Source organism: Methylophilus sp., from assembly GCF_008015755.1.
Classification (GTDB): Bacteria; Pseudomonadota; Gammaproteobacteria; order Burkholderiales; family Methylophilaceae; genus Methylophilus.
In genome coordinates, this window is the sequence record NZ_SSGF01000006.1 from 1 (window position 1) to 57,671 (window position 57,671).

Here is a 57,671-nt window from a genome sequence, read left to right on the forward strand (position 1 = left end):
ACTTTGGGTTCAACTTTGGGTTCAACTTTGGGTTCAACTTTGGGTTCAACTTTGGGTTCAACTTTGGGTTCAACTTTGGGTTCAACTTTGGGTTCAACTTTGGGTTCAACTTTGGGTTCAATTTTGGGTTCAATTTTGGGTTCAATTTTGGGTTGAATAACTGGGGAAGACTTTACTGCCACGGCGGCTGGTTCTGGTGCCACCAGAGGCTTGGCAGGCTCGGTTTTAGACAATTTTTGTGGAGCAACAGCGACGCTTGCAGCGGGCGGCGTTTCTTCAATCTGCGCCTCAGGGACTTCTTGTGCATTGCTTGCAGCCGCCGTGGTTTCAGGCGTATTGGCGGGCGCGACTTCGTTATCCAGCACCACTTCATCATCCGGCAACTCGAGGATAGGCTCACGGTTGGCCTGGCGGTTCACAACGGTGATTTCTACATTGTCGTGGCTAGATTCAATCACTCTGTCTTTGAGCACAAAAGGCAGCACAATCAACATCAAAATCACCAGAGTGATTGCACCTACCAACCGCCTGCGGGCCGTTTTCTTGAGCAACAATTCGTTGTCTGTCAAAGCATCTCTCGCCATTATGTTTTGAAGTTCTTACTCAGATCCATGTGCATTTATGCGCGCCATTGATCAGGCGTTAATTCCAGTATTGCAGCCACGGTAAAGAATGAGCCGAACACGATAATTTTATCATTTTTTGCTGCTTTTTTATAAGCGCTCTGCAATGCAGCTGCTAAATCACTATGCGGATAAATATGTGCCAATGGGACCCTCTGGCTTAAACACGATTGCAAATAATCCATGCTGGCGGCGCGAGGATGGTCGATGGCGGCAATATGCCACGCATGAATCACCGGATGCAGAATATCCACCACGCTACCAATATCCTTGTCAGACAACATCGAGAAAACAGCAATCACCTGGCCGCCATCAGCACTCAGGCGCTGCAGGTTATCATGCAATGCACGCGCGGCATGCGGGTTGTGCGCAACATCCAGAATCACGTCAGGCGACTGTTGTAGGTATTGAAAGCGGCCAGTGACTTCAGTCGCCGTTAATGCATGCAGTAGTTGCGCTTGTGCAACGGGTAAACGGTTCTGCAAGGCGCGCACGGCAAAGATCACATTAGCGGCATTGTTCCACTGGTAGTGACCAAATAAGCGCAAGTTGCCAATGTCGAGCGCGCCTTGCGCGTCATGATAATGCGCACGCTGCGTGTCAGAAAGGTCAATCTGATAATCGAGACCAAAGCGGTTTAATTTCACGCCCAGCGCCTCGGCGTAAGCCAATAACGAGTCTGGCGGTAAAGCATCGCCACAAATGGCGACTTGTTTCTGGCGATAAATACCGGCCTTTTCGTGACCAATCAACTCGCGGGTATCGCCAAGAAATTCCATATGGTCAAGGTCGACATTGGTCACAATGGCGCAATCGGCATCGACAATATTGACCGCATCCAGGCGACCGCCCAGGCCGACTTCGAGAATGACTACATCCAGCGGTTGTTGCTCAAACGCCCACAATGCCGCCAGTGTGCCCATTTCAAAATAGGTCAGCGTGACATCTCCACGCGCCTGCTCTACGGCGGCAAAAGCGTCACACAGCAGCGCATCGGCAATCACATGGCCATTAAAGCGCACGCGCTCCTGATAATGCACTAAATGGGGGGAGGTGTAACAGCCGACCTGGTGACCGGCAGTGCTGTAGATGCGCTCCAGCATGGCGCAGGTAGACCCTTTGCCATTGGTGCCACCAACGGTGATCACGGTAAACGGAAATTGTAGCTGCAAACGCGCTGCAACCGTTTGCACCCGCCCCAAACCCATTTCTATGGATTTGGGATGTAACGATTCAATGTAGCCAAGCCAACCATCAACAGTTTGCGGAAGCCCGGATATCACTGGTGGCATCAGGCAGCTTTGGTAATATTCAAGAAATTAGCCAGCAACTGGCTCAATTTGGTACGCATCTCACGACGGTCAATGATCATGTCAATCGCGCCATGCGTCAGTAGAAATTCTGCGCGTTGAAAGCCTTCAGGCAAGGTTTCACGCACGGTTTGCTCAATCACGCGTGGGCCGGCAAAGCCGATCAGTGCATTCGGCTCAGCCACAATCACATCGCCTAGCATCGCAAAGCTGGCTGATACGCCGCCCATGGTCGGGTCCGTCAACACTGAAACATATGGCAACCCTGCTTCAGACAGCTTGGTCAATGCAGCGCTGGTTTTAGCCATTTGCATCAATGACAGCAAGCCCTCTTGCATACGTGCGCCGCCACTAGCAGAAATACAGATAAAGGCAGACTTGTGCTGAATCGCATCTTGTACGCCACGCACAAAACGCTCGCCGACCACAGAACCCATGGAGCCGCCCATAAACTTGAATTCAAACACAGCGGCGACGACAGGCACACCATCAATTGCGCCGCGCATCACAATCAGCGCATCTTTTTCTTTCACATCACGCTGAGCCGCTTTCATGCGCTCGGCGTATGTTTTACTGTCTTTAAACTTGAGCGCATCAACCGGGCTCACATCAGCACCGATTTCAACCCGGCCCTCAGCATCCAACAACACATTCAGGCGATCACGCGCACCGAGACGGTGATGATGGCCACACTGCGGGCATACTTCCAGATTGGCATCCAGGTCAGTACGATAAAGCACCGTTTGGCAGGCATCACATTTATGCCATAAGCCTTCAGGCACATTACGCTTTTGTACAGAACCAACAGCACGTTTAATTTTTTGTGGAATCTTGTCTAACCAACTCATAGCTTCTCCTGCTTTGATATTGCGATATTCTGAGGACATAGATTTAACGCCCTATACAGAGTCAATCGCAGCACGCAACTCATGCATTAATGCCTGCACATTCGCAACCAGATTGCCGGCGTCAGAACTTTCAATCGCCAGCACCATGCGACTACCGACCACGACGGCATCCGCAATCGCAGCTACTTCACGTGCTGTGGCAGCATCTTTCACGCCGAATCCAACACCTATCGGCATGCTGGTTTGTTTACGGATGTCTGCCACGCGTTTTTTCACTTCTACAATATCCAGGTTAGCTGCCCCGGTCACGCCTTTAAGCGAGACGTAATATAGGAAGCCCGTGGCCTGCTTCACAATCAATTCAGTCCGGGATGGTTCGGTGGTCGGCGATAGCAGAAAAATGCTGTCAATATCGGCGGCAGCCAGTTGCTGATTAAATACCTCGCACTCCTCAGGTGGATAATCCACCGTCAGTACACCATCCACGCCCGAATCTTTGGCCAACGCTACGAACTGCGCGCTGCCCATGGCTTCGATTGGGTTGGCATAACCCATCAATACGATAGGGGTTGTTTGATTGGTTTCGCGAAACGCTTTGACCATCGCCAGCACTTTACGCAGGCCCATTTTGTGTACCAATGCACGCTCACTGGCGCGCTGGATCACCGGACCATCTGCCATAGGATCAGAAAAAGGCACGCCTAGCTCGATCATGTCGGCGCCCGCCTCTACCAAGGCATGCAACAAAGGCACGGTATGATCTGGATGTGGGTCACCGGCCGTAATGTAGGGAATCAGTGCCTTTTTACCTTGCGCCTTAAGCGTGGCGAATACAGATTGAATGCGAGACATAAGAGTGCTTTTTAAATTAATTCAAATAAAGACCGAAGAATTGTCGTGCTGTTTGCGCTGGATAATCTTTTTCCAGCGCAAACAGCAGCAGAGGTTACAAGCTAATATTAGCTAAACGCGCTACGGTGTTGATGTCTTTGTCACCGCGACCGGAAAGGTTTACCAGTACGACTTGGTCCGGAGACATGGTTTTGGCAAGCTTTTCTGCATAGGCCAGTGCATGACTGGATTCCAAGGCAGGAATAATGCCTTCAGTGCGGCACAGATTATGAAATGCAGCCATAGCTTCTTCGTCAGTAATCGCCACATATTCAGCACGATTGATGTCTTTTAACCAGGCATGCTCTGGGCCGACGCCTGGATAGTCCAAGCCTGCAGAAATAGAATGTGTTTCGATGATATTGCCGTCCTCATCTTGCATCAGGTAAGTACGGTTGCCGTGCAACACGCCGATCGGACTATTGGCGGTTAATGGTGCGGCGTGCTGACCAGTACTCAATCCATGACCACCGGCTTCAACACCTATTAAGCGCACACCTTCTACATCAATGTATGGATAAAAAATCCCCATAGCGTTAGAGCCACCACCAACACAGGCGACAACCGCATCTGGCTGGCGGCCTATCATTTCCTGCATTTGCTCTTTGGCTTCAATGCCAATGATCGCTTGAAAATCACGTACCATCATCGGGTAAGGATGTGGGCCAGCCACGGTGCCGATAATGTAAAAAGTATTGGAAATATTGGTCACCCAGTCACGCATGGCTTCATTCAATGCGTCTTTGAGGGTTTTGGAGCCACTCTCGACGGGTACAACCGTAGCACCGAGCAGCTTCATACGGAATACATTAGGCGCTTGACGCTTCACGTCTTCCGCGCCCATGTACACCACACATTCCAGGCCCAAACGTGCAGCAATGGTTGCTGTCGCCACACCATGCTGGCCTGCGCCAGTTTCTGCAATCACGCGTGGCTTACCCATGCGTTTGGCCAACAATGCCTGACCAATGGTGTTGTTGATTTTATGCGCACCGGTGTGGTTTAAATCTTCACGCTTGAGATAGATTTGCGCGCCACCGACTTTGTCGGAGAGGCGCTTCGCGTGGTAAATCGGGCTAGGACGACCGACAAAATGCTTAAGGTCATAAGCATACTCAGCCAAAAACTCAGGGTCGTGACGATACTTCTCATACATCACCCGCAACTCATCCAGAGCTTCAACCAACGTTTCTGAAACAAAAACGCCACCAAAAGGGCCAAAATGACCGTGCTCATCTGGCATGTCATAGACTTGCATGCATTACTCCGTCTCTCGTTTTTTACTCAAACCGCCCATTACGTTCTGCATCACACTGCATCACACTGCATCACCTGCTGCATGAATGCAGCTATCTTTTGCGGGGACTTAATCCCCTTTTGCGCTTCCACCCCGCCACTCACGTCCAGCGCATAAGGCTGCACCTGACGTGCGGCTTGCATGACATTGTCAGGATTCAAACCACCCGCCAATATGATTGGCTTTTGCAAACCGGCAGGAATCAAAGACCAGTCAAATGCTTCACCAGTGCCGCCTACCGCTTTTTCGGAGTAAGTATCCAACAACAAAGCAGTCGCTGACGCAAAATCAAGCTCGCATTGTACCAAATTTAGCCCTGGTTTGACGCGGATTGCTTTGTAATATGGCAGATTAAATTGCGCGCAATAGTCTGCAGATTCATCGCCGTGAAACTGCAAACAATCCAGACCTGCAACGGCAATCACCTGTTGCACCTCTTCGACCTCCGCATTCACAAACAAGCCGACCTTACTCACAAACGGCGGCAAGCTGGCGGTGATGTTTGACACTTGCGCTGCAGTCACCGCTCGCGGACTAGGGGCATAAAATACAAAGCCCAAAGCATCTGCCCCTGCTGCAATGGCCGTCAGCGCATCGTCCAAACGGGTGATTCCGCAAATTTTAACCCTAGTTCTTGTCATGTTTTTTTGAGTCACTCTCTTTAATCCCAGCAAGCCTCAGAAGACGGCAATTCCCAGCTGGGGTCATAATCGACACCGGTAAAATACAGGCCATCCGGCATAAATGTGGGCGGTGAAAGACGTCTATCCTGGTGCTGCAACAAGTCAGCAAATTCGGCGACGCTTAATTTGCCTTGGCCAACATAGACCAGGGCACCAACCATATTGCGAATCTGATGTTGCAAAAAGGCATTCGCCTGAAAGCTAAAAATAATGTAACGACCGTGTTGCCTCACCTCTGCGCGATGCATGGTACGCACAGGCGTGCTGGCCTGACATTCACTGGCGCGAAATGCACTGAAATCATGCTCGCCTAGCAGCACTGGGACGGCCTGCTGCATCGCTTCAAGCTTGAGCGGCCGGTGGTACCAACCCACACGTCCATGCTGGCTTGCGGGTGCCACGGCATGATTGTAGAGCACGTACTGGTAACTACGGGCACGGGCACTAAACCTGGCGTGAAAATCATCCGCAACCTCAGCCGCCCACAACACCCTTACCCAGGCAGGCAAATGGGCATTGGCCCCTCGTACCCAAGCGCTCAATGGCCTGACCACAGAGGTTTCAAAATGCGCCACCTGCATCAAGGCATGCACGCCAGAGTCGGTACGCCCGGCCGCATGCAAACGTACTTTTTCGCCACCGACCGCGGCAATCGCAGACTCAATCGCATCCTGTACGCCCAATGCATTCGGCTGACTTTGCCACCCCTGAAAATAGGCGCCGTGATATTCAATGCCAATCGCAATTTTCATGGCGCCTAGTATAAGGGCTGCCTGCGATTACGCCAAATCAGGCCACCCCTGCTTTGTGCTAGCCCATAAATGAACAAGGCCGGAAACCCGGCCTTGATTTACACGATTTTTGCAAGCAGTTCACTCGCTCGCTGCCGTTGCCGTTCACCACCTTCGGCAAGCACTTCATCAATCAGTTCCTTGGCACCCACCACATCTTCCATATCGATATAAGCCTGAATCAAGTCCAGCTTGGTGTTCACTTCTTCTGGCTCATCGGCAATCGCGTCAGTGTTGCTTGCCGCAGCTTCAGCCACATCTAGCGAAATCTCAGGAAATGCAGCACTGTCTGCTGCCATCTCTTCCATGGCTGGCGCCTCATTTAATGCTGCTTCAGCAGAGCCGAGGCTGATTTCTTCAATCTCTAGCGCATCCTCATCTATGGCGCCAGCCTTAACCGCGTCATTAGGGCCGCCCAATTCCAGCGACAACTCAGGCAAAGATTCAAACACAGCATCTTCACTGGACAATGTTGGCTCACCTGGCGCGGTAGACAAAGACTGACTCATCCCAGCATCAGCACTTTGCGCACTGTCATCCAGATTCAGAGAAGGTAAGTCTAGCGCCTTAGGCTTCAATGCCAAATCAGTCTCTACACCTGCATCATCAGCCAAGCGATCAGCTACCGGTGTCTCGACAACAGAGTCAACCTCAAAGCGCAGCGGATTGGCCGCAGCTGCCAGTTCGGCTGACTGCGTTTGCGCAAATTCAATTGCTGTGTCAGTCGCTTGTGGCGTTGCCACATCAGCAGGTACGTCCACTGAAAAGGTTTCTGCATCACTCGCGACAGCGGGTGTTTCGGCCAAGGATGATATTGTTGCTGCCTCTGCAGCTGCGGCGACATTGACCGGGCGTACAGCCGATTCTTCGCTAGCCGCCACAGCTTCTGACGCACCATCAAACTCTAATGCAGGCGCCTCAAAATTAAAATGATAGGCATCCTCTTCGTTTTCGTTTTGCGCCTCCGTCACTGGCAAGGCGGCTGTTGAAGCCACTATAGAAGCATCGCTAGCGCCCGATGGCACGCTTTGGTAGAACGCATTATCAGGATCCAGCTTTTGACCCATCGCACTGATTTTTGCCCAGGTAGCATCTGCAGACCCGGCTTTGGCATAAACGTCGCCAGCCAAAGACTCAAATGCCGCTTTATTGCCAGTTGTTTGATAAATTTCCAGCAACTTCAATTTGAGTTCCTGACGCTCAGGGTCTTTTTGAATCGCATCTTTAAGGATCTCTTCGGCTTGGGCGTCACGACCATAGGCCATATACACCTCTGCCTCGGCAATCGGGTCTACGTCATGCGAATCTATCATGCCGCCGACACCGCTTTGAGAGAAGTCAGTTAAGAATGAGGTGTCGCCAGAGGCCGCTGCCTGTGTATCGCCGAACACGGTATTGTTCTGCATTTCGGTGGCGGGTGACGTCACGATGACGTCTTCAAAATTATCAATCTGCTTTTTACGACGGATACGGATCAACGCCCACACACAAAGCAACACAGGCAATGCAATTAAGGCCAAGGGCAAGACTGGGCTAATATTTTTTAGCCGCTCAAACAACACATGCATAAAGGACGGCTGCGGCACCGCAACGTCTGTCGCTGAAGCGTCAACCGCGACTTCGGGCTTCGCTGCTTCGGCGACAGGTGCAGGTTTCTCTGCAACAGCAGGCACTGGGGATGCGGGCTGCGCTGTGGCTTTATCCTCAGTAGCGGCTTTAGGCGTAGCCTGCGCTTCTGGTTTTGCCTCTACTTTAGGTTCGTTTTTTGCCTGGGCAGCTGCATTTTCTTCTGCTTGCGCCATGGCACTATTCTTCATGTCCATCAACTTCTTCATGTCTGCGACTTGTTTCTCAAGCGCAGCAGCACGAGACTGTTCTTCTTTAATGGCATTTGCCTTGGCAGTGGCATCTTCTTGTGCCGCAGTCGCTGAGGCCTTAGACGCCGTTTTATCCGCTTGAGTGGTCGACTTTTCATCACCAGCAGACAGTTTCAAGACATCTTTACCTGGCTTGGCCTGAGGCGCTGGCTTCTCACCTGCCGCGCCAATTTTGCCTGCGGATTGCTGTGTATTGCCACCTGTTTGACTAGCTGCGCTCTCCTTAACCACTTTCGCCAGTGAATTTTTGTAGGCTTGCCAATTTGTCGCATGTTCAGCAATCAAGGTTTTTGCTTGTGGACGGCTAATGCTATCTAAGGTTGCCTGGTCTGGCAGGCGAATAATTTTGCCCACCTTTAAGCGGTTCATGTTTTTACCATCAAACGCCTGCTGGTTAGACTGGTAAAGTGCCACCAGCATTTGCTCAACGCTGACGTTGTCCGGCTTCATTTGCCTGGCAATCGCATACAAAGTATCGCCACGCTCTGTCGTCAAGGCATCTTTTGTGTCCGCTAGCGTCTCGTCAGCGACAGCTTTAGGCACTGACTTGGTGATTGCTGACTTGGATGGTAGTGGCTTTCTGGCTTCTGGCGCAGTGTTCTGCGTTACCTCGCGAGGGATGGCGGCCGGAGCGCTACTCGTGGGCGCAGGTGTCACTGTCCGAGCACTTTGCGGCAGCCCGCCAGATTCAGACACATAGTTAGAGTTAAAGCCAGGGGGATCCAGCAACAAGGTGTATTCCTTGACCAGGCGGCCGGTCGGCCAATCTACCTGAATTAACATATCCAAAAAGGCTTCGGTAATCGGTTGCGAGCTGGTCAGCTTAAGGATGGGCTGACCTTTGGTATTGTTGCCAACTTCAATTTTAATAAAAGGGTAAGAAGCCGGTTTTTCCAGCATCTGGTCCTGATAGACCTGTTCGCTCGCCAGCGCAGCTTGAATGCTGTTGAGTTCGCTGGGCGTGACTGCCAACAGCTCAATTTCCGCATTAAGCGGCTCCCCGAGTTTTGAGCTGGAAATCATGCCCCCCAAACCGGCGGCATGCGCCGAGAGGGCCGTACTCAAACTCAAGGCAAAGGCTATTTTTTTTAATTGAAATTTACTCACCGATTAACCCTTATTCATTCATGGCGTTTGTCAAAATAGCATCATTCAGACAGCCACGCAAGCGCGCCCAGGCGGCTTTGGAGCAATAAATACACCGATTTGAAGCTATAGTCCCCATTAAACAGGATTATATAAAAAGTAAAAGCCCGAAAAGACCATGATTTCATTAATAAATCATGGCTTTACGGGCTGCTACTTAAGCAATTACTTAAGCTTCGACCAGAATTCTCAACATCCGGCGCAAAGGCTCTGCCGCACCCCACAACAATTGGTCACCCACAGTGAACGCCGACAGATATTCACCGCCCATCGCCAGCTTGCGCAAACGGCCAACTGGCGTGGTCAATGTGCCGGTAATGGCCGCAGGGGTCAGTTGAGTCATGCTGTCCATACGCTGATTTGTCACCACTTTAGCCCAGTCGTTGGCCTCAGAGAGCATCTGATGGATTTCATCCATAGGCACATCCTGACGCAACTTGATGGTCAAGGCCTGTGAGTGACAGCGCATGGCGCCGATGCGCACACACAAACCGTCAATTACAATCGGATTAGCTTCACGCCCTAAAATCTTGTTAGTCTCGACGCCGCCCTTCCACTCCTCTTTGCTCTGGCCATTGCCCAGGTCTTTATCAATCCATGGGATCAGGCTTCCAGCCAGTGGCACACCAAAATTGGCATGTGGCAAATCATCACTGCGGATGGTATCTGCAACGGTTTGATCAATCTGCAGAATCGCTGAAGCTGGATCTGCGAGCAAACCAGCAACAGAAGCATTGATCACACCCATCTGGCTAATCAGTTCACGCATATTCTGCGCACCCGCGCCTGAAGCGGCCTGGTAAGTCATAGACGTTGCCCACTCCACCAGATCAGCCTTAAACAGGCCATTCAGCGCCATCAACATCAATGACACAGTACAGTTGCCGCCGATCCAGTTTTTGCCGCCTTTGGCCAAGGCATCCTTAATCACATGCATGTTGACCGGATCCAAGACAATTACCGAGTCTTGCTCCATGCGCAAGGTAGAGGCCGCATCAATCCAGTGCCCTTGCCAGCCCGTGGCGCGCAATTGCAAAAACACTTCGCTGGTGTAGTCACCACCCTGACAGGTGACAATGACATCCATCTGACGCAATGCATCAATATTTTTAGCATCTTTCAGCGCAGGAGAATCCTTGCCTACCTGAGGCGCAGCGCCACCTGTTTGCGAGGTGGTAAAAAACTGCGGCTCAATATCCGCAAAATCATTTTCCTGCATCATGCGCTGCATCAGCACGGATCCAACCATGCCACGCCAGCCTACAAACCCTACTTTTAACATAGTGACTCGATATTTCAGCCGGTACTCCCGGCATTAAATTGATTATTTGGAAGATTTCTGAACCGCTTCGCCCGCTTGTTCAATATCTTTACCCATACCATTAATGGTGTTGCAACCTGCCAATACCAACACCGTCAATACTAATGTCACCCATTTCGCCATGCTTCTCTCCCAATGACTAATCTCTGAAATTACCGTATTTTAAAGGGAAATCGGTAATGTTTTTTTTCACAAAAGCAATCGCCTCTTGCAGCACATCGCGTTTGGCGCCATTCACACGCACCGTGTCACCCTGAATCGTCGCCTGCACCTTCATGCCGCTATCTTTAATCAGCTTGGTGATTTTTTTGGCCAGATCGCTATCAATGCCATCCTGCACGCGCAGATCCTGTTTCACCTTATTACCAGAGACCTTCTGCACATCCTTGTGTTCCAGACGTTTGGAAGACTCGGGCTCTTTCTTTTCCATGGATGGCAACAGAATATCTTTCACCTGATCCAATTGGAAATCATTATCACCAAACAGGGTGATGACTTTGTCTTTTTCGTTGAAATCAATTTTGGCCGACGTGCCCTTGAAGTCATACCGATTGGTGATCTGCTTGCTGGCAGCATCAATCGAGTTCTTCAAGTTCACCATATCGACTTCAGACGTAATATCAAAGCTTGGCATATATACTCTCTCCTACACCAACTAGAAATTGCGCAGCTTGAGCAAGGCATACGCCCACAGGCAGTACATTAAGTACGACAAGAGCGTATAACACCGCTCAAGCAAGCAAGTTTGGTTGGACTTATTCGAAGTGGCAGACGTAGTCTACAGTTTCTAAAACCTCAATATCAAAACTGGAGTTACCAGGCACCGTAAACTTCTCGCCGCCTTTATAAGTGGTCCAGTTTTCTTCGTCTTTTTGACGTACCTTGCAGACACCGTCATTAATTTCCATCAGCTCAGGTGAGCCGGTGTTAAATGTCAGTGTGCTAGGGAAAATTACGCCCACGGTACAGCGCGTACCATTAGGGAACAATACGGTGTGGCTAACACATTTGCCATCGAAATAAACGTTGGCTTTCTTTTTTACGCTGACATTATCAAATTGCGCCATTTTAAATTCCTAATTAATTCCAGTTACTACAATCATAGTGACGACTATATCTTAAAACCAGGCGGACGGCATGCACAGTCATTCGCCCGCGCAGCCAGTGTTACATAGCAGCGACGATCTGGTCACCCATTTCAGAGCAAGAAACTTTCTTCGTGCCCTCTTCATAGATGTCACCCGTGCGGTAGCCTGCAGCCAATACTTTTTTCACTGCGTTTTCAATGCGGGTTGCGGCTGCTTCGTTGTCAAAGCTGTAACGCAACATCATAGCCGCCGACAAGATGGTCGCAATCGGGTTCGCCAGGTTTTTACCTGCGATATCTGGTGCTGAGCCGTGTGATGGCTCGTACAGGCCTTTTTTGCTTTCATTCAATGAGGCAGATGCCAGCATGCCGATAGAGCCAGTCAACATGGAAGCTTCGTCAGACAAGATGTCACCGAAGATGTTACCGGTCACCATCACGTCAAATTGTTTTGGGTTGCGGATCAGCTGCATGGCAGCATTGTCGACATACATATGGCTCAGCTCCACTTCCGGGTACTCTTTCGCCACGTCAATGACGATTTCTTTCCAGAACTCGGTCGTTTCCAGCACGTTGGCTTTGTCGACAGAACACAGCTTCTTGCCGCGTTTCATGGCAATTTCAAATGCCACATGCGCAATACGACGCACTTCAGGCTCGCTGTAAATCATAGTGTTAAAGCCTTCGCGTACGCCCTGCTCGTTGGTACGCATACCACGTGGCTGGCCAAAATACACGTCACCAGTCAATTCACGCACAATCATGATGTCTAGACCGGCAACTACTTCTGGTTTCAACGTTGAGGCATTTGCCAGCTCGGGGAACAGTACAGCCGGACGCAGGTTAGCGAACAAACCCAAATCCTTACGAATCGCCAGCAAGCCACGCTCAGGACGCAAAGGGCGATCCAGGGTGTCGTACTGCGGGCCGCCAACGGCACCTAATAATACGGCGTCCGCTTTGCGACAGATGTCCTGCGTGAACTCAGGATATGGATGACCGTATTGATCATACGCCTGGCCGCCCAGTGGCGCTTCCGTAAAGGTCATGTCCAGACCTTCTTTTTTCAATACTTCGAGCACGCGCAACGCTTGCGCAATAATTTCCGGGCCGATGCCATCACCAGGCAACACAGCGATATTTAACGCCATTGTAGAGTTCCTTTATTTTAAAACCCACGCCTATGCATGGGAGATTAATTCAATTAAGCAAACAACCAAGGTTGTGCCGCTTGATGTTTTTGCTCAAAGGCTTTGATCGCGTCGGCATGCTGCAAGGTCAGGCCGATTTCGTCCAGGCCGTTGAGCAGGTTGTGCTTACGGGTGGGCGTAATATCAAAGCTGAATGACTGGCCAGACGGCGTGGTCACGACTTGCGCTTCCAAATCAACGTTCAGTGTGTAGCCTTCATTCGCCAAGCACTCTTTAAACAGGCTATCCACTTGTTCGGAAGAGGCCACAATCGGCAAAATGCCATTTTTGTAGCAGTTATTAAAGAAAATATCGGCAAAGCTAGGCGCAATGATCACGCGGAAGCCTTGGTCCTCAATCGCCCATGGCGCGTGCTCACGGGAAGAGCCACAGCCGAAATTGTCACGTGCCAGCAATACTTGCGCGCCTTGGTAACGCGGCTGGTTGAGAACAAAGTCCTTATTCAATGGGCGTGTGCTGCAATCCATGCCTGGCTCACCATAGTTGGTGTAACGCCACTCATCAAACAGATAAGGACCAAAACCGGAGCGCTTGATGGACTTTAAAAACTGCTTGGGAATAATGGCGTCGGTATCGACGTTAGCGCGGTCAAGCGGACAAACCAGGCCATTTAAAGTAGTAAATGCTTTCATAGTGTTCTCCTCTTACGCGCTACGCACGTCCACAAAGTGACCGGCAATCGCAGCAGCAGCAGCCATTTCCGGGCTGACCAGGTGGGTACGACCACCCGGGCCCTGGCGGCCTTCAAAGTTACGGTTGGAGGTGGAAGCACAACGCTCACCTGGACTCAGGCGATCTGAATTCATGGCCAGGCACATGGAACAGCCTGGTTCACGCCATTCAAAACCGGCTTCAATAAAAATCTTGTCCAAGCCTTCAGCCTCAGCCTGGCGCTTGACCTGGCCAGAGCCTGGCACCACCATTGCCAGCTTGATATTGCTAGCGACTTTTTTGCCTTTGGCGACACCAGCCGCAGCGCGCAAGTCTTCAATACGTGAGTTCGTGCATGAGCCAATAAAAATCTTATCCAGCTGAATTTGATCTAGCGGCGTATTTGCAGTCAGGCCCATATATTTCAAGGCATTTTCGATACTGGTACGCTTGGTCGCATCGGCTTCTTGTGCCGGATCAGGCACAGTAGAACCAATCGGCAGCACTTGCTCAGGCGACGTGCCCCAAGTCACTTGCGGGGCGATCTCTGCACCATTCAATACCACTACCGTGTCAAATGTAGCGTCCGCTTCTGACTTCAGTGTGCTCCAGTAAGTCACGGCCTTGGTCCAGTTGTCGCCTTTAGGCGCATGCAGGCGGCCCTCAAGGTAAGCCGCTGTTTTCTCGTCCGGCGCCACCAGACCTGCGCGTGCACCGGCTTCAATCGCCATGTTACACAGCGTCATACGACCTTCCATGGACAAACCACGAATCACTTCACCACCAAACTCAATGGCATAACCAGTACCGCCAGCGGTACCAATCTTGCCGATAATCGCCAGCGCGACGTCTTTCGCTGTCACGCCTTTCCCTAGTTGGCCATCTACGCTTACCAGCATGCTTTTAGACTTTTTAGCCACCAGCGTTTGTGTTGCTAAAACATGTTCGACTTCTGAGGTGCCAATACCGTGCGCCAAGGCACCAAATGCACCATGGGTAGAGGTGTGGCTATCGCCGCAGACCACAGTCATGCCTGGCAGTGTGGTGCCATTTTCAGGCCCGATGACATGAATAATGCCCTGGTCTTTGTTTTTAAACGGGAAATACACCAACGCACCAAACTCTTTAATGTTGTTATCAAGTGTTTCCACTTGCAGGCGAGAGATCGGATCTTCAATGCCTTTATCCCAATCTTTGGTCGGTGTATTATGGTCTGGGTTAGCCACAATACTAGAATTACGCCAAGGCTTCCGGCCAGCCAGTCGCAGCCCTTCAAAAGCCTGTGGGCTGGTGACTTCGTGAACCAGGTGGCGGTCAATGTAAATCAAGCAGGTGCCATCTGCTTCTTCATGCACCACGTGCGATTCCCACAATTTGTCGTACAGCGTTTTACCAGCCATGACAGTTCCTTTCTTACCACACAAATATTGATAAATCTTGCGCAGAATACCTAAGTTTTAATACCCTTACAAGAAGATAGTTTATACTAGTATTAACACTAACAGGATAAACAAATCAAATGGATACGAGACGACAGGAACTCGCAGAATTTCTACAAGCCATGCGCCAGCGCGGCTCCCCGGAAGAATTCGGATTCCCGTCCGGTTCGCGCCGCCGCACACAAGGATTACGGCGTGAAGAAGTCGCACAACTGGCAAGCATCAGTGCCACCTGGTACACCTGGATTGAACAGGCTCGTGAAGTTAATGTCTCAGCTGAAGCGCTGGACAGGCTGGCAACCGCCTTGAAGTTGAGCAAGTCTGAGCGCAGCTATTTATTTGACATGGCAGACAGACGTGATCCACAAGCACATCAAAGTGAAGTCGACACAGCGCCGGAAACACTCGTTGCCATGCTCGACCAGATGCTGATACCCGCCTATGTCATGGGGCGTACCTGGGACATTCTGGCCTGGAACCAGCCAGCAGGCAGATTGTTCACCGGCCTGCTGGATGTGCCGTGGCCGACGCCTCAGCGCCCTAACCTACTGCGATTTGTATTTACCAATCCGCAAGCCCGTCAGTTTGTGGTTAATTGGGAGATGCGTGCACGTCGACTGGTCGCAGAATTCCGTGCCGACTGCCGCTCAAGGTTAGAGGAACCTGAGGTCAAGCAACTGGTCAGTGAATTAAGTACCGCCAGCGTGGAATTTACCCAATTTTGGAAACAGCACGATGTACTGGAAAGACAGGGCGGACAACGTGAATTCCAACATCCAGTGGATGGATTGATTCACTTTCAGCAAGTTACCCTGAAGCCAGTAGAGCAAGAGCAACTGAAAATGGTACTTTTGCAACCAACAACTACAGCAATTCTGTGAGAAAATGTTAACTAAAAATTAGACTGTTAACCATGTTATGAAAATTTATGCGCTCATATTCATCACCACCTTCAGCCTGCATGCAATCGCAGAGCCAGCTGGTGTAGAAACCTCTGCTCCAGACAGACTGACTGATCAAACTCCTCGCCCGGAAACGCATGACTCCTGGTACGGCATGCTTAAAAACCACCTGAAGGATGTATGGCAAAAATCAGATCAAACTGATTTATATGTGCCGCTCGTTACTTATCACAACAGAAGCATGTATTCAAAAGAGAAAATCGACTCTTTTAATGAGCGGCCATGGGGCTTGGGTATCGGCAAATCATATCGAGATGCCAACAGCAATTGGGATGGCTATTATGTGATGGCATTTAAAGACTCGCATGATGACTGGGAGCCTATTATCGGTTACGGACACGTTAAGAACCTGCTCGGGCAGGCAAGTGGTTTAAACGCAGGGCTTGGATTGACTGCAGGTTTTACAGCAAGAAGTGACTACAACTACAAGCCACTGCCAGTACTACTGCCAATTGCAGCTGTCGGCTACGATAAAGTAATCCTTAACGCCACCTATGTACCTGGCACCAAGGGCAATGGCAATGTACTGTTTATGTGGTCAACCGTGGCGTTTTAACGTGTGCTTTCTAATGAGTTAAACACGAATCAGCTTATACTCCAACGCATCCTTTAACGCCAGCCAGGACGCCTCAATAATGTCTGAGGACACGCCTATGGTGGTCCAATTGCTTTGCTGGTCTGTAGACTCAATCAGCACGCGCACTTTTGCCGCTGTGGCCTGATTGGAGTCCAGTACCCGCACTTTGTAATCGACCAGTTTAATGTCTTTAATCACTGGGAAAAACTGCTCTAGTGCCAGACGCATGGCTTTATCGAGTGCATTCACCGGGCCATCGCCTTGCGCCGTCGCACTCGATGCCTGATCATTGACGCAAATCTGAATCGTCGCTGTTGAGTTCTGGCCATCGACTGAGGGTTCATCAATATTGACGTTGTAGTGCTTGAGGCTGAAAAACGGCTCAAACTTGCCTAATAGTTTTTGCATCAGCAGGTCAAATGAGCCTTCAGCATTTTCAAACTGGTAACCTTCATGCTCCAGCGCTTTCAACTGTTCCAATATATGCACTGCGGCCGCAGATTCTTTGGTCAGGCTAGGGTCAATCTGCTGCAACTTGCGCAAAATGGCACCACGACCGGCGACTTCGGACACCAGAATCTGCCGCTCGTTGCCTACCGTACCAGGATTGATATGCTCGTAGGATTTGGGGTTTTTATTCACGGCGTCAATATGCATACCGCCTTTGTGGGCAAATGCATCCTGCCCTACATACGGCGCCTTGTCATTAAAGGCAACGTTGGCGACTTCACTGACATACCTTGCGGCAGCGGTTAACTCAGACAACTGCGCCGATGAAATGCAATCAAAGCCCAGCTTTAACTGCACATTGGGGATGATAGACACCAGGTTTGCATTGCCGCAGCGCTCACCAATGCCATTGATTGTACCCTGCACCTGCGTTGCGCCTGCCTGCACTGCAGCGACCGAGTTTGCCACCGCCATTTCACAATCATTGTGGCAATGTATGCCGATTTGCACGGATGGGAACCGTTTAACCACTGTCTCGGTGATGGCCAATACTTCGTTCGGGAACGTGCCGCCGTTGGTATCACACAAGGCTAGCACATCCGCGCCAGCATCCACCGCCGCTTGCAAGGTTTGCAACGCATAATCAGCGTTGTCTTTGTAGCCATCGTAAAAATGCTCTGCGTCAAACACCACTTCTTTGCCCTGCGCTTTTAAATAGGAAATGGTGTCACCTATCATGGCCAGGTTTTCTGGCAAGGTCGTGCGCAGAATATCCGTGACCTGATAATCCCAGCTTTTGCCAAAAATCGCCACGGCTTGCGTGTTGGCAGACAGTAATGACTGCAAGTTTTTATCTTCAGCCGCAGAAATACCGATACGACGCGTGCTGCCAAAAGCAATGATTTTGGCATGTTGCAACTGCAATTCGCCGACGCGGGCAAAGAACTCTAGGTCTTTAGGATTAGAGCCTGGATTACCTGCTTCGATATAGCCGATGCCCAACTGGTCCAGACGCTGGACCACCTTTAGTTTGTCTTCTACCGAAAAAGAAACCCCTTGCGCCTGCGCGCCATCACGCAGGGTGGAGTCATAGGCAATCACGCGTCGACTGGCCATAAAAATTATTTTTTACGGTTATGCAGGTTTGCTGCGATGCGCATACGTAAGGCATTGAGTTTGATAAAGCCGCCAGCGTCTTTTTGATCGTAAGCGCCTTTATCGTCTTCAAACGTCGCAATGGTCGAGTCAAACAATGAATCTGTCTTGCTGTCACGGCCAACCACTATCACATTGCCCTTATACAGCTTGACGCGCACCCAGCCATTCACGGTGGCTTGTGTATGATCGATCAGCGTTTGCAATGCTACGCGCTCCGGACTCCACCAGTAACCGTTGTAGATCAGGCTGGCGTAACGTGGCATCAAGTCATCTTTCAGATGCGCCACTTCACGGTCTAATGTAATACTTTCAATCGCACGGTGTGCTTTGAGGATAATGGTGCCGCCTGGCGTTTCGTAGCAGCCGCGTGACTTCATGCCCACATAACGGTTTTCAACCAGGTCCAGGCGACCGACACCGTGTTTACCACCGATGCGGTTCAATTCAGCCAAAATCTCGTGCGCTTTCATGGATTTGCCATTCAAAGCCACAATGTCACCATTCTTGAACTCGATATCCAGGTACTCAGGCGCATCGGGTGCTTTTTCCGGTGACACAGTCCAGCGCCACATATCTTCTTCCGCTTCGGCAGACGGGTCTTCCAAATGTCGGCCTTCGTAAGAGATATGCAACAGGTTAGCATCCATAGAATATGGGCTACCGCCTTGCTTATGTTTCATCTCAACTGGAATACCATGTTTTTCGGCATAAGCCAGCAGCTTTTCACGCGACAGCAAATCCCACTCGCGCCATGGAGCAATGATTTGGATATTTGGGTTCAGCGCATAAGCACCCAGCTCAAAACGTACCTGGTCGTTGCCTTTACCGGTGGCGCCGTGAGAAATCGCATCGGCCTTGGTCTCGTTGGCAATTTCAATCAGCCGCTTGGCAATCAATGGACGTGCAATCGAGGTACCCAACAGGTATTCACCTTCATAAACCGTGTTGGCGCGGAACATTGGGAACACAAAGTCACGCACAAACTCTTCACGCAGGTCATCAATGTAAATCTCGCTGACGCCAAATTTTTTGGCTTTTTCACGTGCTGGCTCCAACTCTTCACCTTGACCCAAGTCAGCGGTAAATGTCACCACTTCACATTGATAGGTATCTTGCAACCACTTCAAAATTACCGAGGTATCCAGGCCGCCGGAATAGGCCAATACCGCTTTTTTAATATCGCTCATCTAAATTATCCCAAACTGAATTCATCAGGCCTGTGAAATCAAGCCACTTTTCCTAACAACAAATATTCCATCAATGCTTTTTGCGTGTGCAATCTGTTTTCTGCTTCATCCCAGACTACGCTTTGCGCGCCGTCAATCACCTCGGCAGACACTTCTTCGCCGCGGTGCGCTGGCAGGCAATGCATAAATACCGCATCGGCTTTCGCCACTTTCATCATGTCAGCATCAACTTGCCAGTCGGCAAAATCTTTGCGACGCTCTTCGTTTTCGGCTTCAAAGCCCATCGAGGTCCACACATCTGTAGTCACCAGGTCTGCGCCACGAGCGGCTTCCATCGGGTCAGCAAACGACTCGAAGTGAGAAGTACCATACAAGTTGGCACGTTCAGGCTCAACTTCATAGCCAGGAGGCGTCGACACATGTACATTAAAGTCCAGCACCTCAGCGGCTTGCAGCCAGGTATTGCAGACATTATTACTATCGCCAATCCAGGCCACGGTTTTGCCTTGAATCGAACCACGGTGCTCGATAAAAGTAAAAATATCAGCCAGAATCTGGCACGGGTGATATTCATTGGTCAGACCATTAATCACCGGCACACGCGAGTTTTGCGCAAAACGCTCGATAATGCTTTGCTCAAAAGTACGGATCATGACAATGTCGCTCATGCGTGAAATCACTTGCGCGGCATCTTCAACCGGCTCACCGCGTCCCAATTGTGAGTCACGCGTATTAAGATAAATAGCTGAACCGCCTAGTTGCTGCATACCCGCCTCAAACGACAAACGAGTGCGCGTACTGGCTTTTTCAAAAATCATGACCAGCGTGCGATCCACCAGTGGCCAGTATTGTTTGTAGTCTTTAAACTGCGATTTGATCCACTTAGCACGCTCAAAGATGTGTTCGATCTCATCACGGGTCAGATCATTAAATTGCAGAAAATGTTTAATACTCATAATGTGTTGGGCGCTTGTTAAATCAAGCACTTGCCTTTAAAAAATTCAATATCAGCGGCGTCAATCTGCTCACCAGTTCATCGGCCTCTTGTTTGCTCATCACCAGAGATGGCAACAAACGAATCACTTTTTCAGACGTGACGTTGATCAGCAACTTGGCCGCCAGCGCCTGCTTGACCAGGTCTGCACAAGGTCTATCCAGCTCAATACCTATCATCATGCCCGCGTTGCGGATGTTGATCACGCCCGGTTCACCTTTGAGCGCTGCAGTAAATTGTTCGCGGATATAGTCGCCGACCATCTGAGCATTTTCGCGAAGTTTCTCTTCTGTAATGATCTCCAGCGTCGCCAAACCGGCTGCGGTCGCTAACGGGTTACCGCCGAAAGTAGAGCCGTGTTTACCTGGGGTAAATGTCTCTGCAGCGACGCCACGCGCCACACATGCACCAATCGGCACGCCTGAGCCGAGACCCTTGGCCAAAGTCATCACATCCGGCACGATGCCGGTATGCTGAAAAGCAAACCAAGTACCGGTTCTGGCGATACCAGATTGCACTTCGTCCAGCATCAGCAACCAGCCATTGGCATCACAAATTTCACGCAGGCCTTGCAAATAAGCCTTGAGACTGGCCGGAATATGTATGCCGCCTTCACCTTGCACCGGCTCGACCAAAATAGCCACCACATTGTTTTTGTGTGAGGCAATGGTTTTCACCGCATCAATATCATCGAATGCCACACGCAAGAAACCACTCACCAGTGGCTCAAAGCCAGCTTGTACTTTGCGGTTACCAGTGGCAGACAAGGTTGCCATGGTTCTGCCGTGGAAGCTTTGATCCATCACAATGATTTCAGGATGGTCTATGCCCTTGTTGTGGCCATACAACCTTGCCAGCTTGATGGCGGCCTCGTTGGCTTCACAGCCTGAGTTACAGAAGAACACGCGGTCCATGCCCGACAACTCAGCCAATTTATCGGCCAACGCAGATTGCTCGGCAATCTGATAGATATTAGACACATGGATCAGCTTGGCGATTTGCGCATTGAGCGCTGCTACAAACTTTGGATGGGCATGACCCAATCCATTCACTGCGACACCTGACAGTGCATCCAGATAGCGATCACCGGCAGTATCTGTTAGCCATACGCCCTCGCCTTTGACAAAAGTCACAGGCTGCCTGCCATAGGTGTTCATTAAGTGTTCCGAATGCATTTCAAACCCTTTTTCAAAAAACAAAAACGGCGGCTTAAGCCGCCGTAAACGTCTTAAAACCGTTAAAATCCTAATACTGCGCGATGACTCAAGCCATTAGCCATAAAAAACAGCATGGGCAATGACAGTACCAGATTGGTTCGCGATGCCAGCATGGCGACGCGTCGCGCTTTGTTTTTGGCCGCATCATCCGCAGGCACAAAACCAAGAATTTTTTTCTGGTTAGGCCAAATCAGCACCCACACATTAAACAGCATCATGGTGCCCAACCAGGCCCCCACACCAATCAGTTCAAAGCCGTTGCGCAACGCAAAAGCATCACTAAAATGCGGGCCTAATAAGGCCGCACCTGCTAACCAGGTGACCACTGCAGACCAGCGGAACCAGAGCAGTGCACGCGGCGCGATATGCTTGTTAATGCCTGCTGCCGTGCCATCAGCTGCAGCCGCTTTCAATCCGGCCATCTGTACCAGATTAAAGTAATACAGCAATCCGACCCAGGTAATGCCAGCCAGAAAGTGGATCCATCTTGCCAGTGCAGGAAGCAGTTCCATGGATTAGCCCCCAGCCACAATAAAATTCTTAAGAAAAAAAACCAGAGCCAGGGTTAATATCAACCCTGAAATGATGGACCCCGTTACAGATTCCAGCGGATTTTTCATACGCACCCCAATCATGTGTTCCACAATGAGCCCGACTATTGATAGCGTCTCGGGGAACACCGACCGCACAGGACACCTGATTTACAACCCGATGATGCTTGCGAACTGTTCACCCTAACCTCAAGTCAGGATTCGTTTTTTTCTAGTTTTATAGCATTTCTGACGAATGCTAGAGATTACCGCAAAAGCCTTTTCTTGACAAGTTGGCGTCATCGCGATTGCAGTTGCTTTACAAGCAATTGAATGTCGCCCATGCAGCGTGTTTTTCGATTTATATTATAATGCGCGGCGGCATTATGATTGTGCGTTTGACATCCAGGCGCCTCAACACAGGGGAATCAAAAACCATGGCAACAACTGATCTCGATGTATTGTTGGTTGGTGGCGGCATTATGAGCGCTACGCTGGCAGTTCTGCTACATCGACTCGACCCAAGCCTGCATATTTGCATGGTAGAGCAACTTGATGATGTTGCCCTCGAAAGTTCGGATGCACTGAACAATGCCGGCACCGGTCATGCCGGTTATTGTGAGCTCAACTACACCCCTAAAGATAAACATGGCGAGATTCATATTCGCCGCGCGCTTGAAATCAATGCCGCCTTTGAGGTCTCGCTGCAATGCTGGTCTAGCCTGGTGAAAGAAGGCGTATTAAATGCCGCCGACTTTATTCAGCGCGTACCGCACCTGAGCGCCGTGTGGGGTGAGAAAGATGCGGCATTTTTGCGCAAGCGTTTTGACGCCTTGCAAGCACACCCCCTGTTTGCCGACATGCAATGGAGCGACCAGGCCAGCACATTGAATGACTGGATGCCGCTGATGATGGCTGGCCGCCAAAGCACCGACAACATGACTGCCACCCGCGTTGCCCATGGCTCGGATGTGAATTTTGGCGCGCTGACGCGCCAACTGGTCGCTTACCTCAAAACACGCCCTAACTTCACCTTGCTCACGCAGTCACGCGTGAGCAAACTCAAACAGCAACAGCACCGTGAGCAAACTAGCTGGCAAGTGCATATCCAGCATCAACCTACGGCCCAGTCACAAAGCTATCAATCCAAATTTGTCTTTTTGGGCGCTGGCGGCGGCGCATTGCCTTTGCTGCAACAGTCAGGCATCCCAGAGGCGCATGGTTATGGTGGTTTCCCAGTCAGCGGCCAATGGCTGATTTGCAACAACGCTAAACTGATTAACACGCATCATGCCAAAGTCTACAGCCAGGCGGCTGTCGGCGCGCCGCCGATGTCTGTGCCACATTTAGACACACGCATGATACAAGGCCAGCCTGCTCTGCTGTTTGGCCCCTATGCTGGGTTTACTACCCGTTTTCTCAAACAAGGTTCGCGTTTTGACCTGGCAAAGTCGGTCAAATTAAAAAACCTGAAGAGCTTATTAGGCGCTGGGCGCCACAATATGGACTTGACCAAATACCTGATTAAAGAAGTCTTTCAAAACCATGAGCAACGCATGGCCTCTTTGCGCGTCTTTTTGCCAGATGCCCGCAGTGAAGACTGGCAGTTAGCGCATGCCGGGCAACGTGTACAGATTATCAAACGCTGCCACCAGCACTGGGGCAAGCTGGAGTTTGGCACAGAGATTGTGGCCAGCAGCGATGGCAGTTTAGCCGCCCTGCTGGGGGCCTCACCAGGGGCGTCGGTGAGCGTAAAAGCCATGCTGGATGTTCTGCAACGTTGCTTTGCCAACCGCATGCAAAGCCAACAATGGCAAGACACACTCAAAGCCCTGATTCCCTCGTTTGGGGAGTCGCTGATTGACGACGCTCCATTACTTTCTCGCGTGCGCAGTGACACGCTGAGCACGCTAAATCTCGGCTAAATATCTCGTGTCATCGTGTTGTCAAAAGCGCTTGGCAATGGTTAGAAAATAAAAAAAATGGAATTTCGTGCGCCGTATGACGGTCATTCATGAAATGAATTAGATTGAAAGCATCTTTTATTATGCGTCCTTTTTTGCCAGCTTGCTCAACACTCAAAACGCTTAGCGCCGGATTTGCCGCCTTACTATTAGTGGGTTGCCAGGCAACTGACGCAAAAAAAGTGCAGCCAGAGACACCAGATTTTGGCTCGAATGTGATGATTCTGGACCCCGGGATGTCACCTGAGGTCATCCAAACCAAACTCGATAATTTATTCAAGCAACAAGAAAGCAACCAGTTTGGGCCTGAGCGCTATGCTGTGCTGTTTAAACCTGGCGTGTATCACAACAAAGTCAAACTCGGCTTTTATACGCAACTGCTAGGTTTGGGGCAGTTTCCAGATGATGTGATGCTGCAAGGCGGCATCCAGGTCGAAGCCGCCTGGCATGAAGAAGATGCCACGCAAAATTTTTGGCGCAGCGTAGAAAACCTATCGGTCACGCCAGACAACGGCACCATGCAATGGGCCGTCTCACAAGCAGCGCCGCTGCGTCGCATTCATGTGCGTGGCAACATGCTACTCGATGACAACGGCGGCTGGTCCAGCGGCGGCTTTATTGCCGACAGTCTCATTGACCAGCAAATCAACTCTGGCACCCAGCAGCAATGGCTGACAAGAAACTCAAACATGGGCAGCTGGACCAATGCCAACTGGAACATGGTGTTTGTCGGCGTGAAAAACGCGCCGGATGACGAACACTGGCCGACGCCGCCTTACACGGTGGTAGAACAAACGCCGGTTGTGCGCGAAAAACCGTTTTTAACCCTGGACAACGCTGGCGCTTACCAGGTGTTTGTGCCTGCACTGCGCAACAACACACAGGGTATCTCCTGGCAAGAAACACACCCACAGGGTGAGACGGTACCACTCACGCAATTTTATATCGCCAAAGCGGCCACCGATACAGCCGCAACTATCAATGCAGCCCTAGGCAAAGGCAAACACCTGCTGTTAACGCCCGGCATTTATCACCTGGACAAACCCTTGCAAATCACCCTGCCTAACACCATTGTGCTGGGCTTGGGCATAGCCACCTTGCAACCAGTGGCGGGTAATGTAGCCATGACCATCGCCGATATCGACGGCGTTAAACTCGGTGGTGTCTTATTTGATGCCGGTGAAAAGAACTCTGAGGTATTGCTACAATTCGGCGACAGCAAAAGTAACATCAGCCATGCACAAAACCCCACCACGCTGCACGACGTGTTTTTTAGGGTAGGCGGCGCGGCGGTGGGCAATGCCACGCACAGCGTCATCATTAACAGCAACCATGTGATTGGCGACAACCTTTGGGTATGGCGCGGCGACCACGGCAACGGCATCGGCTGGGCAACCAATAAAACCAAACATGGCATCGTCGTCAATGGCGATGACGTCACTATGTACGGCCTCTTTGTCGAGCATTTTCACAACTACCAAACCGTCTGGAATGGTGAGAATGGCGCAGTCTACTTTTACCAAAGCGAAGCGCCTTATGACGTGCCTAACCAGCCAAGCTGGATGAATGGCAACGTTAATGGATTTGCCTCTTATAAGGTAGGCGATCAGGTCACTAATCACAAAGCCATAGGCATGGGGGTTTATTGCTTCTTTAACGAAAACCCTGAAGTCAAACTCAATAGCGCAATTGAAGCTCCAGCAGGCGAGAACATTCATTTCAACCGTGTCACCAGCGTGTCACTTGGGGGTACGGGGGAGATTACGCATGTGATGAATGAGATTGGTGAAACTGCTAAACCTGGTCACGAAGTATCTCGCATGCCTTAAATTCATCCACATTAAAAAATTCAGCGCTCGTTTACAACCCATCATCTTGATGGTTACTTAAATGGTTAGGCATTTCAGGTTTAAGCAAATAAACAGCGAGCAATAATGTCAGATTTAATCAATAAGTGCTAATTTTATCGTAATCAAGTATTCGCTGTTACAGATCATGGTGGGAACTTAGGACTGAAAGGAAAAACACTCAACAACTTCGGTGGCTACATGACACCAAAATCTTCATCAAGCTCTACCCTCCAGGCAGGTGTAGTTTCACTATAAATAATGGCAAGCTCATGGTGAAAAAAGGCGAAACCAACATCTGGATACCTTTGCACACAAAGTAAACGGAATAGAGCCTTAATGGATATGCCGACCCCATACACTAAGCAGGGCGCGCTTAAGTACACCCTTTATGTCAAATTAGGGTAAGCTTTAATGTGCAATACTACCCTTGCTGACCATACAGCCGTTGATACACACTACCTGCCTGCTGTACCAGCGTCTCGTGCTGCCCTTCTTCTATAATACGGCCACCATCAAACACCAATACACGATCAGCCTCTTTCACTGCTGATAAGCGGTGGGCAATGATAATCGTTGTACGGCCGCGCAAAAATGTGCGCATGGCCTTATGGAGCAAGGCTTCGGTGTGTGTGTCGAGCATAGAAGTCGCTTCATCTAAAATCACGATTTGTGGCTGTTTGAGCATCATGCGCGCAATGGCCAGACGCTGGCGCTGGCCGCCGGACAAGCGCACACCACTGCGGCCTAATTGTGTGTCCAGGCCTTCCGGCAGGTCGCGGACAAATTGTGCCAATTGGGCGACTTCTAGCGCTTGCCACAAGGCATCGTCGGCATAGGGGTGGTCTAAACTCAGGTTTTGTCGCACGCTATCATTAAACAGCATGGGCTGTTGCAACACGACGCCAAGGTGTTCGCGAATTTGAGCGTAGCCTAGTTGCTCGATGGCTTGCCCGTTAAACAAAATGTGACCACTGCTTGGGGCATAAAAGCCAAGCAGTAATTGCACCAGCGTGGATTTGCCTGCGCCTGAGACACCAACCAGCGCCACTTGCTCGCCAGGGGCAATATTCAGGGTAACGTCGTCAAGGATGGCACTACCTTCGCCATAAGCAAAAGAGACATTTTGCAAGCGAATGGCCGCCGGGCTTTGTGCAGAAAAACCTTGCACTTGCGCAGGGTAATGTGGCTCTTCATCCGCATCTAGCACCTGATTAATCCTCCCTAATGCGGCTTTGGCTGCGTAATAAGACACTTGCACCGAGAGCAGTTCTTGCACAGGCCCCATCATGAACCATAAGTAGCCAAACACGGCGATCATTTGCCCGACTGACAGGTTTGAAAACACCACCATCAGCATAGCAACAGCGCGGAAAATTTCGAAGCCAAATAGGAAAATACCGAAAGACAAGCGCGATAACGCATCTGACTTCCACCCAGATGCTGTGGCCGCGGCACGCACGGCTTCGGCAGCTTGCTTGGCTTTATCTAAAAAGCGTTTATCACTGTTGCTGGCACGCAGTTGTTGCATGACTTCGAGAGTTTCGGTGACGGATTGCGACAACAGTTCAAAGGCACTATTTTCGCGTTGCTTCCACACTTTGACCTTTTTACCCAGAACCATGGTTAGCCCGATGACAAATGGGTTTAGCAGCAAGATAATCAACGCTAATTGCCAATGCATCCACAGCAACACTGCAGCAACACCAATCACACTAAGTACAGCGACGATCACTTTGGCGATGGTTTCGCCCAGAAATTTGTCCAGCGTTTCAATATCCGTTAGCAGGCGCGCTGTAATCTGACCTGCGCCCAGCGTTTCATAAACCTGCATGCGAATGCGAGCGAGTTTGTCGAGCAATGTCTGGCGCACACCCAGCGTCACTTGCTTGGATAAGCCAACAAAGATGCGTGTAGTGGCGACCCCCAGCAACACGCTGGACAGACGTAAAGTCATTGTCAGCAGTGTTACGCACAGGATAATACCAATCGGCCCCACCCAATCCGCAGGTAATAACCAGCGCATGAGTTGCGTAAGCTTGCCTGGTTGATGCAACAGTACTTCATCAACTAGCAAGGGCATCAGCAAAGGAATAGGCACCGCGACAATGGCGCCCAGAAACGCTAGCGACTGGCCCAGCCATAAACGCCGGGCGCGTTGGCGGAGTTGCAGCCACAAATCTTGCAAGGTCAACATGGATAGACTAGGCTTTGCCGCCCGCCAGCACGCGCTGACGGCGAATCTCATAGAGCGCAATGCCACTAGCTACACTGACATTCAGGCTTTGCACCGATCCGAACATAGGGATGGTGATTAGCGCATCGCAGGTTTCCTGAGTTAAACGACGCATACCATCGCCTTCTGCACCCATAACCAGTGCAATCGGGCCTTCCAGCTTGGTATTATGCAATGAGCTAGGCGCATCCATGGTGGTGCCGACGATATGCACACCAGCTTCTTTCAACTCACGAATGGTCCGGGCCAGATTGGTGACCGAAATAAACGGCACGGTCTCTGCGGCACCACTGGCTACTTTACGAACAGTACCGTTTAAGCCCACAGAACGATCTTTAGGCGCAATAATCGCGTGTACACCCATAGCATCGGCCACGCGCAAACAAGCACCCAGGTTATGCGGATCCTGCACGCCATCCAGGATCAGGAAAAATGGTGGCTCATCGAGGTCGGACTCCAGCACATCATGAATATCTTTATAAGGCATAGGCGTTTCAACGACCCGGGCAATCACGCCTTGGTGTCGGCCATGGGCGCCAATAAAGCCATCCAAACGATGACGCTCGGCTTGAATCACGCGGATATTTTGTGACTTGGCCATTTCAAGCAAATCGCGCATGCGTGCATCGACACGATCTTGATCAATAATAATTTCCTGAATGCTGATACCGTGCTGGCGCATGCGACTCAACACCGCATGAAAACCGAACAGAATGCGGGTTTCTGACATAGTGACTCCTTATTTTTTGATTACTTTTGCCTACGAGCAGCAAAAGATAAAAACACGAATCGCGCAGCCCCAGCAATGAAATAAACATTGCCAAGCACTGCGCGAATGGATTGCTTAAAAACGCAAAAACTTACTCAAGCCGATATTATCGGGCTTTTGCTTTGGGTTTGCCTTTATTTTTTTGTGCCGAATGACGACCTTTGTCTTTAGCCGAGCGTGATTTATCGGCTGCGGCCTTGCCTGCAGCTGGTTTTTCACCTGACTTGCGAGATGGCTTAGCTGCGGTGGATGACTTGGCAGGCGCAGTTGCCGATTTGGCCCAAGCCGCTGGCGCAGCTTTAACATGATCTGCCTTAGAGGGGCGACTTCGGCTGCTTTTTGGCTTGTCATCACCACCCAACAAAGCTGGCTCGGCGGGCTCAGAAGCGGCCTCCATGGACCCAACTAAGGTGAAGTCGATGCGAGAGGTTTCCAAATCCACGCGCACTACTTTTACCGTCAAGCGGTCGCCTAAGCGGTAGCGCACACCAGTGCGCTCTCCGACCATTTCATGTCGTGCCTTATCGTGAATAAAATAGTCGTTGCCCAGGTCCGTCACGTGTAACAGCCCCTCAACATAAACTTCATCTAGCGCCACAAACAAGCCAAAGCCGGTCACCCCGGCAACAGTGCCACTGAAGACTTCACCCACTTTGTCTTGCATATAAAAACATTTGAGCCAGTTGGTGACGTCACGCGTGGCATCATCAGCCCGGCGTTCCGTCATCGAACAATGCATGCCCAACTGATGCCAGTCTTTGGCCTGATAACGTTTGCCTTCGACCACCGCCTTGATGGCGCGATGAACTAGCAAGTCAGGGTAACGGCGGATGGGCGAAGTGAAATGGGTATAGGCCTCATACGCCAGCCCAAAGTGGCCGACGTTATCTGGGCTGTAAACTGCTTGCTGCATGGAACGCAACATCACCGTTTGCAACAATTGCGCATCTGGCCGCGCTTTGATGCGCTGCATGAGCTTGGCATAATCTTTGGCGCTTGGGTTCTCGCCGCCACCTACGCCAAAGCCAAACTCGCCCATAAACAGGCGCAAGGCTTCGAGTTTTTCTGGGGTCGGGCCTTCGTGGATACGGAACAAGCAGGTTTGTTCGTTTTTAAGTAAAAAGTCTGCCGCACAGACGTTAGCCGCCAACATGCACTCTTCAATCAACTTATGAGCGTCATTACGGACCACGGGTACAATCTTGTCGATTTTGCCGTTGTCGTTAAACACCATCATAGTTTCGGTCGATTCAAACTCCACCGCACCGCGTTTTTCACGCTGAGTGAGCATCAGTCTGAATAAGCTGTTTAAGTTTTGCACATGTGGCAACAACCAGGCGTACTCTTCAGTTAAAGCCGCATCTTCACCTTGCAGTAGCGCCGCCACTTTGGTGTAGGTCATGCGCGCTTTAGACAACATCACTGACGGGTAAAATTGGTATTGCTTGACTACGCCTTGGCTATCAATTTGCATATCGCACACCATGCACAAGCGCTCAACATCGGGGTTGAGCGAGCATAGGCCGTTAGATAATGCCTCTGGCAACATGGGGATCACGCGGCGTGGAAAATAGACCGAGTTGCCGCGGTCGTAAGCGTCTTTATCCAACGCATCACCAGGCTGCACATAAAAGCTCACATCGGCAATCGCTACTACCAGACGCCAGCCTTTACCCTGCGGCTCGGCAAACACGGCATCATCAAAATCACGCGCCGTTTCGCCATCAATCGTAATCAATGCCAGTTCGCGCAAATCCTTGCGGCCTTTGTAATCCTTGGCTTGTACGGTTCTGGGGAAGTCTTCAGCCTGCTTAACAGCAGCGGGATTAAACTGGTGCGGCAAATGATGCTTGCGCAACGCGATTTCTATCTCCATGCCGCTATCAGCATAGTTTCCCAAAATCTCTACAATTTTGCCCATTGGGCTAGAGTGTGACGAGGGATACTCGGTGAGCTCGACAGTGACAATCTGCCCGACTTGCGCATCCATATCTAGGTGATAAGGAATCAGCACATCCTGGCTGATACGCTTGTCTTCTGCCGCCACAATGGTCACGCCCTGCGCCCGAATCACGCGCCCCACCAATGTTTTATTGGCGCGCTCCAGCACCTCGACCAGCTTGCCCTCAGGGCGACCCTTTCGATCAACGCCCGCCAAACGCACCATGGCGCGGTCGCCGTGCATCACCAGTGTCATCTCTTTCGGGCCGAGAAAAATATCTTCCGGGTTCTTGGTTTTATCATCCGGCACCAAAAAGCCGAAGCCATCACTATGGCCAAAGACCGTGCCGGCGATCAGATGAATCTTATCCGGCAGACAAAATGCACCCTTACGGTTGCGCATGAGCTGGCCATCGCGTTCCATGGCACCCAGCCTGCGGTTAAAAATATCTCGCTCATCATGGCCGATGTCGAGCAACACATAAATCTGGTCAGCACTCAGGGGCACGCCTTGGTCTGACAGCAACTGCAACACCAGTTCACGACTAGGCAATGGTGTTTGATATAACTCAGCTTCTCGCTGGGCCTGCGGGTCATTTGCACGCAGGGATTTTTTCGTTTTTCTGGTTGACAATATTTATTCTTCCTTTAAAATGCACAGCTTCTTTAGCCCAGATGGCGAAATTGGTAGACGCGCTAGTTTCAGGTACTAGTGTTTAACGACGTGGAGGTTCGAGTCCTCTTCTGGGCACCATCAAGCGACTTAAAAATCGCGACAAATATAGACTCCCAAGAAATCTTTTTTGTACCGTTATTTGTTCTTAAAAGACTTTGCTCGGTTGTTTTTTGTATTAACATAAAGCAAGTTTAACATCCTTTAAGCTTCATTCCAGTTTTACCTCAAACTTTCTCTTCCGACATTCTTAATGCTTAATTGTTTAAGCTCAGACTTTTAAAAGCTTTTGAGTTTAGGTGTTATTTCTGCTTGTAAATGTATGACTGTCGTTAGTCCATTAAATAAACTTGATGACAAACATACTAAAAAAAGTGCAAATATTTTTTCCACTCGAAATAGATCCATCACAAAAAAGTTATTAGATTATTAAATTTGATGAAAAGGCTTATCTACAAAGGATCGTAAATTTGCACAATCGAAAAATACTTTTTTCCTATTTGCTATCTACTGATTAAAAAAGTGTATTTCTCTGAGCTGAAATATACTTTTACTCAGTATTCTATATTTAATCTCAGCCAATCATTTAGAACACTCAAACAACCCCTTTAATTGAGCGCCATGTTCAACAGCGAAAAACATGGCTATGCATACTCAATTACTCAACACCTCTCAAGGCGGTCATTTTCTTGGCTTATCAAAAGCTATTTTCGGAGAGAGTGACCGCTGGGCGGTTGCAAAATTCCCATTCATTTAAAGCGGTGATCGTACAGTTCGAGATTGCCCTGAAGACTTCAACTCTTACATCTAGTCACGTACTTGTAAATCTTCAAACGACAATGGCAAACGTTAGCGACTCAAAATACGTTACGCATCGGGTTTTATACGTGCTACTAAAGATTAAATTAAACTTTTTGAATATTGTTACGTTAACCACCTGTAATGTAATAAAGATTTTTACATTACATATCGGGAGTACCAATGAAAGAATCAAAAATTAAGTATGAAGATATCAAAATCATCTGCGAGAAATTAGTGGCAGAGGGGGAAAAGCCCACAGCAGGCCTTATCAGAAATATTCTAGGTTATGGTAGCTACACAACAATTACAGATCATTTACGTAGATGGAATAAAACGCTGCCCACCATCAATCTCGACAGAGACGAGATTGCCGAGGAAATAATAACGCCATTAAAAAATCTTTTTCAAAAAAAGTTTGATAACTGCTTTAGAGACTATCAATTCAAAATCATTGAATTGAATAAACAGCTAAATGAAACATATGATGAGAAAATTCAAGCAGAAGTTTTGTACGAGGCTCAGGCTGTCCTAATAGATAAGCTTAGCACAGAAAATATAGCGTTGAGGTCAGAAATTGATTTATTGAAAGCTAAGTTAACCATTCTAGACGACAAGTAAATAGCGGAGATTTGATCGCTTGGATGACAAGAAAAAGGGAGACTTAGTATTAAAGGTATGTCGAATTGAGTAGATATCTTCATCGACCAAACAGGTAAACCAATACAACATTACGATTATCTACATGCATGCAGATAACGGGGTGGCAGTCATAAGTTAGGTGTTATTTTTTAGCGTAAGCAAAAAGATTACAGCTGACTTTTGACTGGTGTAGATATGTTGGACTGTTTGGCATGTTCGACCTCGTAGCATGTGCCAGACAGTACGGAATATTGGAACGTACCACTGCCGCGCTGGGGGCGTGATATTAAATATGCCAGCGCTGGAGTCTGCTTTAGCAGAGAGAAGGGTTCACCATGACAAACACTGATAAGCTTGAACTACACGACAAGATAAAGGCAGCAAGGGATGCATTAAAACCGACGCACCAGGATGCAGCCACTACAGAAACTAAATTAACAGAAAAAACTGAAGCAGAATATTTAAAGATCGCCAAAAGATTCTACGGAGTTGGAAAAGATCAAAACAACCTTTTTCCTCATGACGTAGAATCCATAATCGCTAAAATACGCTCTGTATCTAAATTTTCAACATTGAGGAAGTATGCACGTGCAGTTCGGCATGTTGCACTGAACGAGTTATCAAAAATATTACAAAAGCTTGATAAAGCGCTAAGTAATAATCAACATGAATTAGTAAAGAATGTGGTCATACAACCATCATTCGACGCCTATATTACATTAGCGAAAATGCTACCCGCAGATTACAAGGAAGGATGGACTCCTAAGTCCAAACGAAAGAGCAAAAAAGTCTCACTTAGAGGCTTGCCTGATGATTGGCGAGAACAGATGGCTAATAACTCTGTGGGACAATATCATATTCCAATGTTAATCACCTTAGCGACCGGCTGTCGGCCAGCAGAGCTTAAAAATGGAGTTAAGCTAATACTTAAGAATGGTGCGTTTTATGCTGTTATCAAAGGTGCAAAAATAACCGAACACTCTGGGCAAGAAAAACGTGTTTTAAAGTTGGCCAATAATGAGATTACTGAAAAGCTAAAGGCTTACTTAGTTAAAGATGACGGCAATCCAATAATTAAAGTTAAGGTGCCAAATTCTATTAGTACACATATGCGAAGCGTTGGGAAACGCATTTGGCCAAAAAGGAAAGAGAGTATTACTGCGTATACAGCACGTCATGCTATGGCTGCGGATTGCAAGGCTTCGCCGCTGAACGAGACTTATCCTGATTTTGTTTCTGAAGTGCTTGGTCATCAAGCAGATGATACAAAAAGTTACTATGGCACTCGAAGTCAAAGCTCTTCAGATCGATTTGTACCTTTAGCTGTTAAATCAACGAAACCTGTTAAAAAGAAAAATACAACCAGCTTTAAGAAAATATCAAAAAGAATAATAAATAATTATTAAATACGAGGGTGTCCTGAATTTTGTGTAAACGGCGGTTGATTACTGCCGAGGCATTCTTTCATCAAACAGTATGGTAAACCTGTTTAGCGCAGGTTTCCAACCTCTCAGTGGCATAGCCCCCTTCTCACTGATGTTCTGCAAGGCGATATAGACGATAGGATAAATGCTGTCGAATGGGCGAGATTGCCACAGCTTAAACTCGTCAATCACTGCATCGGTGACATTAGAAATCAGCGTCGGTGAAATATCTGTGCCATACATTTCAGACAAATGCTGTTGAATCTCACGTACTGTCATGCCTCTGGCGTATAGCGAGATAATCTTCTCATCAAAACCTGTCCAGAGCGTTTGATGTTTCGGGATCAGTTGTGGCTCGAAGCTACCTGCTCTATCACTAGGCACTTCAATCGGCAGTTCGCCAAAATCCCCTTTGAGGGTCTTGCGGCGTTTACTGTTGCGGGTATTGCCAGTCGCATTCTTCACTGACTCATGCTTGTCATGGCCAAGATGTTCAGCCATCTCTGCTTCAAGCGCTCGCTCAACCAAGGCTTTGGTTAATTGCTTGAACAATCCATTCTCACCAATTAAATCTTCGGGCTTTTTATAGTTCGCCAACAATTCCTTTATCAGATCGTTGGGTATTTAATTTAATTTCTAGGAGTTAACTCATCATGCATAAATTACAGATTGGTGAAAGGCCTATGATCGTCAATTAGAAAAACACATAAAATCGTACTCCGCTAAAAACTGAACCCCTCAATACTCTTTCAGTATCGTGATAATAAAAACGGCTCACATTTCTGCAAGCGGCATTTATAAAATTTTGGTAAGGTGTGAAGGTATGATCTAAATTTCGTCAAATTTAATAGATCTTTCGACGCCCACCACTTCGCAGCACTGGCTATATAACAATCACATTCAAGTTACGCATCTGTAGCAGATAAAGAAATAAAATAATATGTTGACAACAATAAAAAAAACGCGCCAGAGGTATGAAGTTCCGTTTAGTCTAAAAAACGCACATGCATATAAAATTGTTTTGAATTAGTTAGTTACCCTTTTTACCAATACGCAATCCACCGAGTTATCCACAGATTTTGTGGAAATGAAAAAGAATTATGCTTATAAAAAAAGCTGTGTATTTCTACACAGCTTTTTTTATCATGCGCTCTTATTAACGGTTATTGAAAAACCCAATATTCATCACGCGGTCATTGACAAAAGTCACTTCAGTTTCTTTGTAGGTGTTTTTGCCATCGTATTTGACCAGGTTTTTGTAGTACCACATCTCGACCTGCACCGGCTTGGAGTTATCCTGTTGTTTGCCCATGTTGCCGATCATGTTGTTAGCGTTGCTGGGCTTAACAGACTGTTGCTTTTTAAACGGCTGCCCAAGTTTTTCTATAATGATTTTTTTTGATTTGCCGCTAAAGCCGCTAATAAATTCGTCTTCACTGTAGGTTTTACCAGCAAAAGCAGCAGTGGCTGCGAATAGCAATGAGGTGGCGACCATTGCAGCTGAAATTTTTGCGTATAACTTCATGTTTTAATTCCTGTTATCCAAAATCCAACGTATTAAATTTTCTAACCAAGTAACGATATCGCTCTCAGTGATTTTTGTTTAGTGAAAGTATAACTGTTTATCACGCCATTCGGTTGACCTGCCCCGACATCATCACTAGGACAAGTCTATACAAGCTCAAGTTGCATGCCGTCGTAGCCAACTGCAATATTGGCACCGACACTGGCTTGCAAAGAATGATATTCGAGCTCATGAGTCATATGTATCAGCACATTGCGCTTGGCGCCTATGCGCGCAATCAAGGCCAGCGACTGCTCAATATTCACATGCGTAGGATGTGGCTTCTCACGCAGGCAATCAATCAGCAAAAGGTCTACGCCTTGCAATAAATCGTAAGATTGTTCGGGAATCTCCGATACATCGGTCATATAAACCAGGTTGCCGATACGGTATGCGTAAATACGGATTTTGCCATGCATGACGGGGATGGGCGTGACCCACTGCCCAGCCGCTTCAAATGGCGCGTCAACCACGTGCGCGGCCAACACTGGCAAGTCCCAAAACTGGGGGATAGGGTCGCGCAAGGTGTAGCCAAACTTTTCCTGGATATGCGTGACGGCTTCGGAATAACTATAGAGCGGAATCTGGCAGCGATTAAGCTGGCAAAAAGCGCGCAGATCATCTATCCCATGTAAGTGATCGGCATGAGTATGCGTGTATAAGACGGCATCGACTCGACGCATATTTTCACGCAAAGCTTGCTGCCTTAAATCGGGTGAAGTATCGATCAGAATCACCCTGTCATCGTCCAGCGTGATCATGCTAGAGCAACGCGTGCGTTTATTGCGCGGGTCTGTTGAGCTGCAGGTTGCGCATGTGCAGCCAACGGCGGGTGTACCAGCACTGGAACCGGCACCTAAAATGGTTAATTGCATGGCTGTGCGTGCTTGAACAAATTGAAAAAGTTTTCCGTGGTGGCCGTCATGATGTGCTGTAATGGCACGTCTCGCAATCGCGCAATTTCTTCTGCCACATGCCGCACATAGGCGGGCTGGTTGGTTTTTCCACGAAACGGGATTGGTGCGAGGTAAGGCGAATCTGTCTCGACCAGCATGTGATCCAAGGGCACTTTTTGCGCCACCTCTTTCAAGGCTTGTGCATTTTTAAAGGTGACAATGCCAGAAAACGAGACATAAAAGCCCATCGCAATCGCCGCCTGCGCAACCTCCCAGCTTTCGGTAAAGCAATGCATCACGCCACCCACTTCTGCCGCGCCCTCTTCCTGCATAATGCGCAAGGTATCTTCGGCCGCGTTGCGGGTGTGAATAATCAGCGGCTTGCCAGTGGCTTTTGCAGCGCGGATGTGGGTGCGAAAACGCGCCCGCTGCCATTCCAGATCGCCGGTGAGGCGAAAATAATCGAGGCCAGTTTCGCCAATCGCCACCACGCGGGCATGATCAGCCAAGCTGACCAGGCCGTCTACGGTCGGCTCCTCGATGTCTTCATAATCAGGATGCACGCCCACAGACGCGTAAATGTTAGGGTATTGTTCGGCAATCGCCAGCACTTCCGGGAACTTGTCCAGCGTCACCGACACACACAAGGCATGCCCAACCTGGTTGCTTTGCATGCCCTCCAGCACCTGGCCCATGTTTTGCACCAGTTCAGGGAAATTAAGATGACAATGCGAATCGACTAACATAGGGTTTCCAGCAAAAAATGTGACTCAGGCCTGTGTAACATAGCAGCCATTAAATGGTGTTGGACGGTCGGCTGGATTTCAGTGCCGCCCCAAGAATCGTCTCAATGCGCTTTTTGGCCTCAGCACCGCCATCTTTATCCATAAACTGGATACCTATGCCCTGCGGCTTGTGATTCACCGCCTGCGGTGTGATCCAGATCACCTTGCCCACCACCTTGAGCTTGTTGGGGTCATTCAACAAAGTGAGTAGCATAAACACCTCTTCGCCCATTTGAAAAGGCTTACTGGTGGGAATAAACAACCCGCCACCTTTGACAAAAGGCATGTAGGCGGCAAACAATGCAGCTTTTTCACGTATCGCCAATGACAAAACACCAGGTTTTGCAGCGGCGGATGGTTGTGTGTCGTTCATGAGCTAAGCTCCAGAATAATGAAGTGTACTGACCTCATATTTAGCCAAAGATCTTTTTATATTGCAGTAATAACTGTTCCAGTTGCAGCTCCTGATTAAGCGGATGCTGCGCGGTCATTTTAAAGCGATTTAGCTGTTGTTGAAACGCCAGTAAACGCGACAGATTAACCGCCGCTGCCAAGGCCTGCAATGGGCCTGTCTCACCATGATGATAGCGCAAAGGCTGCTGATGGCAACATAACCAGAGATCCAGCAGCCATTTCTGCAAAGCCTGTATCGCCTGCTCCATGCCTTGCTTGATCAGGAGCGGCACCGCGGCAGCAATATCGATTGTCGCGCCATTCACCAAATGCGGGCGAAACTGCTGGTACCAGGCATACCAGTCGGGTGCATCCTGTTGTACCGTTGTCGGTGCGCCACCACTGTAATGCCACACCCACTCTGGATTGGGCACAGATTGTGTTTGTAGCCAATGCAAGCCCTGCTCAAGACTGGGCACTGGCATCTCAACCTGCATGCAGCGGCTTAAAATAGTGGGCAACAAGGCTTGGCGCTGATGAGATACCAACAAGAACTGAGTACGCGGTGGCGGCTCCTCCAAGAGCTTTAACAACGCATTGGAGGCCGCTACATTCATGGCCTCCAGTGGGTGAATCAAGACTACACGAATGCCATTTACGCGGTGAGAACTCAGTGATAAGTAGTCATGCAACAAACGTATCTGGTCAATTAGGATTTGCTGACGTTTGCGTGTTTTTTTCTTGCCGCTGTCAGCGTTGTCATCATCCTCGGGCGTCACTTCCCTAAAATCCGGATGCGCCCCTTCTGACAACCAGTGGCAGGACTGGCATACGCCACACGCAAACCCTTGCTGCGGCTCTAAACACAGCAAAGCCGCGCTCATGGTATGCGCAAAATCCAATTTACCAATGCCGGCTTTACCATGCAACAACAAGGCATGGTGACGCGTTTCACCGGCTTGCATCCATTGTGAAAACAAAGATTCTTGCCATGGATAAAGCTTATTAATCATAAGGATGAAATAATTTCTTCAACTGATTTCTTCACTTCTTCGATTGAGCAATTGGCATCAATCACGCGAAACCGCTGCGGGTATTGAGCCGCTCGGGCTAAATATTGTTCGCGTAAACGGACGAAAAATGCAGCACCCTGCGCTTCAAATTTATCTGGCGTGCGTGCACCCGCCAGGCGTTGCAAACTCACCTCCACCGGCACATCAAATAACAAGGTGACATCCGGCTGCAAACTGCCTTGCACCCATTGTTCCAATTGCTGCATTTTATGCAAAGGCAGGCCGCGGGCGCCACACTGATAGGCATAAGAAGCATCGGTAAAACGGTCTGACAGCACAATCGCATCACGCTTCAACGCTGGCAATATCACCTGCTGCAAATGCTCGGCACGGGCGGCAAACATCAGCAATGACTCGGTATGCACATGCATCTCCTGATGTAGCAACAGTTCACGCAGCATTTCACCCAGTGGCGTACCGCCTGGTTCGCGTGTCGAAACCACTTCGCGGCCACGACCAGCCAGCAGTTGCAAAATCGTTGGGATATGCGTGCTTTTGCCTGCACCGTCCATCCCCTCAAGCGTGATAAACAAGCCCGCCATTATTTAAATTCCCCCATGTGTATCGTAAGTTGCCTAGTGTTTTTTTAATTGATACGCACGCACAGCCTGGTTATGCGCTTCCAGCGTGCTGGTAAACACATGCCGGCCCTGGCCGTTCGCCACAAAATACAAGGCATTGGTTTTGGCCGGATGCAGCGCCGCCTGTATCGAGGCCAGCCCCGGCAACGCAATCGGTGTCGGTGGCAAGCCACTGCGCGTATAGGTATTGTAAGCCGTGTCCGTCAGCAAGTCTTTTTTAGAGATATTGCCGCGATAGCGCGAGCCCATGCCGTAAATGACGGTTGGGTCGGTCTGCAAACGCATGCCTTTAAGCAAGCGATTCACGAATACGCCAGCAATTTGCGGGCGCTCTTCCTCTACCCCGGTTTCTTTTTCGACAATAGAGGCCATCACAAGTGCCTCATACATGGAGCGATAAGGCAGCCCTGGCTGGCGTGTCTCCCAGGCAGCTGACAAATGTCGCACCATTTTTTGGTAAGCCCGTTTGTAAAGGTCGGCATCACTGCTCTGCGCATCTAGATAATAAGTATCTGGGAAAAACCAGCCCTCGGGATGCATGGCTTGCCCACTGATTTGCTGCATTAGTTCGCTATCAGACAACGTCACGGTGTCATGGCGTATACCTGGCATCTGTGCCAGTTTTTGCCTGAAGTCGGCAAAAGTTTTACCTTCGATCAGTTGCAACTTAAATTGGTCAAAAGTGCCATGCTTGAGAATATCTATAAGTGACATGGCTTGTAACGGGGTGTTTAAGGCGTAATCGCCAGCCTGCAATTGACTACCGCTACCGGTCAGCTTCACCAACAATAAAAAGCTATAAGGCTCTGTCAGCACGCCTGCCGACACTAACTGGTCGGCGATACCGCGCACACTGGCGCCTGCCGGAATCTGCATACCAATGGTTTCTGAGGCCATGGGCAAAGGTCGAATGGTGAAAATTACCATCCAGATCGCCAGCGCTAGCGCGCTCGCAGCCACCATCGCTGCGCCGTATTTCATGCCCTGCTTAATGAACCACATAAGCTAACGCTGACCTGAGTTGTTTGGCCCAATGGTTACTGGCAATCACCTGCTCGTCGATCTGCGTGACTTGCAGCACGCCATAAACGCTATTGGCAACCACCACGGCATCGGCAGTCAACAGGTTTTCCATCAACAGGCTAGTCGATACCACGGTCTGACCTTGGGTTTTATACCAGTCAAGTATTTTTTGCCGCATCACGCCTGCCACGCCACACTGCTCAAGCGCAGGCGTCATCACCAGGCCGTCTTTGTGAATAAATAGATTGCCACTGACGGCTTCAATCACGTGGTCCTCGTAATCACGCAAGACGCCATCAAAAAAACGCGGGTCTTTAAGCTCGGCCCGAGCCAGCACGTTTTCCAGGCGATTAAGGTGTTTGATACCTGCCAGCAAGGGCTGAGAAGCGAGCCGTGTCTGGCAAGTGTACAAGGCCACCCCAACGTCGTAAATATTAGTTGGATATACTGGCAATGCACTATGTATTAGGACTCGTGTTGGCTCGCAGATGGCCGGTGGCGCATAACCACGGGCGCCATCGCCACGGGTGATGATGACTTTAACGATACCGGACGACAAGTCAGCATCCTCTGCAGATGCCATGAGATGTTTAAATTCCTGCATCAGCAGTTCGGCCGAGGGGCAGACAATGTTGATTTTGCTGCAATCTGCCACCAGGGTTTGGTAGTGCAATGGCCAGTCTTGCAACTCGCCATTGAGCAAACGCATGGTACGAAAAATGCCATCGCCATAAGCGAAACCGCGATTGGTCGGCGCAACGCCTGAGACCAATTTACCATTGACACAATAGCGGACGGAGGACATGTGATAACAGAGAAACTAGTGATGTCTAACAAGGCTGAAACCATACCATAAATCGAGGCAAACCGACGCGCTAAGTGACAAAAACCAACCAATCACAGCGGCTTAAACACTGAAATAAAGCATTTATTAAAGTTTGTTATAACGATGCCGTTAACATGATACGGAGTAATGTATTTGTATCATTTTTTAATAAGGGATATCCATGTCGATTTCCAATATTCCAAGCAATGTCTCGGCACTGTTGAATAAAGCTTATAACACCGACGCCAGCGCGACGTCCTCGACCACGAACACGACTGATGCCACCGAGCAGAGCACGCTAGAAACAACAGGCAGCGAGACTAATAGCAATGCCTCAGCCAGTGCACAGGTGACATTGGGCCAGACAGGCACCACTCCTGAAACTTATACCGCCAAAGGCTTGATGCAACAACTGCGCCAATACCAGTTGAGCAATGCCTCACTCATCTTTGGCAATGGCGAGGATAGCAATGAGGACAGCACGGGCTTCACCGGCATGATGGGCACGTCATCCAACAGCGATCTGGAAAGTATTAGCCAGGACTGGGTGAGCACCATCAGCGAAAACCCAGGCAAAGCCTCTGTGATGGTCGCGAGCAGTAAAAACAATACCCTCAATACTATTTTGGGTAATTAAGCGGCTCAACATCTGTTCAGCAATGCCCTAAACACCTTAGATAAAAAGCCCGGGCTGTCGGGGGTTTTTATTTTTGTGGCGCGTGAAGTTTCACCAAATGCACAAGAAAATAATCCAGTAAATCTCTAAAGTTTCGGCATGATTAAATTCGTGCTGAAACACCCCTCTCAATATCTCAAACGCATCGGCTCCACAGGCCGAATGCGTATCTCAACTCCAATCCTTTAAATCAATTAATAGATTGCTTCATGCAATCTAATGGAGTTGTCATGTCAAAGAAAACCGTACCAATCGTTAACCACGATAAGCTTGTTGAACTCATTAAATCACACGACAGAAGAGCAAGTGATATCAAGAGCAGGCTTGCACCTGTTCTCAAAGGTCTATGGGAGTCTAGAAGGGCTTACCGAACAGGAGTTTTTTAACAAACATGGGCACTTAGTTCCGCCACTGCCAACAGACGACGGCGTCTTGCTTCGCAAAGCCCTGCTATCTGAGGACTGTATGAATGAGTTGGTTAAACCTTTGCGAGATGCCGGTTGGAGTGTGGAAGTTCATGAGCCTGACGATAAAGCGCTATACATGACCGTCAGTGCCTCACATGGTGACAAGACTTTCAGTGTTGCCTTGCTGTATAGCTGCGCTACTGATAATCAAACCTATAAAATGCTTGAAAAGAATTGCGCGGCCGTTCTATATCGGGGAGCTCCATATAAACAGAGTTCGTATACTCATGGACTCATGGTGCATGTAGGCCCGGTCTTGGGCTGGCAGCCTCCCAAAGCATTCTTTGAGTAATCAGTAAGCCTAATCTTGGCATATCACCCTAATGCACAAGATTAACTCCCTGGTGAAGCTTTCTTAATATGGCTTAACTCATTGGCAACTTTGTGCTGAAGATCATCCATATTAGACGTTCCATCCATTTGCAAATAGGCAAGCGCAAATATCGTCAGCGGGTGGACTCCGATTGAGGTTGCTAAGGCATTAATTTTGGAAACCGATGCCTCTTTTTTTCCATTCTCAAGATCAGACAAGTATGTCCTACTCGAAAAAGCGCTGATTGATTCTTGAGTTATATTTTTAGACTCTCTTGCCTCTCTGATGGCCATGCCAAGTGCTTTTTTGAATTCCATTTTTTATTCCTCTATCGAGGACTAAATAAAGCCTGCATGTACCCATAATGACTATGCTCTATAGAGTACATTTGGAGGTAGAATGCTCAGATGTACTCGTAAGGGTACATTTAAGTGCGTTTTACTAACTAAGAAAAATAGAGAGGTACTAATGAGAGGTATTTTTAATAAATTGGCAATCACACTGGCTATGGCAACTTCTTTTGGCGCACATGCTGCGACTACAACTACTGAAGTGCTGTCATACAACTATGGCAACTACACATTCTTCGGTGAGTTCAATTCAGATGCTTATACTGCCAATGTTGCTTCACGCTTGGTTAACAACTTCTTCGTATTTGACTTGACTGGTGTGAATCTTCAAAACATCGAATCTGCACACCTGTGGGTTGACAACAATTACGCTGAACTGCGTCCAGGATACTCAATGACATACACTATGTATGACGTTGTAACTCCACTGAACGTGTTGATGGAAAGCGGTACATCTAAGTTCTCAGTGTTCAAAGACTTGCAACAAGGCGTTAAATACGGTTCACGTACATTGAACAACCTGGATGGCTTTGATACAGATTTCACTGTGGATTTCGACGCAACTGGTATCGCTGCAATCTCAAATGCAAATGGCTTGTGGGCATTCGGCGGCGCTTTGGTAACAAACGACCCAAGCAACCAAGCCATGATGTTCGGTGACGTGTACACTGCAAAATTGGTGCTGAACTACTCAACAGTTACTACGCCTGTACCAGAAGCTGATAGCTCAGCAATGATTCTGGCTGGTTTGGGCCTGATGGGTTTTATCTCACGTCGTCGTTATAGATAAATCCTTAAACACTTGCAAAGCCAGCTCAGCGCTGGCTTATTGCTTATTAATTCCCATAATCAAAGTATCACGCTTAACATCACATGCATGAGATGCAGCTATTCATTGAGTATACGAATGCAAAAAACAGTTTGGGGTATCCTGAGTTTTGTGTAGCTAGGTATTCAGAAGTTACTAGATTTTTTTTTGAATCAAAAAACTTTAATTAGCTTACTTCATGTCTGACTTGCTCAACAATAACGCCTTTGCAAGATCGACAGAGTATTGATGATTCAAGTTTGCCTGTGGCGTGTGATTCATAAGCCAGATAATCTTAGTGAGATCACACTTAGCAATACCACCGTTGTATGCAATGTTTACCTGGTAGAGGTGTGCAAGATCGTTCATGTTTCCTAGCAGCTTTTTACTGGCAGTCTTGCTGTAGCCATATTCCAAGTAGTCATCCATGACCTGATTAAGCCCGTCTAGCGGCAACTCTAGCAATTTATATAGATTAAATAGGTGATGAATAAATACCTCGTACACATCATGCTTAAGTCCTTCTGACTTTTTAAAGCCAGTTGCAAGAAAGGACAGCAAGGTCCGATCATTCATGAACAGTAGACATTTACGTCTATCAATCACAATCAGATTGACATACCAGTCACCCAATACGCTGTCACTGTTTACCTCATAATCAGTTAGCTCATCAGGCGCTAATGACAAATAGTCTCGTACCTTCTGGGTACATTTGAATGTCAGCACAATTCGTCTTCGAAAAAGTTTGTTATTGAAGAATTATATCTCTTCAATCAACATTTTTTATTGTTACAATAATCAAATGGAAAATGAAAGAGACAATCAAGCCCCTAAAAAAGCCGGTGGACGTCGGCCTGGTTCAGGCCGCAAATTGGGAACGGGTAACTACCTTGAGCCAACCACCGTATTACGTGTACCGGTGAGTCAGAAACTTGTATTAATCGACTTTTTAGAAGCTTATGCTAAAAAACAGCGGGCTCAATCAAGCCGGGCCAATCTGGATGGCATCGGTGAGTTTGAGCAATTGCCTGAAGCGTTATCCAAGTTAGATATTTCACTGTATCAGTCTAAAGTAGCAGCTGGCTTTCCTTCTCCTGCTGACGACCATGTCGAAAAGCGGCTGGACCCAAACGAATATTTGATTGATCAGGAAGAAAGTACTTTTTTTATCACGATTCAAGGTGAGTCCATGCTTGAGGCTGGGCTACTACCTGGTGATAAGGCGGTGGTTGATAAATCTAAGACGGCTGAGGTAGGCGACATCGTGCTGGCCATGGTGGATGGTGAATTCACCATTAAGACTTTGGCCAAGCAGAAAGATGGAAATCCTAAATTGCTGCCTGCGAATTCGAGCGGGAAATACACGCCCATCATTATTACCGGGGAAATGCAGTTTGAAATCTTTGGTGTGGTGATTGGATCATTCAGACGGTTTAAATAGCTCGTACAGTTAACAAAAAACCCGGTGTTCTAACCGGGTTTTATTAACGACAAGTCAATCGAGTCGATTACTTGTTCATCACGTACATGGTTACTTCAAAGCCAAAACGCATTTCGGTAGCAGCTGGTTTAGTCCACATAATCGTCTCCTTGGGTTTTCGATTTAAAACCGACAACGTGTCGTGTTTCTATGTATCTATGTTGCCCGACTTCATATTCATTTGCATGCGCAAAGCGTGTAAGACACCCTAAGTATTTTACGTAAATCAGACCAAGGAAATTTCATGCAGCCAAGCAAAGGTAATACTGCATATCGTGCAATCGCGCTGGTGGATGTGAAGAACTTCTATGTGAGCTGTGAGCGGGTATTCAACCCAAAGCTATGTAATAAGCCGGTAGTCGTGCTCAGCAACAACGATGGCTGTGCCGTGGCCAGAAGCAATGAAGTTAAAGCGCTCGGAGGCACACACACATACTGTTCTTGCTCGTAGAGCTGAAGACATAGCATTTTTTAATCCTGGAGCCTTATGTGATGGTGGATATGCAGGGTATTGTGTGCTTGATACTTAAATCTCTGAGTTGCAGATTTATCGATTCTGGAAAGAAAAAAGACGCCTAAATGGTCCGATAAGAATTTCCATTTGAACAATCAGCTTATGGAAGGCTATTAAATTCTATCTCTCTATAACTTACCTATTCCACACAAGGGGGGGTGCGCAATAATGTGATTTTTGAACTTGGCCTGTTTATCGGCCGCCTCGGCGTTGGGCGATGCCTTTTCATCACGCCAGACCATGTGGCTGATTTACGGCTAAAGACTGATCTTAATGGGGATAATATCTGGTCAATATGAAGCAAACCGCCAGGATAAAAACTGGCTGGCAGCAACCAAAACGGTCTGCATGCAAATCCACGACAAGCTGATGGAACTGAAGTCGTTTCAGGATACTAGCATCAGCGTACTCAAGGCGGTGGCCTTAACAATCCATCACGAGATACCACAGGAACCAACTCAGAATCACACGACAACAGATGACCATTTCGGGCTAGAGCCACAAGGCATAGCTTATGCGCTAACCGGTAATACGTACAGACATAAAGAGGCGATTAAACAAGCCGGTGCTAGTTGGGACAAGGGCATGAAGAAGTGGATTATTCGCGGCAGTGACAAAGCCAAATTTGAACGCCTGATTCCTAGCGTGAACAGCAGCGCATCGTAAGTGCCTATGCTTATGTTAAGAGGCTGTTACGCTTTGACAAACTGACCGCGTGCTTTGCCACTGAGGAATTGCAGCAAATCTGCAGAATGTACTGCCAGGGCATAGCCTAATACACCGCTGCCTATCACCACGGTTTCATAGCTGGCAACGCTGTCATCCACCAATACCGTGAGGCCTGCAGGCAAGGCAATTGGCGGCACCGCACCGACCACATAGCCGGTCGCTTCCGGCACTTCGTCATATTCCGCCATGCGGCATTTGCGCTCCCCCAAATGGGCGCGCAACAGTGCCCAATCGGCGCGACCGCCACCAGCAACGGCCAACAGGCAAAACCCTGTGTTTTCACCTTTAAACACCACACTGCGCACCACCGATTGCGGGTCTAATCCTTGCGCATTTAGTAACTCTTCAAGCTGGCGAATAGGCTTCTTATCTTCACTAAGGGGGATTTCAATCACTTGAAATAGAATCTGTTGCTGCGCAAGCGACTCAGTCACCGGCGAGTTTAAATGCATATTCACGACACCCTCCTTCATCAATAAAAAACTTTAAATGATTAATATAATCTATTGATATTTCGTATATTTATCGTTACTACCCTTGCATTTTTCAACCGGATATTTTTGCGCATTTAGGTCAATTTTGGCATTGGCGGCCGCAATTAAATCGATGCCACAGACCTCCGCAATCCGCATCAGATAGACAAAGGTATCTGCCAACTCCTGGCCAACCTGCACTTTGGTCTCAGCATCCAGTTGTCGGCTGTCGGACTCTGTCATCCACTGAAAATGCTCAACCACCTCGGCAGCTTCTACAATCATCGCCATCGCCAGGTTTTTAGGCGAATGAAACTGTGCCCAGTCGCGCTCTTCAACAAAAGCATTCACCCGCGCCCGCAACTCATCAATACTATCAGTCATCTGTATTACGCCTGTTATTAGTTAACACAAAGTGAATAAAACATTCTTGCCGAAGATAAACGCGGATGCACGCACATAAACTCAACACAAATAATCAGCTGATCAAAAATATTGTATCCGCGGTTTATTCTTGTTTGTCTGCGGCAGGTTGTTCTGGCTTGTCTTTACGGTTACTGCCTGCCACCATTTTAATTTCAAACAAACGGCACTCTAAGGGTCCGTTATACAACAATGTTTTTTTGCTTGGGCTTAAGCGCATGAGTTTAGGCATGCGCAGATCGTTGGTCAGAAAATAGGCATTCCAGCCTGAAAAACGTTGTTTCAGTGCTGCTGCCATTAGGGGATACAGCTCGGCCAAAGTGTCATCCTCGCCGATACGCACGCCATATGGCGGGTTGGCTACCAGCACGCCACTCTCAGCGGGCGGTACAACTTTGGTAAACTCCCAGTGACTGAGTTGCACGGCGTCCAACCAGCCAGCCATTTCTAAATTCTGCTTGGTAACGCGTACAGCACGTAAATCCATGTCTGAACCATAAATGCCCTGAAAGCTTACGGGTTTCACCGCCTTGGCTGCGGTATTTCGCACTTTTTTGAAGGTATCTGATTCAAAGTTTTTGAGCTTTTCAAAGCCAAAATTGCGGTTGAGGCCTGGCGCAATATTCAGCGCGATCATCACCGCTTCAAGTAAAAAGGTTCCGCTACCGCACATAGGGTCGAGCAAGGCCTGACCTGGCTGCCAGCCGGTGAGTTTTAAAATGCCCGCGGCCAGGTTTTCACGCAATGGCGCCTCAATGCTGTTTTTACGATTACCGCGCTGATATAAGGGATTACCAGAGGTATCTACGTAAAGCTGGTAACTGTCAGCGGTCAGGTAGACGTGTACCCTAACGCCGGGCTCCCGTGTATCAATATTCGGACGGCTACCCACACTTTGGCGGAATCTATCACAAATGGCGTCTTTAACCCGCAAGGTAATAAACTCCAGACTTTTTAAGGGGCTGCGCACTGCAGTGACCTTAACCATCATGCTGTGTTTAACGTCAAACCAGTTTGGCCAGTTTATTTTTAACGCACCCTGGTAAATATCTTCTTCTGTGAGATATTTACCACGACCAACCTGCATCAAAATCCGTGTCGCCACCCGTGAGTGTAAATTGGCGTAATAGCACACCGAGAGCTCGCCACTAAAACTGGCACCGCCTTCAGTTGCCTTGATGTCTCGTGCCCCGCCCTGCTTAAGCTCTTCGACGAGGATGGATTCGAGCCCACGTGGGCAGGTTGCAAAATATTGGTTCTGAAAATTAGCCACCGAGTGTGAACTCCTTACCGTTATTAGGATTTGCGCCCTGTAAACGGTCTATTAAATCTATAAAGTTAATGTCATGCGACTGCATGGCATCTTGTGCGCGCTTACGCAACGCAGCCAAATCTGGCATGGCCAGCTCTGGTTTAAAGCCAAACACAATGATGTTACCGGGCTTACCGGTAGGCATCATTAACACGCGCTGCTCAAAGGTTTGCTCCATCCGCTGCATGTAAATATCAAACTTTTTGTCTGACCCCCAGAGGTTAATGGTAAACAGACCATCAGGCGTCAACGCCTCAGCACAATCATCAAAAAATGACTGTGTACAGAAGTCTGGTGGCAAGCCATTACTGCCAAACGCATCCATCATTAACCAGTCTGAGCCACCCGGGTGTTGCTGGATATGAGCAATGCCATCGCCCTCAATAATCTGCAAACGCTCATCATCATCAGGCACAAAAAAATGACTGCGGGCGACCTGGATCACCTGCGGGTTAAGCTCAATCACGGTTTGCTGAATCTGCGGGCAATATTTCCATACGTATTTGGCAATTGAGCCGCCGCCTAAGCCGACAAGCGTTAATTGTCGGCTATCAGGTTTGAATAATAGGCTGCTCAGCACGCCCCATGAATAGGCCAGCACCAGTGCATAAGGATCTTTGACTTTCATGCTGCTTTGAATCGTCGGCGAGCCCAGGTGCATAGAGCGTACGCCATCGGTTTCAGTGACTTCGACCATCTCGAAGTCTGACACCGCTTTGTGAATTTTTCGGTTAAATTTAAACATTATGCGTTCTCTGCCACATCAGGCTGACTGTCGGCTGTCGAAGTTTCTGCAAGCGCCATGGGCTCTTCAGCACCAATAGCCTCGTCAACACCAGTCGTACTCACCTCTTCAATCACGCTCACAAACTTGCACTCGAGCTCCATGAGTAAAGTATCTATTTTTTGGATAGTCAGGCGTACCTTGCTGCCAGGTTTGGTGGCCGGCAAGCTATGCACCTTGGTCATATAAGGCAATCGCTCCAGGCGCACCAGATTTTCGCGCCACACGGTGGCGTCGATTTCAGTGATACTTTCCTGGATCAGGTATTGCAAACACCAATAGCGTTCCATGCGCGTCTGGAACTCATTGTAAGCATTGTAGGTTTGGTCAAAATTGCGCATATGGCCGACAATTTCATCGCCATTTGAGGCATACACCGGCGGCTGCAAGGTCAACACGCTGATCAATTGTCGCTGGTTGATTAAATCCACCGCACGGCGCAAAGGCGAGGTACACCAGGCATATTGCGCCACGCCCAGGCCCTGATGACCTTCGGCTTTGGTCGTCATATACACTTTACCGCCATTTTGCGCCCGGTAAATCCCTGGCACATCATTTTCGGCCAACAACAATCCCCATTGGCTATTCGCTGCAATCATCAGCTCGGCCACCAGTTTATCCATCGGCGACCCGCGCTGGCGATTGACAATATTGACGATGCCATCGCTGACATAAAAGTTGTAATCCACTGGCTGCGGTCTGGTCGGGTCATATTTGCCGCGGGCTTTTTCCAGGCTTTCGGCAAAGTGAAACAAAAACACCAGCGACGACCACAGCGGATGGCCGCTATCTTGCGCCAAGGTGGTTTCATTGAAATAAGGCTCCAGCGTGTCGTGACGCAAGTTTTCCGCAATCTGCACGCGCTCTAAGCAACTATGCTGGTGGACAATGCTGAAGTCAAGCGCCACCTCCAAATACAATGACAACGCAGGTTTGGTTTCACCCGCATCCAAGCTAAAGGGTCGGATCGCCGCTTCTGGCAACATAGTGATTTTGTGCCCAGGCATATACACTGTAGACAAACGCTTCATCACCTCGTGATCCAGCGCTTGGTGTGGCGCCACACCCAAGGCCGGCGCGGCGATATGAATACCGACCTGCGTATTACCATTGGGCAGGGCCGTCACCGACAAGGCATCATCAATCTCCGTGGTGGTGCTGTCATCAATACTAAATGCCTGCACCGTAGACAACGGTAGATCAGAAGGCAAATCTGCCAGTGAAAAATCAGGGAACGCCGTGCCTGAGGCAAAATACTCGCGTAAAAATGCCCCCAAGTGGTAATTATGCACAGAAGGGATCGCCCCGGCCGCATGCAACACTTGCACGGGCAACTGCTTGAGCTCAGCCGCCGCTTGCTCCAGCGCCTTCCACTCCATGCTGTTTTTATCAGGTGCATATAACAAGGCATCGAGTTTGGCAGCAAAACTCTCTGGCAAGGCCTGCGCCTTGAGTTGTGCCACCATTTGCGCCATGAGTTCAGCTTGCTGGCGTTTTTTTTCCAGCCCGGCCATGGCGGCTTTCAGGGTCTCTTCAGGCGCAGCTTTATAACGACCTTTGCCTTTGCGGTAAAAATACATGGGCGCCGCGTGCAGCTTGAGCGCAATGGCGGCTGCTTGCTGGCGACTCGGCTTGCCACCGTAATACTCTTGCGCCAAATCCTCAAAAGCAAACTCCGGCTCACCACAGCATTCCCACAAAAAGTCCGTATCCAGTGTATCGGACTCAGCCTGAGCGGCCTCAAGAAAGCCAGACAAGCTGCCTTCAAAGCGCATCAATACATTAGCGGTTTTGATCTTGCTGCGTTTACCAGTGCTGGCTTCAACTTGCATGCTGCTGTCAGCCTCAGACATGAGGGAAGCGACTTTAAAGCCACCGTCTTCTTCGTAAAAAACATTCATGTAGGGAAATTAAACGTGTGGAAATCACACTTGAGTGTATTAAAACGCTATTTTACCCGAGAAGACCGCAGTTTTTTGGCAAGCAATGAACTTTAGCCAAGGATAATGACTAAAATAGCATGATGAAGCCCCTGACATTTGACAACCGTTTTACCCGCGAACTTCCCGGGGACCCGATCTCAGAAAATTACACCAGGCAAGTCAGTGACTGTTTGTGGTCGCCAGTACAACCGACCCCAGTCAAAAACCCGCAATTACTGGCTTATAGCCCTGAAGTTGCTGAACTCCTGGGTTTTTGCGCCGCGGACATGCAGGACCGTGACCTGATACAGACGTTGGGCGGCAATGGCATCTTGGATGGCATGTTCAGTTATGCCACCCGTTACGGCGGTCACCAGTTTGGGCACTGGGCCGGGCAACTCGGCGATGGCCGTGCCATTTACCTGGGTGAACTCATCCACGCGGGCCAACGCTTTGAGCTGCAACTGAAAGGCGCTGGCGAAACCCCTTACTCCCGTTCGGCAGATGGCCGTGCGGTGCTGCGCTCCAGCCTGCGTGAATTCTTGTGCTCAGAAGCCATGCATCACCTCGGCGTGCCGACCACGCGTGCCTTAAGCCTAGTGACCACCGGCAACCAGGTGGTACGCGATATGTTTTATAACGGCAATCCGCAGCTAGAGCCCGGCGCGATTGTCTGCCGTGTCGCACCTTCATTTACCCGTTTTGGCCATTTTGAAATACTGGCCAGCCGCAACGAATTAACGTTATTAAAACGCCTGGTCGGCTTTACCATCGACCGCGACTTTGCTGACTGGTGGCCAACGACCGGCTTGGCGTTAGACATGAACGACCCATCTGCCGAACTGATTGAAACATGGTTTGAAGAAGTGTGTTCGCGCACAGCCAGCATGGTCGCGCACTGGATGCGTGTTGGTTTTGTGCATGGCGTGATGAACACCGACAATATGTCGATATTAGGCCTGACCATCGACTATGGCCCGTATGGCTGGGTGGATAACTTTGACCCGGGCTGGACACCAAACACCACCGACGCACAAGGTCGCCGCTACTGTTTTGGCCGTCAGCCAGATATCGCACGCTGGAACCTGGAGCGGCTGGCAGAAGCACTCGGCACCTTACTGCCAGACACGCAAGGCCTGGCGGATGGCTTAGCGACTTATGACCAGACCTACATCCGCGCCTTGACCACTAGCCTGGCAGCCAAGTTTGGCTTTGATCGCTGGCAAGACGGCGATGGCGAGCTGATTAACCATATTTTTGAGCTGATGCAACGCGCTGAAGTCGATCAGACCCTGTTCTTTACCCTGTTGGCGAAACTGGACATCGCACAGCCTCAACTGGCAACGCTGGCAGAAGCGTTTTATACCGAGCAAGGTCAGCAACAGTTTGGCACTGATATTCAAGCCTGGTTGCAACAATATAGTCTGCGTTTACAACAATCGGCATTAGCGCCGGAGCAGCGCTTGCAAAAAATGGCGGCAGCCAACCCGATTTACGTGCTGCGTAACTACCTGGCGCAAGAGGCGATTGACTTGGCAACTCAGGGCGACAACAGCCGTTTGCTGGAGCTATTAGACGTATTACGCCACCCCTACACCTTACAACCAGGCAAAGCAGCCTTTGCGCAAAAGCGCCCGGACTGGGCGCGGCAAAAGGCCGGTTGCTCGATGCTATCGTGTAGTTCATAATTTTGGCCATGCAAACCGCCGAACAACTGATCACCGATGCTGGCCTGCGCCCGACGAAAGCACGCTTAGCTGTGTTAAACACTTTGCTCAACTCCCCAACGGCGCTTAGTCACACTGAAATCCTAGCTGCGTTGCAAGGTATCAAGGAAATTGACCGGGTGACGGTTTACCGCGTACTGGACTGGCTACAAGAAAACACCTTAATTCATAAAATATCCACCGATGACCGCGCCTGGAAGTTTCAGCTCAATATGCCGCCTAGTCGCAGCTATAAAGCCGCAGAAACCAGCAACACAGGCTTATTAAACAGTCACGGACATGCCCATTTGCAATGCCAGCGCTGTGGTACCGTGCTGTGTATCCATGAGTTAGCGGCGCATATTCCGCCAGCCATTTTCGCCACCTATCAGATATCGCACATTGAAATCAACCTGAAAGGCCTTTGCTTGCAATGCCAGCAAGCTGTGGCCTGATCGAGTAAGCCACATCGCCAATACAGTCTGTTTCACTTAGCACGCACTGGCACAGCCGTGCACATCAAAAAATGCAACTAAGTTGCAATAAAAACCATCCCAGCCTAAAATGCAACAAAATTGCATTTAATGAAAGGATGCGAAATGAACAAGCTGCCAGTCACCGTACTTTCCGGCTTTTTAGGCGCCGGCAAAACCACCCTGCTCAACCATATTCTCAATAACCGCGAAGGCAAACGTGTCGCCGTGATTGTGAATGATATGTCTGAGGTCAATATTGACGCCCAGTTGGTGCGTGACGGCGGTGCCGAGCTCTCGCGCCAGGAAGAAAAACTGGTGGAGATGAGCAATGGTTGCATCTGCTGCACCTTGCGTGAAGACTTGTTGGTGGAAATCACGCGCCTGGCCAAAGAGGGGCGTTTTGATTACCTGCTGATAGAAACGACCGGCATCTCAGAGCCATTGCCCATTGCCGAAACCTTTACCTTTGCCGATGAAGAAGGCGTCTCACTTGGCGATGTCGCCCAATTGGACACTATGGTGACGGTGGTAGATGGCTACAACTTTCTAAAAGACTATAGCTCGCAAGACATGCTGCAAGACCGCGGCGAATCGCTAGGCGAAGAAGATGAACGTACTGTGGTGGATTTGCTGGTCGACCAGATCGAGTTTTGCGATGTATTAGTGTTGAATAAAACTGACCTGATGACGCTGGATGAAATTGCCCGGCTGGAGGGGATTCTCAGAACGCTGAACCCACGTGCGCAGATCATTCATAGCAGTTTTGGCAAAGTACCTTTGCACCGCATGATGAATACAGGCCTGTTCGACTTTGACCAGGCCGCCGAAGCGCCGGGCTGGCTGCAGGAGTTACGTGGCGAGCATGTACCAGAAAGTGAAGAATACGGCATCTCCAGCTTTGTGTACCGCGCTCGCACACCATTTCACCCGCAACGCTTATGGCAATGGTTTAACCAGGCATGGCCGGGCGTCGTCCGTTCTAAAGGCCGTTACTGGATTGCCTCGCGGCCTGAGTTCTGCGCCACCTGGTCGCAAGCGGGCGCCGTCACCCGCACCGAGCTGGCGGGCATGTGGTGGGCGGCTACGCCCAAGGAATATTGGCCTGAGGATGCTGAGACCCTGCAGCATATACACTCGCGCATGCAAGGGCCGTATGGTGACCGCCAGCAAGAGCTGGTCCTCATAGGCATAGCGATGGATAAAACCGCGCTCACCGCTGCGTTTGATGCCTGCCTCATGACAGAAGCTGAGGTCGCAGCTGGCATGGATGCCTGGCGCACGCTCAGCGACCCGTTTCCGCAATGGTCTATCCATACGCAAAACCAATCGGAGGACACCTTCGTAGAAGCCTAAGCTGATAAGCAAACTACGTAAAATCATGAGCCGCTTTTACGGATTCGCTTCAGGGTGGTTTTGCAACATCGGCGTATATTGTGAGTCATACAAGCACATCAAGCACGATGTACTTAACAAACAACTTAAGGAGATCATTATGTGGACTAAACCAGCTGCGACTGAAATGCGTTTTGGCTTTGAAGTGACCATGTACGTCATGAACAAATAATCAGCCTCATCGACTAAGATAGGTTGAACAAAAAACCGCCGGATTCCGGCGGTTTTTTTATTGCTTTAGATCACATTGGTGCCTTAAAACTGCGCCCACTCGCTATTATCAGTCCCCGTACGCAATCCGGCAGTCTGTGAGCCGCTGCCATGGGTGCCCTGCTTACTCGCATGCGTGTGCAGATGGCGTACGGTCGAACGTTTGCCTGCATGAGCATCGTTCGCCAGTTTGAACACACTGACCGCATCCACCAGGTTTTCTGCCTGATCCACCAAGGATTCAGAAGCGGCAGCCGCTTCTTCAACCAAGGCCGCATTTTGTTGCGTCACTTCATCCATGGTCATCACTGCCTGATTCACCTGATTGATGCCAGTACTTTGCTCGACAGAAGCCGCCGCAATCTCACTCATGATATTGGTCACTTGTTGCACCGAGAGCACCACCTCTTGCATGGTCTTACCCGCTTGCGACACCAACTCGCTACCACGGGCGGTTTTTGCCGCAGAGTCGTCAATCAGCACTTTAATTTCCTTGGCAGCTGAGGCAGAGCGCTGGGCAAGGTTTCTCACTTCGGCTGCCACCACAGAGAACCCGCGCCCTTGCTCACCTGCCCTGGCGGCTTCGACGGCTGCGTTCAAAGCAAGAATATTGGTTTGGAACGCAATCCCATCAATCACCGAAATAATATCTTCTATCCGTTTTGCACTGTCATTGATGGCACTCATGGTATCTACCACCTCACCCACCACGACGCCACCTCTGGAAGCAACCTCGGAGGCATTCATCGCCAGTTGGCTAGCCTGCTTGGCGTTATCAGCGTTTTGCTTCACGGTAGACGCTAACTCTTCCATGCTGGCGGCGGTTTCTTCAAGGCTAGAGGCTTGCTGCTCAGTACGGCTGGAGAGATCATTGTTGCCCCCAGAAATTTCAGTGGCCGCCGTATTAATGGTCACCGTGGCTTCGCGTACCTGCAAAATCACTTCGCTCATTTTGTCGACCAGCGCGTTCACGCCTTCACACAAGGCGGCAATATCACCGCTTTTTCCTGCCAGCGATACCCGGCTAGTTAGATCCCCCGCTTTGGCGCCTTCAATCATCGCTTTAGTCTCTTGCACAGCGCGGGCCAGTGCTTCTGCACTTTCATGTTGCTCGGTGATGTCGGTGGCATATTTGACCACTTTAAATGGCTTGCCATTCATATCCAGAATCGGGTTGTAAATGGCCTGCATCCACACCACCGCGCCACCTTTTTTAATTCGTTTAACTTGCCCGACCTGCGCCTCGCCGCGTCGCAAAGCCTCCCAAAAGGCTTTGTAATCATGGCTAGCGCGATAAACAGCATCAACAAACATGCTGTGATTTTTGCCGACAATCTCGGCTTCTGTGTAGCCAGAGAGTTGTAAAAATAAATCGTTTGCCGAAGTGATTGTGCCATCGAGTTCAAACGCAATCACGCCTTGTGTTCTATGAATACCAGAAATCTGACCGGCATTGTCCGCCGCAATCAACTTGGACTCAGTAATGTCCATGGTGTAATTCACAATTTTGCAGGGCTTGCCCTTTAAATCGTAAATCGGGTTATAAGAAGCCTGTATCCATACCTCAGTGCCATTTTTTGCAATGCGTTTATATTGCCCCATATCAGACCCGCCATTGACCAGCTTATTCCACAAGGTTTTGTAGGCCTCGCTGCCAGCAAACCCTGGTTCCAGCACTTTGCTTACATGTTGCCCGACCAGTTCATGCTCTGCATACCCCAGCATCTGCAGATAAGTTTGATTCACCTTGAGCACCGTGCCATCCAGGCCTAACTCAATCACCCCTTGTGATTTGCCGATGGCGGTAATCTGACTTTCAAAGTCGGCGTTTCTGAGCTTTTGTGCGGTGATATCGGCGGCATATTTCACCACTTTATAAGGCTTGCCGTCAGCATCTAAAATCGGGTTGTAGGTTGCGTCCAGCCAGATTTCCTGGCCTTGCTTGCCTAAA

At 49.3% G+C, this 57,671-nt stretch carries 56 protein-coding genes, 1 tRNA gene and 2 pseudogenes (1 of these 59 running past the window's edge); 18 read left to right on the forward strand and 41 right to left on the reverse strand.

Annotated features, from left to right (window positions below):
* From E6Q52_RS01830 to leuC, 15 genes are all read right to left on the reverse strand, one after another.
* Nucleotides 1-569: SPOR domain-containing protein (locus tag E6Q52_RS01830; protein WP_292817783.1), on the reverse strand; the 569-nt coding region annotated here is incomplete at its 3' end.
* 50 nt (nt 570-619) lie between these two features.
* Entirely contained in the window at nt 620-1,915 is a 1,296-nt protein-coding gene (gene folC / locus E6Q52_RS01835; protein WP_292817785.1) for a bifunctional tetrahydrofolate synthase/dihydrofolate synthase, read from the reverse strand.
* The gene (gene accD, locus E6Q52_RS01840) at nt 1,915-2,781 is read right to left on the reverse strand and encodes an acetyl-CoA carboxylase, carboxyltransferase subunit beta (RefSeq protein ID WP_292817787.1); all 867 of its coding nucleotides are present in this window, start codon (nt 2,779-2,781) and stop codon (nt 1,915-1,917) included. Before accD ends, folC begins: the two co-directional genes overlap by 1 nt.
* A gap of 51 nt (nt 2,782-2,832) precedes the next feature.
* The gene (gene trpA, locus E6Q52_RS01845; protein ID WP_292817789.1) at nt 2,833-3,633 is read right to left on the reverse strand and encodes a tryptophan synthase subunit alpha; all 801 of its coding nucleotides are present in this window, start codon (nt 3,631-3,633) and stop codon (nt 2,833-2,835) included.
* Nucleotides 3,634-3,727: 94 nt separating this feature from the next.
* Nucleotides 3,728-4,930 (reverse strand): tryptophan synthase subunit beta, encoded by a 1,203-nt coding sequence (gene trpB / locus E6Q52_RS01850; RefSeq protein ID WP_292817791.1) that lies wholly within the window; start codon nt 4,928-4,930, stop codon nt 3,728-3,730.
* A 50-nt stretch (nt 4,931-4,980) separates the two neighbouring features.
* Nucleotides 4,981-5,625 carry a phosphoribosylanthranilate isomerase gene (locus E6Q52_RS01855; protein WP_292817793.1) on the reverse strand — a complete coding sequence of 215 codons (645 nt, stop codon included), beginning with the start codon at nt 5,623-5,625 and terminating at the stop codon, nt 4,981-4,983.
* Nucleotides 5,626-5,630: 5 nt separating this feature from the next.
* Nucleotides 5,631-6,404: a tRNA pseudouridine(38-40) synthase TruA gene (truA, locus tag E6Q52_RS01860; RefSeq protein WP_292817795.1), complete on the reverse strand. Its 774-nt coding sequence runs from the start codon at nt 6,402-6,404 to the stop codon at nt 5,631-5,633.
* Between the two features lie 98 nt (nt 6,405-6,502).
* A complete protein-coding gene (locus tag E6Q52_RS01865) occupies nt 6,503-9,427 on the reverse strand; it encodes a FimV/HubP family polar landmark protein (RefSeq protein WP_292817797.1) in 2,925 nt (974 codons plus the stop codon).
* Between the two features lie 208 nt (nt 9,428-9,635).
* On the reverse strand, nt 9,636-10,748 hold the full coding sequence (asd, locus tag E6Q52_RS01870) for an aspartate-semialdehyde dehydrogenase (protein WP_292817799.1): 1,113 nt from the start codon (nt 10,746-10,748) through the stop codon (nt 9,636-9,638).
* 42 nt (nt 10,749-10,790) lie between these two features.
* A complete protein-coding gene (locus E6Q52_RS01875; protein ID WP_194742056.1) occupies nt 10,791-10,910 on the reverse strand; it encodes an entericidin A/B family lipoprotein in 120 nt (39 codons plus the stop codon).
* A gap of 16 nt (nt 10,911-10,926) precedes the next feature.
* The gene (locus E6Q52_RS01880) at nt 10,927-11,421 is read right to left on the reverse strand and encodes a YajQ family cyclic di-GMP-binding protein (RefSeq protein ID WP_292817802.1); all 495 of its coding nucleotides are present in this window, start codon (nt 11,419-11,421) and stop codon (nt 10,927-10,929) included.
* A 121-nt stretch (nt 11,422-11,542) separates the two neighbouring features.
* Nucleotides 11,543-11,854: a pyrimidine/purine nucleoside phosphorylase gene (locus E6Q52_RS01885; protein WP_292817804.1), complete on the reverse strand. Its 312-nt coding sequence runs from the start codon at nt 11,852-11,854 to the stop codon at nt 11,543-11,545.
* 100 nt (nt 11,855-11,954) lie between these two features.
* Complete coding sequence (leuB, locus tag E6Q52_RS01890; protein WP_194742059.1) at nt 11,955-13,025, reverse strand: 3-isopropylmalate dehydrogenase; 1,071 nt, start codon at nt 13,023-13,025, stop codon at nt 11,955-11,957.
* A 53-nt stretch (nt 13,026-13,078) separates the two neighbouring features.
* Nucleotides 13,079-13,717 (reverse strand): 3-isopropylmalate dehydratase small subunit, encoded by a 639-nt coding sequence (gene leuD / locus E6Q52_RS01895; RefSeq protein WP_292817806.1) that lies wholly within the window; start codon nt 13,715-13,717, stop codon nt 13,079-13,081.
* Nucleotides 13,718-13,729: 12 nt separating this feature from the next.
* Nucleotides 13,730-15,136: a 3-isopropylmalate dehydratase large subunit gene (gene leuC / locus E6Q52_RS01900; protein ID WP_292817808.1), complete on the reverse strand. Its 1,407-nt coding sequence runs from the start codon at nt 15,134-15,136 to the stop codon at nt 13,730-13,732.
* Nucleotides 15,137-15,255: 119 nt separating this feature from the next.
* Here leuC and E6Q52_RS01905 point away from each other — a divergent pair, with 119 nt between their 5' ends.
* The gene (locus E6Q52_RS01905; RefSeq protein WP_292817810.1) at nt 15,256-16,056 is read left to right on the forward strand and encodes a helix-turn-helix transcriptional regulator; all 801 of its coding nucleotides are present in this window, start codon (nt 15,256-15,258) and stop codon (nt 16,054-16,056) included.
* Nucleotides 16,057-16,093: 37 nt separating this feature from the next.
* Nucleotides 16,094-16,693, forward strand: a complete 600-nt coding sequence (gene pagP, locus E6Q52_RS01910) for a lipid IV(A) palmitoyltransferase PagP (protein WP_292817812.1) — start codon at nt 16,094-16,096, stop codon at nt 16,691-16,693.
* An 18-nt stretch (nt 16,694-16,711) separates the two neighbouring features.
* On the opposite strand, the gene cimA is transcribed toward pagP, so the two are convergent.
* The 5 genes from cimA to E6Q52_RS01935 all read right to left on the reverse strand — a co-directional run bounded on the left by cimA (nt 16,712) and on the right by E6Q52_RS01935 (nt 22,232).
* Complete coding sequence (cimA, locus tag E6Q52_RS01915) at nt 16,712-18,280, reverse strand: citramalate synthase (protein ID WP_292817814.1); 1,569 nt, start codon at nt 18,278-18,280, stop codon at nt 16,712-16,714.
* 5 nt (nt 18,281-18,285) lie between these two features.
* Nucleotides 18,286-19,509, reverse strand: a complete 1,224-nt coding sequence (locus tag E6Q52_RS01920) for an argininosuccinate synthase (protein WP_292817816.1) — start codon at nt 19,507-19,509, stop codon at nt 18,286-18,288.
* A gap of 38 nt (nt 19,510-19,547) precedes the next feature.
* The gene (argF, locus tag E6Q52_RS01925; protein WP_292817818.1) at nt 19,548-20,465 is read right to left on the reverse strand and encodes an ornithine carbamoyltransferase; all 918 of its coding nucleotides are present in this window, start codon (nt 20,463-20,465) and stop codon (nt 19,548-19,550) included.
* A gap of 22 nt (nt 20,466-20,487) precedes the next feature.
* Nucleotides 20,488-21,678, reverse strand: coding sequence for an aspartate aminotransferase family protein (locus E6Q52_RS01930; protein WP_292817820.1), 1,191 nt, complete (start codon nt 21,676-21,678; stop codon nt 20,488-20,490).
* Nucleotides 21,679-21,740: 62 nt separating this feature from the next.
* Nucleotides 21,741-22,232: a urate hydroxylase PuuD gene (locus tag E6Q52_RS01935; protein WP_292817822.1), complete on the reverse strand. Its 492-nt coding sequence runs from the start codon at nt 22,230-22,232 to the stop codon at nt 21,741-21,743.
* Nucleotides 22,233-22,621: 389 nt separating this feature from the next.
* On the opposite strand from E6Q52_RS01935, the gene mqo reads away from it, so the two are divergent.
* Together mqo and E6Q52_RS01945 are read left to right on the forward strand one after the other, a co-directional pair.
* The gene (mqo, locus tag E6Q52_RS01940) at nt 22,622-24,175 is read left to right on the forward strand and encodes a malate dehydrogenase (quinone) (RefSeq protein WP_292817824.1); all 1,554 of its coding nucleotides are present in this window, start codon (nt 22,622-22,624) and stop codon (nt 24,173-24,175) included.
* A gap of 122 nt (nt 24,176-24,297) precedes the next feature.
* On the forward strand, nt 24,298-26,043 hold the full coding sequence (locus tag E6Q52_RS01945; RefSeq protein ID WP_292817826.1) for an adenylyl cyclase: 1,746 nt from the start codon (nt 24,298-24,300) through the stop codon (nt 26,041-26,043).
* 442 nt (nt 26,044-26,485) lie between these two features.
* On the opposite strand, the gene E6Q52_RS01950 is transcribed toward E6Q52_RS01945, so the two are convergent.
* The 3 genes from E6Q52_RS01950 to rnr form a co-directional block, all read right to left on the reverse strand.
* Nucleotides 26,486-28,258 carry an ABC transporter ATP-binding protein gene (locus E6Q52_RS01950; RefSeq protein ID WP_292817828.1) on the reverse strand — a complete coding sequence of 591 codons (1,773 nt, stop codon included), beginning with the start codon at nt 28,256-28,258 and terminating at the stop codon, nt 26,486-26,488.
* Between the two features lie 7 nt (nt 28,259-28,265).
* Nucleotides 28,266-29,027: a 23S rRNA (guanosine(2251)-2'-O)-methyltransferase RlmB gene (gene rlmB / locus E6Q52_RS01955; protein ID WP_292817830.1), complete on the reverse strand. Its 762-nt coding sequence runs from the start codon at nt 29,025-29,027 to the stop codon at nt 28,266-28,268.
* Nucleotides 29,028-29,172: 145 nt separating this feature from the next.
* Entirely contained in the window at nt 29,173-31,641 is a 2,469-nt protein-coding gene (gene rnr, locus E6Q52_RS01960; protein WP_292817832.1) for a ribonuclease R, read from the reverse strand.
* A 35-nt stretch (nt 31,642-31,676) separates the two neighbouring features.
* Between rnr and E6Q52_RS01965 the strand changes: the two genes are divergently transcribed.
* The 3 genes from E6Q52_RS01965 (at nt 31,677) to E6Q52_RS01975 (ending at nt 34,526) form a co-directional block, all read left to right on the forward strand.
* Nucleotides 31,677-31,761, forward strand: a tRNA-Leu gene (locus E6Q52_RS01965).
* Nucleotides 31,762-32,661: 900 nt separating this feature from the next.
* Nucleotides 32,662-33,099: a DNA-binding protein gene (locus E6Q52_RS01970; RefSeq protein ID WP_292817834.1), complete on the forward strand. Its 438-nt coding sequence runs from the start codon at nt 32,662-32,664 to the stop codon at nt 33,097-33,099.
* A gap of 356 nt (nt 33,100-33,455) precedes the next feature.
* Nucleotides 33,456-34,526: a hypothetical protein gene (locus tag E6Q52_RS01975; protein ID WP_292817836.1), complete on the forward strand. Its 1,071-nt coding sequence runs from the start codon at nt 33,456-33,458 to the stop codon at nt 34,524-34,526.
* Nucleotides 34,527-34,628: 102 nt separating this feature from the next.
* Here the strand turns inward: E6Q52_RS01975 and E6Q52_RS01980 are convergent.
* The 9 genes and pseudogenes from E6Q52_RS01980 to pabC form a co-directional block, all read right to left on the reverse strand.
* Nucleotides 34,629-35,168 (reverse strand): annotated as a pseudogene (locus E6Q52_RS01980) (transposase); the annotation flags it as partial.
* Nucleotides 35,169-35,700: 532 nt separating this feature from the next.
* Nucleotides 35,701-36,039, reverse strand: a complete 339-nt coding sequence (locus E6Q52_RS01985; RefSeq protein WP_292817995.1) for a DUF2845 domain-containing protein — start codon at nt 36,037-36,039, stop codon at nt 35,701-35,703.
* 176 nt (nt 36,040-36,215) lie between these two features.
* On the reverse strand, nt 36,216-36,983 hold the full coding sequence (locus E6Q52_RS01990) for an MBL fold metallo-hydrolase (RefSeq protein ID WP_292817838.1): 768 nt from the start codon (nt 36,981-36,983) through the stop codon (nt 36,216-36,218).
* Entirely contained in the window at nt 36,974-37,750 is a 777-nt protein-coding gene (locus E6Q52_RS01995; protein WP_292817840.1) for a TatD family hydrolase, read from the reverse strand. The genes E6Q52_RS01990 and E6Q52_RS01995 overlap by 10 nt, the downstream gene beginning before the upstream one ends.
* 49 nt (nt 37,751-37,799) lie before the next feature.
* Nucleotides 37,800-38,162 (reverse strand): PilZ domain-containing protein, encoded by a 363-nt coding sequence (locus tag E6Q52_RS02000; protein WP_292817842.1) that lies wholly within the window; start codon nt 38,160-38,162, stop codon nt 37,800-37,802.
* 40 nt (nt 38,163-38,202) lie between these two features.
* The gene (gene holB / locus E6Q52_RS02005; RefSeq protein WP_292817843.1) at nt 38,203-39,195 is read right to left on the reverse strand and encodes a DNA polymerase III subunit delta'; all 993 of its coding nucleotides are present in this window, start codon (nt 39,193-39,195) and stop codon (nt 38,203-38,205) included.
* Nucleotides 39,192-39,797: a dTMP kinase gene (tmk, locus tag E6Q52_RS02010; RefSeq protein WP_292817844.1), complete on the reverse strand. Its 606-nt coding sequence runs from the start codon at nt 39,795-39,797 to the stop codon at nt 39,192-39,194. Before tmk ends, holB begins: the two co-directional genes overlap by 4 nt.
* Before the next feature lie 33 nt (nt 39,798-39,830).
* Entirely contained in the window at nt 39,831-40,838 is a 1,008-nt protein-coding gene (gene mltG / locus E6Q52_RS02015; protein WP_292817845.1) for an endolytic transglycosylase MltG, read from the reverse strand.
* Nucleotides 40,825-41,664: an aminodeoxychorismate lyase gene (pabC, locus tag E6Q52_RS02020; protein ID WP_292817847.1), complete on the reverse strand. Its 840-nt coding sequence runs from the start codon at nt 41,662-41,664 to the stop codon at nt 40,825-40,827. The genes mltG and pabC overlap by 14 nt, the downstream gene beginning before the upstream one ends.
* A 202-nt stretch (nt 41,665-41,866) precedes the next feature.
* Here pabC and E6Q52_RS02025 point away from each other — a divergent pair, with 202 nt between their 5' ends.
* Together E6Q52_RS02025 and E6Q52_RS02030 are read left to right on the forward strand one after the other, a co-directional pair.
* Nucleotides 41,867-42,322: a hypothetical protein gene (locus E6Q52_RS02025; RefSeq protein ID WP_292817849.1), complete on the forward strand. Its 456-nt coding sequence runs from the start codon at nt 41,867-41,869 to the stop codon at nt 42,320-42,322.
* Between the two features lie 309 nt (nt 42,323-42,631).
* Nucleotides 42,632-43,120 (forward strand): hypothetical protein, encoded by a 489-nt coding sequence (locus E6Q52_RS02030; RefSeq protein ID WP_292817851.1) that lies wholly within the window; start codon nt 42,632-42,634, stop codon nt 43,118-43,120.
* A gap of 41 nt (nt 43,121-43,161) precedes the next feature.
* Here E6Q52_RS02030 and E6Q52_RS02035 read toward each other — a convergent pair whose 3' ends face one another.
* Nucleotides 43,162-43,458 carry a helix-turn-helix transcriptional regulator gene (locus E6Q52_RS02035; RefSeq protein WP_292817853.1) on the reverse strand — a complete coding sequence of 99 codons (297 nt, stop codon included), beginning with the start codon at nt 43,456-43,458 and terminating at the stop codon, nt 43,162-43,164.
* A gap of 151 nt (nt 43,459-43,609) precedes the next feature.
* Between E6Q52_RS02035 and E6Q52_RS02040 the strand changes: the two genes are divergently transcribed.
* On the forward strand, nt 43,610-44,281 hold the full coding sequence (locus tag E6Q52_RS02040) for a PEP-CTERM sorting domain-containing protein (RefSeq protein ID WP_292817855.1): 672 nt from the start codon (nt 43,610-43,612) through the stop codon (nt 44,279-44,281).
* 210 nt (nt 44,282-44,491) lie between these two features.
* Here the strand turns inward: E6Q52_RS02040 and E6Q52_RS02045 are convergent, their stop codons facing one another.
* Nucleotides 44,492-44,986, reverse strand: coding sequence for a hypothetical protein (locus E6Q52_RS02045; RefSeq protein WP_292817857.1), 495 nt, complete (start codon nt 44,984-44,986; stop codon nt 44,492-44,494).
* A gap of 115 nt (nt 44,987-45,101) precedes the next feature.
* Between E6Q52_RS02045 and E6Q52_RS02050 the strand changes: the two genes are divergently transcribed.
* The gene (locus E6Q52_RS02050; protein ID WP_292817997.1) at nt 45,102-45,740 is read left to right on the forward strand and encodes a LexA family transcriptional regulator; all 639 of its coding nucleotides are present in this window, start codon (nt 45,102-45,104) and stop codon (nt 45,738-45,740) included.
* Nucleotides 45,741-45,807: 67 nt separating this feature from the next.
* On the opposite strand, the gene pqqA (E6Q52_RS02055) is transcribed toward E6Q52_RS02050, so the two are convergent.
* Complete coding sequence (gene pqqA / locus E6Q52_RS02055) at nt 45,808-45,879, reverse strand: pyrroloquinoline quinone precursor peptide PqqA (RefSeq protein WP_081624291.1); 72 nt, start codon at nt 45,877-45,879, stop codon at nt 45,808-45,810.
* Nucleotides 45,880-46,023: 144 nt separating this feature from the next.
* Between pqqA (E6Q52_RS02055) and E6Q52_RS02060 the strand changes: the two are divergent.
* The 3 genes and pseudogenes from E6Q52_RS02060 to E6Q52_RS02070 form a co-directional block, all read left to right on the forward strand.
* Nucleotides 46,024-46,200, forward strand: a pseudogene (locus tag E6Q52_RS02060) (hypothetical protein); the annotation flags it as partial.
* A 263-nt stretch (nt 46,201-46,463) separates the two neighbouring features.
* Nucleotides 46,464-46,592, forward strand: a complete 129-nt coding sequence (locus E6Q52_RS02065; protein WP_292817999.1) for a TIR domain-containing protein — start codon at nt 46,464-46,466, stop codon at nt 46,590-46,592.
* Nucleotides 46,567-46,959, forward strand: coding sequence for a hypothetical protein (locus tag E6Q52_RS02070; protein ID WP_292817859.1), 393 nt, complete (start codon nt 46,567-46,569; stop codon nt 46,957-46,959). The genes E6Q52_RS02065 and E6Q52_RS02070 overlap by 26 nt, the downstream gene beginning before the upstream one ends.
* A gap of 26 nt (nt 46,960-46,985) precedes the next feature.
* On the opposite strand, the gene E6Q52_RS02075 is transcribed toward E6Q52_RS02070, so the two are convergent.
* From E6Q52_RS02075 to E6Q52_RS02095, 5 genes are all read right to left on the reverse strand, one after another.
* Nucleotides 46,986-47,474: an aminoacyl-tRNA deacylase gene (locus E6Q52_RS02075; RefSeq protein ID WP_292818001.1), complete on the reverse strand. Its 489-nt coding sequence runs from the start codon at nt 47,472-47,474 to the stop codon at nt 46,986-46,988.
* A gap of 51 nt (nt 47,475-47,525) precedes the next feature.
* Nucleotides 47,526-47,879 (reverse strand): nucleotide pyrophosphohydrolase, encoded by a 354-nt coding sequence (locus tag E6Q52_RS02080; RefSeq protein WP_292817861.1) that lies wholly within the window; start codon nt 47,877-47,879, stop codon nt 47,526-47,528.
* Nucleotides 47,880-48,003: 124 nt separating this feature from the next.
* A complete protein-coding gene (locus tag E6Q52_RS02085) occupies nt 48,004-49,191 on the reverse strand; it encodes a class I SAM-dependent RNA methyltransferase (protein WP_292817863.1) in 1,188 nt (395 codons plus the stop codon).
* Nucleotides 49,184-49,975 (reverse strand): polyamine aminopropyltransferase, encoded by a 792-nt coding sequence (locus tag E6Q52_RS02090; RefSeq protein WP_292817865.1) that lies wholly within the window; start codon nt 49,973-49,975, stop codon nt 49,184-49,186. Before E6Q52_RS02090 ends, E6Q52_RS02085 begins: the two co-directional genes overlap by 8 nt.
* Nucleotides 49,975-51,915 carry an RNB domain-containing ribonuclease gene (locus E6Q52_RS02095; RefSeq protein WP_292817867.1) on the reverse strand — a complete coding sequence of 647 codons (1,941 nt, stop codon included), beginning with the start codon at nt 51,913-51,915 and terminating at the stop codon, nt 49,975-49,977. The genes E6Q52_RS02090 and E6Q52_RS02095 overlap by 1 nt, the downstream gene beginning before the upstream one ends.
* Before the next feature lie 119 nt (nt 51,916-52,034).
* Here E6Q52_RS02095 and E6Q52_RS02100 point away from each other — a divergent pair, with 119 nt between their 5' ends.
* The 4 genes from E6Q52_RS02100 to pqqA (E6Q52_RS02115) all read left to right on the forward strand — a co-directional run bounded on the left by E6Q52_RS02100 (nt 52,035) and on the right by pqqA (E6Q52_RS02115) (nt 55,682).
* Entirely contained in the window at nt 52,035-53,624 is a 1,590-nt protein-coding gene (locus E6Q52_RS02100; protein ID WP_292817868.1) for a YdiU family protein, read from the forward strand.
* Between the two features lie 8 nt (nt 53,625-53,632).
* On the forward strand, nt 53,633-54,097 hold the full coding sequence (locus E6Q52_RS02105) for a Fur family transcriptional regulator (protein WP_292817869.1): 465 nt from the start codon (nt 53,633-53,635) through the stop codon (nt 54,095-54,097).
* Between the two features lie 144 nt (nt 54,098-54,241).
* A complete protein-coding gene (gene zigA / locus E6Q52_RS02110) occupies nt 54,242-55,471 on the forward strand; it encodes a zinc metallochaperone GTPase ZigA (protein ID WP_292817870.1) in 1,230 nt (409 codons plus the stop codon).
* A gap of 139 nt (nt 55,472-55,610) precedes the next feature.
* Nucleotides 55,611-55,682, forward strand: coding sequence for a pyrroloquinoline quinone precursor peptide PqqA (gene pqqA, locus E6Q52_RS02115; RefSeq protein WP_081624291.1), 72 nt, complete (start codon nt 55,611-55,613; stop codon nt 55,680-55,682).
* Nucleotides 55,683-55,765: 83 nt separating this feature from the next.
* Here the strand turns inward: pqqA (E6Q52_RS02115) and E6Q52_RS02120 are convergent, their stop codons facing one another.
* A protein-coding gene (locus tag E6Q52_RS02120; protein ID WP_292817871.1) for a PAS domain S-box protein crosses the window boundary here: on the reverse strand, nt 55,766-57,671 show its 3' portion. 1,094 nt of this gene lie beyond the right edge of the window; the window shows 1,906 of its 3,000 coding nt (coding positions 1,095-3,000); its start codon lies off the right edge, out of view — the gene reads right to left on this strand; it ends in the stop codon at nt 55,766-55,768.

What these genes read in the sequence shown, in the direction of transcription:
- folC (WP_292817785.1), bottom strand. Translation starts at nt 1,915, where the DNA reads ATGCCACCAGTGATATCCGGGCTTCCGCAAACTGTTGATGGTTGGCTT.
- accD (WP_292817787.1), bottom strand. Translation starts at nt 2,781, where the DNA reads ATGAGTTGGTTAGACAAGATTCCACAAAAAATTAAACGTGCTGTTGGT.
- trpA (WP_292817789.1), bottom strand. Translation starts at nt 3,633, where the DNA reads ATGTCTCGCATTCAATCTGTATTCGCCACGCTTAAGGCGCAAGGTAAA.
- trpB (WP_292817791.1), bottom strand. Translation starts at nt 4,930, where the DNA reads ATGCAAGTCTATGACATGCCAGATGAGCACGGTCATTTTGGCCCTTTT.
- truA (WP_292817795.1), bottom strand. Translation starts at nt 6,404, where the DNA reads ATGAAAATTGCGATTGGCATTGAATATCACGGCGCCTATTTTCAGGGG.
- asd (WP_292817799.1), bottom strand. Translation starts at nt 10,748, where the DNA reads ATGTTAAAAGTAGGGTTTGTAGGCTGGCGTGGCATGGTTGGATCCGTG.
- E6Q52_RS01875 (WP_194742056.1), bottom strand. Translation starts at nt 10,910, where the DNA reads ATGGCGAAATGGGTGACATTAGTATTGACGGTGTTGGTATTGGCAGGT.
- E6Q52_RS01880 (WP_292817802.1), bottom strand. Translation starts at nt 11,421, where the DNA reads ATGCCAAGCTTTGATATTACGTCTGAAGTCGATATGGTGAACTTGAAG.
- E6Q52_RS01885 (WP_292817804.1), bottom strand. Translation starts at nt 11,854, where the DNA reads ATGGCGCAATTTGATAATGTCAGCGTAAAAAAGAAAGCCAACGTTTAT.
- leuB (WP_194742059.1), bottom strand. Translation starts at nt 13,025, where the DNA reads ATGGCGTTAAATATCGCTGTGTTGCCTGGTGATGGCATCGGCCCGGAA.
- leuD (WP_292817806.1), bottom strand. Translation starts at nt 13,717, where the DNA reads ATGAAAGCATTTACTACTTTAAATGGCCTGGTTTGTCCGCTTGACCGC.
- leuC (WP_292817808.1), bottom strand. Translation starts at nt 15,136, where the DNA reads ATGGCTGGTAAAACGCTGTACGACAAATTGTGGGAATCGCACGTGGTG.
- E6Q52_RS01905 (WP_292817810.1), top strand. Translation starts at nt 15,256, where the DNA reads ATGGATACGAGACGACAGGAACTCGCAGAATTTCTACAAGCCATGCGC.
- pagP (WP_292817812.1), top strand. Translation starts at nt 16,094, where the DNA reads ATGAAAATTTATGCGCTCATATTCATCACCACCTTCAGCCTGCATGCA.
- cimA (WP_292817814.1), bottom strand. Translation starts at nt 18,280, where the DNA reads ATGGCCAGTCGACGCGTGATTGCCTATGACTCCACCCTGCGTGATGGC.
- E6Q52_RS01920 (WP_292817816.1), bottom strand. Translation starts at nt 19,509, where the DNA reads ATGAGCGATATTAAAAAAGCGGTATTGGCCTATTCCGGCGGCCTGGAT.
- argF (WP_292817818.1), bottom strand. Translation starts at nt 20,465, where the DNA reads ATGAGTATTAAACATTTTCTGCAATTTAATGATCTGACCCGTGATGAG.
- E6Q52_RS01930 (WP_292817820.1), bottom strand. Translation starts at nt 21,678, where the DNA reads ATGCATTCGGAACACTTAATGAACACCTATGGCAGGCAGCCTGTGACT.
- E6Q52_RS01935 (WP_292817822.1), bottom strand. Translation starts at nt 22,232, where the DNA reads ATGGAACTGCTTCCTGCACTGGCAAGATGGATCCACTTTCTGGCTGGC.
- mqo (WP_292817824.1), top strand. Translation starts at nt 22,622, where the DNA reads ATGCGCGGCGGCATTATGATTGTGCGTTTGACATCCAGGCGCCTCAAC.
- E6Q52_RS01945 (WP_292817826.1), top strand. Translation starts at nt 24,298, where the DNA reads ATGCGTCCTTTTTTGCCAGCTTGCTCAACACTCAAAACGCTTAGCGCC.
- E6Q52_RS01950 (WP_292817828.1), bottom strand. Translation starts at nt 28,258, where the DNA reads ATGTTGACCTTGCAAGATTTGTGGCTGCAACTCCGCCAACGCGCCCGG.
- rlmB (WP_292817830.1), bottom strand. Translation starts at nt 29,027, where the DNA reads ATGTCAGAAACCCGCATTCTGTTCGGTTTTCATGCGGTGTTGAGTCGC.
- E6Q52_RS01970 (WP_292817834.1), top strand. Translation starts at nt 32,662, where the DNA reads ATGAAAGAATCAAAAATTAAGTATGAAGATATCAAAATCATCTGCGAG.
- E6Q52_RS01975 (WP_292817836.1), top strand. Translation starts at nt 33,456, where the DNA reads ATGACAAACACTGATAAGCTTGAACTACACGACAAGATAAAGGCAGCA.
- E6Q52_RS01985 (WP_292817995.1), bottom strand. Translation starts at nt 36,039, where the DNA reads ATGGTCGCCACCTCATTGCTATTCGCAGCCACTGCTGCTTTTGCTGGT.
- E6Q52_RS01990 (WP_292817838.1), bottom strand. Translation starts at nt 36,983, where the DNA reads ATGCAATTAACCATTTTAGGTGCCGGTTCCAGTGCTGGTACACCCGCC.
- E6Q52_RS01995 (WP_292817840.1), bottom strand. Translation starts at nt 37,750, where the DNA reads ATGTTAGTCGATTCGCATTGTCATCTTAATTTCCCTGAACTGGTGCAA.
- E6Q52_RS02000 (WP_292817842.1), bottom strand. Translation starts at nt 38,162, where the DNA reads ATGAACGACACACAACCATCCGCCGCTGCAAAACCTGGTGTTTTGTCA.
- holB (WP_292817843.1), bottom strand. Translation starts at nt 39,195, where the DNA reads ATGATTAATAAGCTTTATCCATGGCAAGAATCTTTGTTTTCACAATGG.
- tmk (WP_292817844.1), bottom strand. Translation starts at nt 39,797, where the DNA reads ATGGCGGGCTTGTTTATCACGCTTGAGGGGATGGACGGTGCAGGCAAA.
- mltG (WP_292817845.1), bottom strand. Translation starts at nt 40,838, where the DNA reads ATGTGGTTCATTAAGCAGGGCATGAAATACGGCGCAGCGATGGTGGCT.
- pabC (WP_292817847.1), bottom strand. Translation starts at nt 41,664, where the DNA reads ATGTCCTCCGTCCGCTATTGTGTCAATGGTAAATTGGTCTCAGGCGTT.
- E6Q52_RS02025 (WP_292817849.1), top strand. Translation starts at nt 41,867, where the DNA reads ATGTCGATTTCCAATATTCCAAGCAATGTCTCGGCACTGTTGAATAAA.
- E6Q52_RS02035 (WP_292817853.1), bottom strand. Translation starts at nt 43,458, where the DNA reads ATGGAATTCAAAAAAGCACTTGGCATGGCCATCAGAGAGGCAAGAGAG.
- E6Q52_RS02040 (WP_292817855.1), top strand. Translation starts at nt 43,610, where the DNA reads ATGAGAGGTATTTTTAATAAATTGGCAATCACACTGGCTATGGCAACT.
- E6Q52_RS02050 (WP_292817997.1), top strand. Translation starts at nt 45,102, where the DNA reads ATGGAAAATGAAAGAGACAATCAAGCCCCTAAAAAAGCCGGTGGACGT.
- E6Q52_RS02070 (WP_292817859.1), top strand. Translation starts at nt 46,567, where the DNA reads ATGGGGATAATATCTGGTCAATATGAAGCAAACCGCCAGGATAAAAAC.
- E6Q52_RS02075 (WP_292818001.1), bottom strand. Translation starts at nt 47,474, where the DNA reads ATGCATTTAAACTCGCCGGTGACTGAGTCGCTTGCGCAGCAACAGATT.
- E6Q52_RS02080 (WP_292817861.1), bottom strand. Translation starts at nt 47,879, where the DNA reads ATGACTGATAGTATTGATGAGTTGCGGGCGCGGGTGAATGCTTTTGTT.
- E6Q52_RS02090 (WP_292817865.1), bottom strand. Translation starts at nt 49,975, where the DNA reads ATGTTTAAATTTAACCGAAAAATTCACAAAGCGGTGTCAGACTTCGAG.
- E6Q52_RS02095 (WP_292817867.1), bottom strand. Translation starts at nt 51,915, where the DNA reads ATGAATGTTTTTTACGAAGAAGACGGTGGCTTTAAAGTCGCTTCCCTC.
- E6Q52_RS02100 (WP_292817868.1), top strand. Translation starts at nt 52,035, where the DNA reads ATGATGAAGCCCCTGACATTTGACAACCGTTTTACCCGCGAACTTCCC.
- E6Q52_RS02105 (WP_292817869.1), top strand. Translation starts at nt 53,633, where the DNA reads ATGCAAACCGCCGAACAACTGATCACCGATGCTGGCCTGCGCCCGACG.
- zigA (WP_292817870.1), top strand. Translation starts at nt 54,242, where the DNA reads ATGAACAAGCTGCCAGTCACCGTACTTTCCGGCTTTTTAGGCGCCGGC.